This window comes from Pantoea sp. FN0307, from assembly GCF_050113815.1.
In the GTDB taxonomy this organism is placed as follows: Bacteria; Pseudomonadota; Gammaproteobacteria; order Enterobacterales; family Enterobacteriaceae; genus Mixta; species Mixta alhagi.
This window is the reverse complement of sequence record NZ_JBNJSO010000010.1, coordinates 1-56,251: the sequence shown is the minus strand read 5'-3', so window position 1 is coordinate 56,251 and position 56,251 is coordinate 1. Positions and strand designations below refer to the sequence as shown.

The window sequence follows — 56,251 nt, the reverse complement described above, 5'->3', positions numbered from 1 at the left end:
CCGTTTTGCGCCATCAGGCGCGCATAGACGCGGTTCCAGCTGCGGGATGTGGGATCGGAGCGCCCATTGGACTGATGACTAAAGCCAAACTCCACATCGCGCAGCGTCCAGCCGGCAAACGAGTAATCCGTTGCCCAACCGAGAAAAATTTGTGGTTCGTAATTGGTTTCACGGAAAGGCGATGACTCGCCACGGTTAGAGAGCTGCCACCATGAACGTTGGGTATAAGAAGCGGCCAGCACCGAATTATCGCCCAGAATACCGCGCCATAAAGGAAACGCCAGGCTGAGCTGGAATTGTACCTCATCCTTTTTCGCGTTGTCAGCCCAATCATAGGACTCAATGGCTTCCCTGTTAAGGTCACTGGTCCAGGTATAGAGCAGATAGTTGCGTTCATAGGGATACAGCACAAAGGGATTATCATGTTTTTCCAGCAGGTTAGCGATAATGCTGCCGCGTACCGCTGGGGCATCATGTATTTCCTTGACGGTGGCTTCTTTAGCCTGCGCCAATACGGGCAGTAATAAGGCCGCCGCAACTAATCCTCTTAGCATCCGCATAGTATTCTCCGGTGAAGCGCTGTGTGCCATTCAAAGGGCCATTATGTAAAAAAAGCAGGCCATTCTACACACAATTCCCGGATGAATTCAGCGCTGTTTTCTGAAAGTGGAAAGCACTTTCCCGGCAGCATAGAATACACAATTTGTTAACATGATCGCACATTCCGCATGGGCTTCAGGAAAATCCTTTTATGTCAGAGACTCAGTTAACTTCAACAGCGGCACGTCAGCTTATTGGCGAGATATTTGTTTATCATATGCCTTTTAATCAGGCGCTCGGCCTGGAGCTAAAACGCCTTGATGCCGATTACGCCGAACTGCGTTTTGCCAGTAAAACGATGCTGGTGGGCAATGCAGCCCAACAAATTTTGCATGGCGGCGTTATTGCCTCAGTGCTGGATGTGGCGGCGGGCCTGGTGTGCGTCACTGCCTCGCTGACGCGACATGAGAAGATTACCGAACAGGAATTACGCCAGCGTCTGGCGCGCATGGGAACCATTGATCTGCGCGTAGATTACTTGCGGCCCGGACGCGGGGAGCATTTTATTGCCGCCAGTAGCTTACTGCGCGCCGGCAATAAAATTTCCGTGGCGCGTGTCGAGCTGCATAACGATGCGGGCGTTCATATCGCCAGCGCTACCGCAACCTATCTGGTCGGCTAATTTTCACCGCTGCGCCCGCTTTTCCTTTACACTTGCGCCTTTACCCCGAGAACAAGGTGATGGATACACAACAAACGCGCCAGGGTATTCTCTGTGCGCTGTGCGCTTATTTTATCTGGGGCATAGCGCCCGCCTATTTCAAACTACTTCAGGACGTTGCTCCCGGCGAGATCATGACGCATCGCGTTATCTGGTCGGCGCTGTTTATGCTGGGGCTTATCTCACTGACCCGCAGCTGGCGGCGCGTAACCTCGGTCATTCAGCAGCCTAAAAAGGTGCTTTTGCTGGCGGTCTCCGCCACGCTGGTCGGCGGCAACTGGCTGCTGTTTATCTGGGCGGTAAATAATCACCATATGCTGGAGGCCAGCCTGGGATATTTTATTAATCCTCTGCTGAACGTGGTCATCGGCATGGTGTTTCTGGGCGAACGTTTTCGGCGCATGCAGTGGGTTGCGGTGGCATTGGCGACCTGCGGCGTACTGGTGCAGCTGTGGAAGTTTGGTTCGCTGCCAATTATCGCGCTGGGGCTGGCATTGAGCTTTTCCCTGTATGGGCTGGTGCGTAAGAAAATTGCGGTAGATGCCCAGAGCGGGATGTTGATTGAAACATTATGGCTGTTTCCGCTGGCGTCGATTTATCTGTTTGGCATTGCCGACAGTGCCACCAGCCATCTCGGTAACAATAGCGCCTCGCTCAACCTGCTGCTGATCGCCGCCGGGGTCGTTACCACCATTCCGCTGATGCTGTTCACCGCCGCCGCCACGCATCTGCGTCTGTCGACGCTGGGCTTTTTTCAATATCTCGGCCCTACGCTGATGTTCCTGCTGGCGGTGCTGTTTTATGGCGAAATCATGACGCCAGATAAAGCGGTCACCTTTGGCTTTATCTGGCTGGCGCTGGCGCTGTTTATTATTGATGCGCTCTATACCCTGCGCCGGTCAGGAACGCGCAAAGCGTGATATAAAATGCGCCAGCGCCGGGCCGGTAAGCAAAATGGTAAACAGCCGAAGGGTTTGTAGCGCCATAACAAAAGCGATGTCAACGCGGCTCCCTGCCGCGATAATCGCCACGGTATCCAGCCCGCCAGGGCTGGTTGCCAGATAAGCAGTCAGCAGATCGATATCCAGCAGCTTCGTCAGCATCCAGGCCATCGCGCCACACAACAGCATTAGCCCGATAATAGAGGCAAGCATCTGCGGTAACGTGCGCAGCGCCAGACGAAATATCGGGCGCGTAAAGCGTAGCCCAACCGACCAACCGATCAATGCGTAGGCGGTCGCCAGCAACCACTCCGGCACCTGTAGCTCTACTGTCCCGCTGCTTTGCAGGGCCGCGCCCGCCAGCGCAGGCAGCAGCAGCGCGCCGGAAGGGATGCGAAAACGCTGCCCCAGAAACGCCCCCAGCAGCACAATGCCCAGCGTAATAACAAAACGCATATCCAGCGGCGGAAACCAGAGCTGCGGCGCGGCATGCTGCGCATCATCACCCAAACCGATACGCGCCACCATCGCTGCGGCGGTGGCGACAAACAGCACGCGCAGATACTGCATAAACGCCACCAGCCGCGCATCAGCGCCATAATCCGCAGCCATCGCCACCATCGCTGATGCCCCGCCTGGCGAAGAACCCCACGCGCCGGTTGGCCCGGGCAAATCACTGTAGCGCACCAGCAAGAAGCCAGACAGCCCGCTGGCTGCCAGCGTCAGCAGCAGAACCGTCAGCACAATCGGCCAGTCGGCAATCAGCGGCTCGATAACCGAGGGCGACAGGCTTTGCGCGATCATGCAGCCCAGCACCGCCTGACAGAGAATAAACAGCCGCTTATCAATACGCAGCGTCGCGCCCAGCAGCCCCATGACTACGCCGACGATCATCGGGCCCAGCAGCAGCGCGGCCGGTACATGAAAATATTGCAGTATAAAACCCAGCAGCAGGGAAACGCCGATAAGCGTTAACCACTGCTGATTGCGCGAGAGCTTTTCCATAGAAAGGAACGATCACAGAGGCTTGAAAAACGTAAGGTTACGTCCAACCCGTCGGGAATACCAGCAACAACAGGCCGGAGAAGATCTCCGGCCCGGCAGCGTTAAAGCCAGTTTTTACGTTTGAAGTAGAGATAGGGCGCCAGTCCGGCGAGGATCATCAGGCCGATAGCGGCAGGATAACCAAAACTCCATTTCAGCTCCGGCATAAACTCAAAGTTCATGCCGTAACTTGAGGCCACCAGCGTCGGCGGCAGGAACACCACCGATACCACCGAGAAGATTTTGATAATGCGGTTCTGCTCGATGTTGATAAAGCCCATTGCCGCCTGCATCAGAAAGTTAACCTTCTGGAACAGGGATTCATTGTGCGGCAGCAGTGATTCGATATCGCGCAGGATTTCCCGTGCCTGCTCCAGCTGGTTATTAGGCAAGCGCGCCTTACGCACCAGGAAATTCAGCGCACGCTGGGTATCCATCAGGCACAGGCGAACTTTCCAGCCAATATCTTCCAGCTCCGCCAGCGTAGAGAGCGCCTGATCAAACTCGTCGCCCTGCTGCCCTTCCATAATCACCCGGCTCAGCTTTTCCAGATCGCTGTAGATGTTTTCAATCTCATCTGCCAGCTGTTCAATTTTGGTTTCAAACAGATCCAGCAACAGTTCATAGGCGTTGCCGTCAATCAGCGTCTGACTGCGGGCGCGCATACGATAGAGACGAAACGCCGGCAGCTCGCGCTCGCGCAGCGTATAGAGACGCCCTTCGCGAATGGTGAAGGCGACGGTGGCGTTGCCTGCGTGATCTTTGGCATCTTCATAGAAAAAGAAGGAGTGAATATGCAGGCCATCTTCGTCTTCAAAGAAGCGCGCGGAGGCTTCGATATCTTCCAGTTCGGGACGGGTCGCCAGGCTTTGACCCAGTTCATTTTGTACGCGCTCGCGTTCTGCTTCTTCGGGCTCGATCAAATCGACCCAAACCGAAGAAACCAGATCTTCCGGCGTATCTTCCAGTTCCAGGCGTGTAAGGCGGCTGTGATCCAGTTTAAAAGCGCTCAGCATAGCAGTACTCCCAATGGGTCATTCAAACGGGACAATACGCCAGAACACAGAAACCTGAGTTTCAGTCGGTGGTAAACGCTAACTCGTGCGACGGGAAATGCGGTCGCTGACAACCACAAAGGCTATCAGCATAAGAGGATGGCCTTAGGGGTTGTACCTGTTAATAAGGTAGGTGAGCCAGCATCGACTGGGAGTGTCCAAGGCGAAAGTCCTCTTAGGGTGATGGTGCGCGCATGTTACGCTGAGACGAAAAAGGCGTCAAGCGAAGCAGGACGCCGCCAGCGGCAGCGCCCGGACTTTTCAGTAACGCGAGAAAATTGTCGTCTGACGCGCATGCGACCAGACAAGAGCAGGCTGCGCCAGCTTAGCGCGGCGGCAAATGCTATACCGCTTCAAGCCGCGCATAGGCGGCCACCAGCCATTTAATGCCCTGCCCCTGAAACGCGACCTGCAGACGGCTGTGATCGCCGCTGCCTTCAAGGTTGATGATGGTGCCTTCGCCAAACTTGGCGTGGCGCACGCGCTGCCCCAGCGTAAAGCCGCTGTCGTTCTGCGCCACCGGCGTGCCCATCCGCTGATGGTTAACCGGACGGCTAATGCTGGCGCGCAGGCGTACCTCATCCACACACTCTTCCGGCAGTTCACCGATAAAGCGCGACGGGCGATGATAAACTTCTTTCCCGTAGAGCCGACGCGTTTCCGCATAGGTTAACGTCAGCTTTTTCATTGCGCGGGTAACGCCAACGTAGGCGAGACGGCGCTCCTCTTCCAGCCTGCCGCCCTCGTCGAGCGCCATCTGGCTGGGGAACATCCCCTCTTCCATGCCGACAATAAAGACCTGGCTGAACTCCAGCCCCTTGGCAGCATGCATGGTCATCAGCTGGGCCGCGTCCTGCCATTTATCAGCCTGGCCTTCACCCGCTTCCAGCGCCGCGTGCGACAGAAACGCCTGCAACGGCATCAAATCTTGATCTTCGTCCTGATAGCTGTACTGACGCGTGGCGTTCACCAGCTCTTCTAAGTTTTCGATACGCGCCTGGCCCTTCTCGCCTTTTTCCTGCTCATACATCAGCCACAGGCCGGAATCTTTGATCACCCGGTCAGTTTGAATATGCAGAGGCAGCTCCGCCGTTTCCTGCGCCAGCGAATCCACCAGTTCGGTAAAGCGCTGTAGCGCCGAAGCGGCACGTCCGGCCAGCGCCTTTTCCTGCAGCAACTCGCGGCTCGCCTGCCATAACGTTAGCTGACGGTCACGCGACGCCTGGCGCACCACGTCCAGCGTGCGATCGCCAATGCCGCGCGTCGGCGTATTTACCACACGTTCAAAGGCGGCATCATCGTTACGGTTGGCGATCAGGCGCAGGTAGGCGAGTGCATCTTTGATCTCCTGACGTTCAAAGAAGCGCATGCCGCCGTAAATACGATACGGCATACTGGCCTGTAGCAGCGCCTCTTCCAGCACACGTGACTGGGCGTTGCTGCGATAAAGAATCGCACAGTCGCTGAGCGCGCCGCCGTTCTCCTGCCACACTTTGATACGGTTCACCACAAAGCGCGCTTCATCCAGCTCGTTGAAAGCGCAATAGAGTGAGATCGGCTCACCGTCGCTGCCGTCGGTCCAGAGCTCTTTTCCCAGTCGGCCATTGTTGTTGGCAATCAGGGCGTTGGCAGCCTTCAGGATATTGTTGGTGGAGCGATAGTTTTGCTCCAGACGAATGGTTTCTGCGCCGCGAAAATCGTTCAGGAAACGCTGAATGTTTTCCACCTGCGCGCCGCGCCAGCCATAAATGGACTGGTCGTCATCACCAACGATCATCACCCGGCTGCTGTCGCCAGCCAGCATTCTAATCCAGGCGTACTGGATATTGTTGGTATCCTGAAACTCATCCACCATGATGTTGGTGAAGCGTTCACGATAGTGGTTAAGAATGTGCGGCTTATTCAGCCACAGCTCATGGGCGCGCAGCAGCAGCTCGGCAAAATCAACCAGCCCGGCACGATCGCACGATTCCTGATAGGCCTGATAAATGCGCAGCCAGGTTTGCTCCACCGGATTGCCGTAGCTTTCAATATTCTGAGGACGCAAACCCTCATCTTTTTTGCCGTTGATGTACCACATCGCCTGACGCGGCGGCCACTGTTTTTCATCCAGATTCATTGCCTTAATCAGCCGCTTCAGCAGGCGCAGCTGATCTTCGCTGTCGAGGATTTGGAAGTCCTGCGGCAGTCGGGCATCAAGGTGATGCGCGCGCAACAAACGATGCGCCAGACCGTGGAACGTCCCGATCCACATGCCGCCCTGACTGGTGCCGATAAGCTGCTCAATACGATGGCGCATCTCTGCGGCGGCTTTGTTGGTAAAGGTAACCGCCATAATTGAGTAGGGCGAGCAGTTCTCTACCGTTAGCAGCCAGGCGATACGATGCACCAGCACGCGTGTCTTGCCGCTGCCCGCGCCTGCCAGCACCAGCAGGTTATTGCGTGGAGCCGCCACGGCTTCGCGCTGTTTATCATTCAGGCTGTTTAGCAGGTCAGAAACGTCCATAAGCACCGTCAGTCAGGAGAATCGCTCCAGCAAAGTCACTGGATATTTGTACAGAAGATTATATCAGCGCCGTCAGCGATGCCAACTGCGTAATTTCTACATGCGGCAATAGTCGCGCATCGTCAATCTGCATCAGGTTGCCCTCACGCAGATTGATCCAGCAGGCCTGCATACCGTAGCGCACCGCGCCAGCCACATCGGTAGTGAGATCGTCACCCACGTGCAGGATATTTTCCGGCGCGAGTTTTAATCGCTGCGCCGCCAGATGATACATATCCTGATACGGTTTCGCGCGCCCGTGCGGGCCGGCACGCAGCACAAACTGAAAATAGCGGTCAAGCCCGAACAGATGGGGTTCGGCGTTGCCGTTGGTTATCGCCACCAGCGGAACCCGCTCCGCCAGCGCCGCCAGCGCCACGTGCGTTTCCGGTGGGACATCAACCTGGCTACGCCAGTGGGCGAACACTTCCATGACCTTATCCGCACCTTCCTGCGCCTCGGCAGGCGTCAGGCCGATATTCAGCATCGCCAGTTCCACGGTGCGCCGCCGCCATTCCGTGACGTCATGACAGATATCAGGTTCCTGCGCCAGCAGTTGATTGCGCAGCTGCTGATAGGCTTCCACCGAAAAATCATGCAGATCGGGATGCCATGACTGCAAAAAGCGGTGCGATTCCCGCGTGGTTTTCAGGATCACCGGATGGTTGTCATACAGCGTGTCATCCAGATCGAAGGTAATCGCTTTGATCGGCTGCAGCCGACGGTAAAAATGCATCAGGATTTTCCTCGTTTGGCGCGTGGATGCGCTTCATCATACACTGACGCCAGGTGCTGAAAGTCGAGATGGGTGTAGATTTGCGTTGTCGAGAGGCTGGCATGACCCAGTAGCTCCTGTACCGCGCGTAAATCACCGCTGGATTCCAGCATATGCGTGGCAAAAGAGTGGCGCAGCTTGTGAGGATGAACGTGGCTGCTGACGCCTTGCTTAACGCCCCATTCGGCGAAGCGTTTCTGCACATTGCGCACCGAAATACGCTTGCCTTCTTTTGAGATGAACAGCGCATCGCCGTTGGGCGCGAAGCCTGCACGCAGCGTTAGCCACTTTTCAATCCATTCAACCGCTGTGCGCCCAATAGGCAAACGGCGCTCTTTGCTGCCTTTGCCGGTAACCCAGACTTCACCCGCTTCCAGATCGAGATGGCGCAGATCGATGCCAACCAGCTCGGAAAGACGCAGCCCTGCGCCATACATCACTTCCATCATGGCGCGGTCGCGCACCGCCAGCGGATCGTTTTGGTCAATGCTCAATAGCTGATTAACTTCATCGACATCAATATTCTTCGGCAGATGTCGCGGCGCGCGCGGCGTGGCAATACCTTTGGCCGGATTGGCCTTCAGCACGCCCTGGCTGACCAGCCAGTCTAAAAAACTGCGCAGAGCGGAAAGCCGCAGCGCCAGGCTCGCCGGCTGTAAACCGGCACGACGCCCTTTTGCCGCCAGCGACCGCACATGCATCGGTTCCAGTTGCGTCCAGTCAGTGATGTTCATTTCACTGACCTGTTCCGTCAGCACCGTAAGCTGGCGCGCATAGTTTTCATGCGTTAACGGGCTGAGCTGGCGCTCTACCTGAACATAGCGCAAGAAACCGTCCACGGCGGCCTGCAGCGGCACGATCGTATTCATGTGCGCGCTATCCAGCGGTTCAACAGTTCCGGCAGCATCAGCGCCAGATAATGCAGCAGCAGCGTGCCCTGTCCGGGCTGATAATGATGCATATCGCGACTGCTGAAGATCAATACGCCCAGGTCGCCACGCTCGCCAAACAGCGACATCGCCACTGAACCCACCGAGCGCGCCTGCGGCAACAACAGCAACAGCTCCGGCCCGTTCAGGCTGCCCAGATAGTGCTGCTCTTTACCCAGCAGCTGAATACGCACGGGTTCAAACGCCTGACGCGATAGCGCCAGTTGCGTAAAGCTCGACGGCGCGCCCAACTGCCAGCGGTCGCTGAATAGCCGTACATCCGCCCCGGCCAGGCCTAAATCACGCGCCCAGCGTTGCAGGCGGTTTAGCATATCCTGTAACGAAGGCGCGGAGGCCAGGTGGCTTTGCAGGCTAAGCAGGCGATCAAATAACTGGTGATTCGCAGATGCCTGCTCCATCAGCTGAGTAATCTCTTCTTCCAGCTGTTGAATATGGTTACGCTGCCGCGCCATATGCCATTCCACCAGCGATACGGTGCCGCGCACCGGATGCGGCACCGCCATTTGTTCTACCTGGCGCGCATTGCGAATAAAAAAGTCCGGATTTTGCCGCAGGTAGTCACCTACCGCTTCGTCGTTTAGCATCAGCTCTGAGGCTGTCTCTTCGACATTTTTCATAAATGAATAAACCCATCGTAAACATGCGTGGCCGGTCCGGTCATGTAGAGCGGATTCCCCGGCCCTTTCCAGGCGATGTGCAGCGTGCCGCCGGGCAGATCGACACGCACTTTTTCCGCCAGTAATCCCTGCTGTATGCCGCTGGCAACTGCTGCACAGGCTCCGCTGCCGCAGGCCTGCGTCTCTCCCGCGCCGCGCTCGTAAACGCGCAGACGGATATGTTCCGGGCTAACCACTTCCATAAAGCCGACATTTACCCGCTCCGGGAAACGCTCATGGCTTTCCAGTATCGGTCCCAACGTCTCCACCGCCGCCGTTTTGACGCTGGCAACCTGGATAACGCAATGCGGATTGCCCATAGAAACCACGCCAAACATCAGCGTCTGCTCAGCGACGCGCAGCAGGTACAGGTTTTCCGCTTTGTTGGCGCGAAACGGTACCTGCTGCGGCTCAAAATTAGGTTCGCCCATATTTACGCGCACCAGCTCGTCACTGGTGACGCTCAGCACCATACGTCCCGTTTGGGTACTGACCCGGATATCGCTTTTATTCGTCAGCCCTTTCAGACGGACAAAACGGGCAAAACAGCGCGCGCCGTTGCCACACTGCGCCACTTCGCTGCCGTCGGCGTTAAAAATCCGGTAGTGAAAATCAAGATCGGGATCGTACGGCGGCTCAACGATCAGCAACTGATCGAAGCCCACGCCCAGATGACGATCCGCAAGGCGGCGGATCAGCTCCGGCGAGAAATAGACATTTTGCGTGACGGCATCAACGACCATAAAGTCATTACCAAGACCGTGCATTTTCGAGAACTGCATTTTCTGCTCCGCCGGCTGGGCCATCATGATTACTGCGTCGCTTGCATATCCGCATCCGGGCTGGTCAGGTTAGTGTCCTGTTGGCCATCCGGCTGGGTCGCCGTTGAAGAAGAAGTGGACTGTCCGGCCGATGGCTGTGGTGAACTCTGTTTCGGCTTATCCTGCGGCGGAAAATAGAGCGGCCCTTTCAGTCCGCAGCCAGCCAGGCTGGTTAACGCCAGCGCCATTGCCAGCCGACAAATGGTTTTCTTCATGGTATTCCTGCTTATGATTGATGCATATTCATGGTTGCTTATCATCGCAGCTGACTTTGGAAAAGCAACAGGAAAAGGTGACGTGATGTGCTGCATCTCTCTCTTATCAGACGATGTTGCAACGGCTCCCGGCGCGCTATACTCGACCAAAACTTAAAGGAAGCAATGATGCAAGACAGTGAATTTCACCAGTTAGCTGACGATCTAATGTTAACGCTGGAAGAGCAGCTCGACGCCTGGGAGGGCGACAGCGATATCGATTATGAACTCCATGCCGGAATTATGACGCTTACGTTTGAGAACGGCAGCAAAATTATTATCAATCGTCAGGAGCCGCTGCACCAGGTGTGGCTGGCGACCAAAGGTGGCGGTTACCATTTCGATTATCAAAGCGGTAGCTGGATTTGCAACCGCAGCGGCGCTGAATTCTGGCAACTGCTGTCGGAAGCCTGTAGCGCGCAGGCGGGCGAAAAGATCACGTTGAGTTAAGCGCTTGCCGGGTTTGAGCCTGGGACGGTTTAAGAGGCAAAGCCCCAGCGGGGCTTTGTTCTATAGAGAATATTTGGTCAGAAAGATGATACTGCTCTCTGTATCGCGCCATATATAAATGTTGGGGGCAGTACGGCCATCCTTTTCCCAGCGTTGACCAATCTCATCGTCAGAGACATGCTGATACCCCAAAGCCGTCAGATACTTTTCTAATGCCGCCGTTTCCGTTGTGCCATTAAAGACAATACCGCTAATTTCAGGAGAAGGGCCATCCATCCGGCGAAAGCGAAAGTAATAATCATCAGTTATACGCGGCGCATTTTTGATATCTTCATCGACGAAAAGGTGATAAAGCCTCCGCTCGCTCTGTTTGAAGCCGGGATTCCGCTCTGCCTTATTTATCAGGCTGGTATTGATGTAAAAAAAGTCGACAACGTTAATTACCAGCACCGCCAGCAGTAGCATCAGCGCCCACTTAAGCCATTTCATTTTTTCTTAACGTCCCATCCAACGGTGACCTGCGCTCCGGCGTCGATACGACGAACGATATCAGAATCAAACTGGGTAAACGGCCTAATCGACATCATAAAATTCGGCAGCCTGCCTTTATAAGGAATATGAGGAATACGTGTATCAGCGGGATCCGGGAACAGCAGCGGGTTAAATCCTTTGTTTTTAAAACTGCCCAGCGCGCCATAGTAGTCCCAGCGCCTGAGCGCCGCCTCTTTGCTGACTATTTTCAGCCAGGGCCAGTAATTTTGCGGCCGCACAACTTTATAAAAGCCCAACAGATCTGAAACCAAATCCTCAGCGCTGAAGCCGCTGTCGGTGTACCAGCTAAAAAACGGCATCGACTGCCAGTTTTCGAACGCAATCGCCGTGTCCATCATCATCGCCAGCGTAATGCTGTGCCTTTCAGTAAGCGTTCGCCCTCGTTTGATATTCCAGCGTGAACAGCGGCCGGTGCTAAATGGCTGGTACGTCATTGTTTGCTGATACTCAACCAGATAGTAAGGCTGCCCGCTGGCCTCGCCCCTTTCCATTTGCCCAAGGCAATCCGTTATATCACCCCCACGCGCATGCCCTAAATCTATCCAGCCTAAAATTTCTGAATAAACCAGCCCAGTATCTTTTATCCCTGATGCCTGGGGATCAATAATATCCTACGTTTGCTCATAGCTATCCCTGCATGGTTAACAACAAGGTTTTGGCGAAAAAACAGCCTGTACTATGAGCAAATTAAGGGAGAAGCGCAGCCGCGCACTTAAGACCTGTCTCGAAAATGGGGAAGATAGAGCGGATTTCCCGGCCCTTTCCAGACGATATGCAGCGTGACACCGGGCAGCTTGACGCTTACGAGGGCGACAGCGATATCGATTATGAACTCCATGCCGGAATTATGACGCTTACGTTTGAGAACGGCAGCAAAATTATTATCAATCGTCAGGAGCCGCTGCACCAGGTGTGGCTGGCGACCAAAGGTGGCGGTTACCATTTCGATTATCAAAGCGGTAGCTGGATTTGCAACCGCAGCGGCGCTGAATTCTGGCAACTGCTGTCGGAAGCCTGTAGCGCGCAGGCGGGCGAAAAGATCACGTTGAGTTAAGCGCTTGCCGGGTTTGAGCCTGGGACGGTTTAAGAGGCAAAGCCCCAGCGGGGCTTTGGTTTATAAACTATATTTCGTCAACCGGATGATCTGCTGCTCTTTATTTTGCCATATATAAAATTCAGTTTTCCGCCGGCCCTCTCTTTCCCAGTGTCCGCCCCACTCATCGTCAGGGACATACCGATATCCTAAAGCCGTCAGGTAGTTTTCTAACTCAGCGGTATCCGTTGCGCCATTAAAGATAATAGCGCTCATTTCTGGCGAAGGACCGTCCATCATCCCATAGCGAAAGTAATAATCATCTGAAATACGCGGCGCATTTTTGAGCTCGTTATCAACGTAAGAGTAATAAAGCCACCAGTCGCTCTGTTTAAAACCAGGGCTCTTTTCTGCCAAGCCCATCATTTTACAGTCGGCTAAAACCAGGGCGATAACCATTACCACCGTTAACCCCAGCGTGCGCGTTAGCCATTTCATATTTTTTATTAACGTTCCCATCCCACAGTAACCTGCGCCCCGGCATCAATACGACGGACAATATCAGAATCAAACCGGGTAAATGGCCTAATCGACATCATAAAATTCGGTAGCCTGCCTTTATAAGGATTATGAGGAATACGTGTATCAGCGGGATCCGGGAACAGCAGCGGGTTAAATCCTTTGTTTTTAAAACTGCCCAGCGCGCCATAGTAGTCCCAGCGCCTGAGCGCCGCCTCTTTGCTGACTATTTTCAGCCAGGGCCAGTAATTTTGTGGCTGCACAACTTTATAAAAGCCCAACAGATCTGAAACCAAATCCTCAGCGCTGAAGCCGCTGTCGGTGTACCAGCTAAAAAACGGCATCGACTGCCAGTTCTCGAACGCAATCGCCGTTTCCATCATCATCGCCAGCGTAATGCTGTGCCTTTCTGCAAGCGTTCGCCCTCGTTTGATATTCCAGCGCGAACAGCGGCCGGTACGAACCTGTTTGTACGTCATTGTTTGCTGATACTCAACCAGATAGTAAGGCTGCCCGCTGGCCTCGCCCCTTTCCATTTGTCCAAGGCAATCCGTTATATCACCCCCACGCGCATGCCCTAAATCTATCCAGCCTAAAACTTCTGAATAGATCAACCCATACTCTTTTGTCCCTGATGCCTGGGGATCAATAATATCCTTACGTTTGCTCATAGCTATCCCTGCATGGTTAACAACAAGGTTTTGGCGAAAAAACAGCCCGTGCCATAAGCAAAATAAGGGAGAAGCGCAGCCGCACACTTAAGACCTGTCTCGAAAATTTACCAGGAAAAGGGCATTGCCCGGGATAACGTGATCGTCTGGCAGACGCCGGTCCGGGTGGCTGCAACAGCGTGATGCTACTGGCTTAGTAAACCTGGAAGCGCTGCGGATAGTCGTTGCTGTCCGGCTGGTTAGCGCACAGCTGGGTGAGAGTCTGGCTACGGAAGGGAATGACCTGGGTGCGATTATCTACGCTGACAATTTGGTAAAACTGCGGCAGGTTGAAATTAACGAAGCTGGAGCCGTAGGTAAAACGATCGTGCGAAGAGGAGTAGAAGCGGCTCACATCGCGCACCAGCTCCTCTTTGCTGCCTTCGCAGTGGTGATAAACCTCAATGCGATTGGCCTCATCCAGAATATAGATATTGAAGCCGCTATCGTTATTGGTGTCCTCAAAAAAGAACTGGATGATCCCTTCGCTGGCATAGCCATTAACCACCGGCGGCAGCTGAACCTGCTCGGTCTCAACTTTAATCGACAGGCCGTGCAGCTTGTTGTTGGAAATCGCGCCGTAAAATTCCACCGCGTTTTCCAGTTTCTGCACCGAGACGCCCAGGCGTTCAAAAAAGAGCCCCCATGTCTGACCGGCGACGCGCAGGGCTTTAAAGCGGCCCGGATCCTGACGCGTGCTGGAGAGACGCAGCTCAATGCATTCGGAAACCAGCTGCTGGACGCGCGTACGGATCAGCCCGCGCAGATGCTGGCTATAGCAGAACACTTCAACCGCATCGGGCGGTGCTGCATCCTGATGCATCTTACCGAGAATGGTTTTTAACGCATCCAGCATCGCCTGCTCGCCGCTGAAGTGCAGCGTACGCACTTCATTCCACGAGTTACGGTAAAGCAGGTCGATACTGCCGATCAGGCACTGCTGCTGCTGGCCAAAGCTGAACACGTCCAGCTTACGGAAATCAAAATGCACGACCTGATTACGGAAGGCGGCGGTCGGGTCATATTCCAGATTAACGATCAACGCCAGATGACGAATTTCGCACGGGCTGTAGAGCGCTTTCGCCGTAGGGGCCGGCAGCCGCAGCGGGAAATGGTGCGAAACATCCGCTACCAGCTCCTGCAACCGCGCCAGATCGCAGATTTCGTTGCCTTTAATATGCAGACGGGTTCTTTCCGTCAGTAAGCCGTTAAACCAGGCCCAGGCCACCAGCTTATTCAGGTAGCGGTTATACTCCAGCGGCTGATGGCTGATAATCGAACTCATATCCGGCGCCTGGTTATACAGATACCAGCCTGACCGGTTAGCACGCCCGGCCGGAACATGAATAAAGGTTAAATGCGTTTCGGACAAATCGGGCGAAATCTGCGGGTTAACCAGCGTCACTTTGCCCGGCAGCGCTTCAAAAGCGGCATACAGCTTACGCGTCAGCACGCCAATATCCTGCGGGCTGGCGCTAACGCTTAAGTTGTTACGGCGCGCAAAACGAATCAGATTGCGATAGCTCTGCATCATCGCATCCAGCAGTTCATTATGCGCTTCACGCACACGTTCGATTTTCCAGTCGGCCCGGCTATCGAGCACCGCAAGACGCGCCTCGTCCCAACCCCATTCGCTGACCAGCTGCGCCAGAATCTCGCGCCGCCAGCCGGAGCGATGCGCGCTTTCATCCTGCGACAGTTTTTCACAGACTTTCAGGTAAAAGCAGCGCCGTACCAGATCGAGTCGGGCATGATCGTCGATGCTGGTCAGATAGTGCGTTACGCGCTCCAGCATCATGCAGTAGGGATCAAGACCGAACGACACGATTTCGCCATCGTGCAGGCGCTGTTTGATATCCATAGCCAGCAGGCGAGTCTGGGGATACTCCCAGGAGTAAGCCTCCAGCAGCAGGGTTTTCAATACGGCTTTATAGGGCGAGTCGATGCTTTTATAGAGCTGCCACAAGCTGGCGCCAAAATATTCTTCGGCAGAAAGCGTACTTAGCCCGCCCAGGTCGAGCCATTCATTTGGCGTGAGCACCCCTTGCGCATAAAGCGACATCACGTAGTCGTCGTAATGCTCTTCTTCTTCACCCGGCACCATATTCCACAGGATGCGCTTGCCTGCCATACGCACGGCGGTACGATAAAACTCATCCAGCAGTAATATATGCTGCGTTGAGCCGCAATCTTCGCCGCCCAGGCTGCCACTTTCATTATGGCGAAAGCGATTCTCGTCGATCAGAAAGAAGCTGACTTCAACGCCCATCGCCGCGCACCACTTCTGCAGCAGCTGACATTTTTTCTGCAGCGCCAGACGCTCTTCACCATCCAGCCATGACTGATGGCAAACCCAAATATCCAGGTCGGAAGTGCTGTTCTGTCCAACGGAAGAGGTACTGCCCATAGAATAGAGGCCGGTAATCGGCATCTCTCCTTTGGGCGGTATCGCGACAGGCTGGCTCGACTTGCGTTCAATTTCCTGCAAATAATGCAGTTGGCTTTCATCGGACGTGTAGAAGCTGATGCCGTAGGGAACGTTACCTTCAAGGTAACCCGGCATCAAAGGATGATGATGATGTAATAGGGTTGGCAGCAGACCGTATACCTGCTGGAAAGCAGGGCCCATTGCAGCCAGTGCGCGATCGACACGCAGTTGGTTGATGGCATCCAGTCTCTGTTTCAGTGTCTCAATGTAGAGGTACAAGACGTCTCGCCTGATTGTCCCAGTGCTTATAAATAACCCTGTTTCCGTACTCCGCCGCTTCATTAAAAAATTTTTCGGGCAGATTACTGCTGGAAACGTGATCAATCTAACACCTGGCAGATTGACCGTAAAGAAAGTTGCGCTACTTAACAGTTTAGCACGCTTTATCCACCGATCGATCTGTCCTGTCCCTTTTACGCTTTCCTTTACTCGTCTAAAAATCGTGGAAACTGACAGCCTTCCTGTATCAATGATAGGATAATCAATGAACGATCAAAACGGTATCAAGCATGTTAGATAAAATTTTAAGAATTGCCACCAGACAAAGTCCACTGGCGTTATGGCAGGCACAATATGTTCAGCAGCGTCTGATGGCCTGTCATCCGGGGCTGCAGGTGGAGCTGGTGCCGATGGTAACGCGCGGCGACATTATTCTTGACACCCCGCTGGCAAAAGTAGGCGGCAAGGGGCTTTTCGTCAAAGAGCTCGAACTGGCGATGCTTGAAAACCGGGCCGATATCGCGGTGCACTCTATGAAAGATGTGCCGGTAGAATTTCCGCAAGGTTTGGGCCTGGTCACCATTTGTGAGCGCGAAGATCCGCTGGACGCCTTTGTCTCGAATCACTACGCCACGCTGGATGCGTTACCGCAGGGCGCTGTGGTCGGCACCTCCAGCCTGCGTCGTCAGTGTCAGTTGGCGGAGCTACGGCCCGACCTGACGATTCGCTCGCTGCGTGGCAACGTCGGTACGCGACTCTCAAAGCTGGACGCTGGTGAATATGACGCCATTATTCTGGCTGCCGCCGGTCTGAAACGCCTCGGCCTGCAGGATCGCATTCGTTATGCCATCCCCGCCGAAGTTTCTTTGCCTGCCGTGGGTCAGGGTGCCGTGGGGATTGAGTGTCGTCTGGACGATGAACAGACCATTATGCTGCTGGCGGCATTAAATGATGACGATACCGCGACGCGTGTAAAAGCGGAACGCGCTATGAATACGCGGCTGGAAGGTGGCTGTCAGGTTCCGATCGGTAGCTATGCCGTGCTTGAAGGCGATGATATTTGGCTACGCGGCCTGGTGGGTTCACCAGATGGTACATCCATGATCCGTGGCGAACGTCGCGGCCCGCGCACTCAGGCGGAGCAGCTGGGTATCTCCCTGGCGGATGAACTGCTTCAGAACGGCGCACGAGAGATCTTGCGCGAGGTTTATCAGGGAAATCCTCCAGCATGAGCATTCTTGTTACCCGCCCTTCCCCCTCAGGCGATGAGCTGGTGACGCGCCTGTGTGCGCTGGGTCATACGGCCTGGAGCTTTCCATTAATTGAGTTTTCCCCTGGGCGTGAACTGGCGCAGCTGGCGCAGCAGCTTACTGCCCTGGCGCCTGGCGACTTGGTTTTTGTCCTTTCTCAGCATGTTATGCATTACGCGCAGCCCTGTTTGCAGCAGACGGGTTTAACATGGCCCGCTTCGCTGGACTATTATGCTATAGGGCGCACTACCGCCCTGGCGTTGCATCGTGCGTGCGGGCAGAACGTCCTCTGGCCGCCAGAGCATGAAACCAGCGAAATGCTGTTGCAATTGCCCACGCTGCGGCGGCTGAAGGGTAAAAAAGCGTTGATCCTACGCGGCAACGGTGGTCGCGAACTGCTTGGCACCACGCTGGCGCAGCGCGGAGCCGAGGTTCGCTTCCTGGAGTGCTACCAGCGTTGTGAAAAGTTTTATCATGGCCCCAGCGAAGGAAAACGCTGGCGTGACCGCGGTATTGATACGCTGGTGGTCACCAGCGGCGAGATGCTGCAACAACTTCATCGGTTATTCCCTGCGATAGATCGTGAGGAATGGCTGCTGGGCTGTCGGCTACTGGTCGTCAGCGAACGTTTGGCTACCCTGGCCCAGGAACTTGGCTGGCGTAATATCAAGGTAGCTGATGGTGCTGATAACGACGCGCTGGTGCGCGCGTTACAAACAACTTGAAAATGGGATGTGCCACAATGACGGAACAAAAAGATTCCTCCGCCATGGTTGAAGAGACAACGCCTGCGGTAGAAACCACGACTCCGCCTGCAAAAAAACCGACGCGTAAATCATCAGGCCAAACCGGCACCGCGCTGGGTGCTCTGGCGATTGTAGTTGCGTTGGCGATTGGGGCTGGGCTATGGGTCAATGGGCGTCATCAGGCGCAGCAACAGGCGCAGGTCAGCCAGACGTTAAGCGAACAGATCTCCGCGCTGACGCAGCAAAGCGAACGCGAAAAAGCGCAGCTGAAACAACAGCTGAGCACGCAGAGCAACGAACTGCATACCGCCCAGGCCCAGCAGGCAGCCCTGAGCCAACAGCTGGATGAATTGAAAGAAAAAGTGGCCACCATTTCAGGTAACGATTCTCGAACCTGGCTACTGGCGCAGGCCGATTATCTGGTAAAACTGGCCGGGCGTAAGCTGTGGAGCGATCAGGATGTGACTACCGCAGCGGCGCTGTTGAAAAGTGCTGATGCCAGCCTTGCGGATATGAACGATCCCAGTCTGGTTCCGGTGCGTCGGGCTATTACCCAGGATATCAGCAACCTTTCGGCGGTGAGCCAGGTTGACTATGACGGCATTATTTTAAAGCTGAATCAGCTCTCTAACGGCGTCGATAATCTGCGTCTGGCGGATAACGACAGCGATGATGCGCCCATGGATGCTGACAGTAATGAACTTAGCTCTTCGCTGCGAGAATGGCGTCAGAACCTGGTAAAAAGCTGGCACAACTTTATGGATGATTTTATTACCATCCGCCGCCGCGACAATACTGCAGAGCCGCTGTTAGCGCCGAATCAGGATGTTTACCTGCGTGAAAATATTCGCTCACGCCTGCTTATTGCCGCCCAGGCGGTGCCGCGTCATCAGGATGAGATCTATCGGCAGTCGGTGGATACCGTATCGACCTGGGTACGCGCCTGGTTTGATACCAGCGATGCCAGCACCAAATCTTTCCTGGCGCAGCTTGATGATTTAAGCCAGCAGACGGTTTCAATGGAAATTCCGGAGTCGCTGGAAAGCCAGCCGTTGCTGGACAAGCTGATGCAAACGCGGGTGCGTAACCTGCTGGCGCAGCCCGCTGAACCGGCAGCACAGCCGCAGCAGGGAGAGTAACGATGCTAAAAGTTTTTATACTATTTCTGTTGCTGATTGCCGGTGTGGTTATCGGTCCTATGATTGCGGGTCATCAGGGCTATGTGCTGATCCAGACCGACAACTGGAATATTGAAACCAGCGTAACCGGCCTGGCGATCATGCTCATTATCTCGCTGTTGGTGATCCTGGCCGTGGAATGGTTGCTGCGTCGCCTGTTCCGTACCGGCGCTAAAACCCGCGGCTGGTTTATGGGGCGCAAACGTAATCGCGCCCGTCGCCAAACGCATGAAGCGCTGCTTAAGCTGGCGGAAGGCGACTATCGCCAGGTAGAAAAATTGCTTTCGCGCAATGCCGATCATGCTGAGCAGCCAGTGGTCAACTACCTGTTGGCGGCGGAGGCGGCACAGCAACGCGGCGATGAGATGCGGGCGAACCAGCATCTGGAAAGAGCTGCAGAGCTGGCGCATAACGATCCTATCCCGGTGGAAATTACCCGCGTTCGTCTTCAGCTGGCGCGTAATGAAGATCATGCTGCCCGTCATGGCATCGATCGTTTGCTGGACGTGGCTCCGCGCCATCCCGAAGTGCTGCGCCTGGCGGAACAGGCTTATATACGTACCGGCGGCTGGAGCGCGCTGATCGATATCCTGCCGGCGATGGAAAAAACGCAGGTGGCAGATGACGAGCATATTAAAGCGCTGCGTCAGCAGGCCTGGCTGGGTTTGATGAACCAGGCGATGGCGGAACAGGGTAGCGAAGGTCTGAAGCGCTGGTGGCAAAGCCTGACCCGTAAAACGCGCCACGAAACGGCGCTGCAGGTGGCAATGGCGGATCATTTAATTGCCTGCGACGATCATGATACCGCTCAACAGATCGTGCTGGATGGGCTGAAGCGTCACTATGATGAGCGCCTGATCCTGCTGATGCCTCGACTGAAAACCGGCAATCCGGAACAGCTGGAAAAAGCGCTGCGCCAGCAGATTAAACAGCACGGCGCTACACCATTGCTCTATAGCACCCTGGGTCAACTGTTAATGAAACATGGCGAGTGGCAGCAGGCAAGTGAAGCGTTCAGAGAAGCCCTGAAACAGCGCCCGGATGGTTTTGATTACGCCTGGCTGGCCGATACGCTGGATAAGCTGCATCATCCGGAAGAGGCCGCCCAGATGCGTCGCGAAGGTCTGTTGCTGACGTTAAAAAATAACCGCTAATAACAGCGTAAAAAAAGCCGGGATAAAACCCGGCTTTTTTATGCGTGCTGTAATCCGCGATAAAAATTTAGCAAAGCTGTTTTCCTGACGTGACGATTGCCGTCTTGTTGCCGGAACAGCATAAGCGATGCAGTACTCAGATAAAAAAACACCTGCCTAAAACAGGCAGGTGTAAAGATCAGGTCGGTAAGACAACCGGATTGGTACCCGACTCAACGTAGTGCCCTTAAATCCAATAAGGCGAACGATATTGGCTGGCTGGACAACGGGTACCCTAATTTGGCTCTGCATCATTCCTGGTTTATGAAGCCGAAGCGAACATAAGAGGTGGAATGAGCATCTACGCAAATAGTATTGCATAAGCTGTGCCAGTCTGCGCTGATCTTTTCCGTTATTGTCTATCTCTTTGAATCAAGAAAAAATAGTCTGACGCCCTGTTTTAAGCAGCATATCGTTGTCATAAACAGGCGACAGCCTGCCAATAATTTGTCTCCATTTTGAGACAGCCCACACCCAACCAAAAGAGTTTATTTATAATCAATAGATTATATGTCTCTAGTCAGAGACATACGTGTTAGAAACAGCAAGAGCAGCATACGCTTAAACAAAAACCTTGTTACGTATCCGGGATGCAAACTCTTAGTCGATGCCCATCCGGATCAAGCGCCACGAAAGTTCTGCCAAATACCGCATCTTTTGGTGGCTGTTCTATTTCCACTCCTGCTCTGACCCAGCGCGTATAGAGCGCTTCTACAGCCTCGTTATTCGTCACCATAAAACATAGCTCCGTGCGATTATTCTGCCCGTTTGAGACAAAATCTTTTGCCTGAGTCGACCATAGCCCCAGGCTCAGACCATTATCAAAAGTAAAAGCGGCCCAGGTGGGAAGCACGACATCCGCTGGTTTTTCAAAAAGACGTTCATAAAACATACTGCTCTGTTCCGGACTCGAAACATAGAGGATTAACAAATTTGGCATTACCATGCTTTAATCTCCTGACCACAGAAAGATATGACTATGCCAGGGAGCCATGACAGAACGTGTCAGCATCAGGACCAAAACGGGCTGAACGCCTGCTAAATCTTCTTCAGATCCTGCGCCGACATCGCTATCCGGTTAGCGGTAATCATCTTGCTCAGGAATTACATATCAGCTTACGCACCCTTTATCGGGATATTACTTCATTGAGAACCCAGGGAGCCGATATTCAGGGAGAAGCCGGGACAGGATATATCCTTACGGCAGACTATCTGTTGCCTCCCCTGATGTTTACTCCTGAGCAACTGGAGGCGCTGGCCCTGGGGCTGCGCTGGGTTTCGCTATATAGCGATGCGGCTTTAAGCCAGGCGGCAGATGAGACTTTGAGTAATATTGCCTCTGTCCTGCCCGCTCGCCTTCAACCGGTTCTCACCCATTCAACGTTGCTTGTTGGCCGATCCGAAAACAAAAAAGAAAAAAGTGAAAATTTTAGTACGCTGCGTATGGCTATCAGAAGAGGATTAAAGATACGTATTGGCTATGAAGATCAAACAGGCAAGCAAAGTGAAAGGACGCTTTGGCCTTTTGCATTGGGTTATTTACCAGAGAGAAAGATGTTGACCGCCTGGTGCGAGCTGCGTAACGATTTTCGTCATTTTGATATAAACCGGCTCGGTTTTGTGCAGATGCTGGATGCACGCTATCCATATTCACGGCAGCGGTTGCTGAAACAGTGGCGTCAGGCGGGTTGTGATAAGGTCATTGGGGATAATAAATAAAGCAGAAGCAGAAGCAGAAGCAGAAGCAGAAGCAGAAGCAGAAGCAGAAGCAGAAGCAGAAGCAGAAGCAGAAGCAGAATATCAGATACAAAAAAACCTGCATAAGCAGGTTAATAAGATGGTCGGCGAGAGAGGATTCGAACCTCCGACCCACTGGTCCCAAACCAGTTGCGCTACCAAGCTGCGCTACTCGCCGACATAATGCTCTTATCTTACTTTCTTTTGCCTGGTGCGAAGAGAGGGACTTGAACCCTCACGTCCGTTAAGACACTAACACCTGAAGCTAGCGCGTCTACCAATTCCGCCACCTTCGCATGTTCCAGCAAAAGTTGGGGTGGCTAATGGGACTCGAACCCACGACAACTGGAATCACAATCCAGGGCTCTACCAACTGAGCTATAGCCACCATTACTTCTTACTACTAACGCGGTAAATGTTACCACCGCAGCTCTTGCGCCCGATTAATGGCGCGCCCGACAGGATTCGAACCTGAGACCTCTGCCTCCGGAGGGCAGCGCTCTATCCAGCTGAGCTACGGGCGCGTAGCGCCGTTGCGGATGGGGATACTACGGATTTGCACCCAAGCTGTCCAGTGCTTTTTTAATAAAAAAACGCGTTTGATTACGCTTTGTGCATTCCGTCTAAACAAACGCCAGTTCAGGTCGGCAAACGAATAAAAACCCCTCATTTAGCCGTTTGCCGCCCTGAAATAGCCGATCTTTATAACTGACCGCGATAGTAATAACGCAGGAATTTTATCAGACGCAGCTGACGACGCAGACGGCTGGGCTGGCTTAACAAGCGATAAAGCCATTCCAGCCCCAAACGCTGCCAGATAACCGGCGCGCGCTTCACATGTCCGGTAAAGACATCATAAGTGCCGCCTACGCCCATATAGAGCGCCTGCGGACAAACCTTTCGACACGCCTGCATCAGCAGTTCCTGCTTCGGTGACCCCATTGCCACCGTAACGATCTGCGCCCCGCTCTGTGCTACGCGTTTAAAAAGCGCTTCGCTGTCGTCTGCACTGAAATAGCCGTGCTGGGTGCCCACAATATTAACCTGCCACTGCTGGCGCAGCTTCGCTACCGTCTCTTCCATTACCTGCGGCTTGCCGCCGATCAGAAAGACCGGAATGCCTTGCTGCCCGGCACGCGCCATCAGCGCTTCCCACAAATCGGCCCCGGCGATGCGCGTAACCTGCGCCTGCGGATACTTTTTGCGGATCGCGCGCACAATGCTAATGCCGTCCGGGTATTTGATCTCCGCTGCATCAATCAGCTGACGCAGCGCCGGGTTTTCCTCATAGGCCAGCACCTTTTCCGCATTAATGGCGACCAGGGTGCCGCTACGTGCCTTGCCATCCGGGCAAAGATAGTCCAGGCATTCAGCCATGCCGGAAAAAGCGTGCAGCCTGATGCCACGAATCTGGTATTGGGGCGCCTTCGGCGTGACATCCATTTTAATAATCCTCACATCTTTCCGGCGTCGCGGCAGGCGTTTCCGCCAATATGCCAGCGCGTCGACGCGGACGAATCAAACCGGCGCTGTCCAGCAGCCAGAAAAGTAACTTAGCTATCATCACGCAGGCGGCAAAAATCAGGCAGAAGAAAACCACGCGGCTGACGAAGGCGTCCAGCCCTTCACGTGCCAGCACAATCATGTTGAACACCGCACCGAAACAGAAGCTTTGCAAGATTGCAGAGGTATAGCGGTTAGCGTGTTGTTTGCCTCCTTCATAAAGCCAGTCGAACCACTTAATAATCAGGCCCACCGCAACCGCGCCCACCGGAATAGCGGCTACGCCACCCATTACGATCAACGATCCCAACAAAGTGGGAGAGATCGCCAGACCTGAGTGGTTGTTCAGCACTTCCCAGGTGAAGTAGTTCGCGCTGTTCAGCACCAGTGAAGGTCGGCTCGGCCACAGCCAGCCGGGAATATAGACATAGAAATCACGAACAATCGGCGCCAGCCCCTGAAAGTGAATGTTGTCGTAGTTTTGTAACAGCAGCGCCAGGTTTTCCCACGGCGAGAAAGTGTCACGCGTCAGATAAAGAAATGTGTACAGCGCCTCGGCGCCGCTGACGTCAAGGTTATAGCGCCGCAGCGCCAGCCAGAACATCCCTACAATACCGAATGCGCCGGCGGCCGCCAGCATCCACAACGTGATCCAGCCGCGAATAATGCCGATGAACAAAAACAGGGCAAACGCAATAATGATGTTGGCGCGCGTGCCGCCAACAATGGCATAGGTCAGCAGGCCAAAGGCAACGGTGCTGGCAAGGAAAAATAGCCAGGCGCGTCGTCCTGGCTTCAGGAAGTAAACCACCAGCATTGCCGGAATAAAGAAATAGAAGAAGCGCTTGAGCGCCACGCTGGACACTTCACTGGAAAATATCTCGCTGTATGCATGCAGGCGAAACAGCAGAAAACCGTTACGCATAAAGAATATCGCCACGGTTACCAGCGCCAGCAGCGCCAGAATGCCCCAAATCAGATGCGCCTCTACCCGATTCACACTCAACAAGCTGCGCCCGCTATCAGTCCGTCGCGCCCGCAGACGCGTTTTATAGCTGACATAATAAATGGCGTAAAAACTGCCGGCCGCCAGCAACGCCTGCAATAAGAACGTCGGCGGTACTACCGTGACATCAAACCGGAAGACCAGCAAACTGGTTAAGGGAAAGCCGAAATAGAAGGTCAGCAAAAACAGTAGCGAGAAAAAGACGTTAAAGTTAAAGCGTACCCGCCGGAATTCGCGCCATGTCAGGGTCAGAATAAAGCCCAGCGACACCAGCCAGACCAGCAACAGGCCACCAAACTGCGCGAGACTCATTGCGCTCCTCCTTCTGCCAGCGTGAGCGCCTGCTTCCAGCCGCTAACAAAGGCTGGATCAAAGAAGGCGATGCCGGTTTTATCTATGCCAGAAAGCTGCTGACGAGCCTGAGCAACAATGTCCAGACTCAGCGCATCAGTATCAAACAATACGGGAAGCTGTTGCTCCACCATATCCTGCCAGAACGGGTTTTTCCGATTCAGTACCACCGGCACGTTGGCCTGCATCAGCAGACAAAGCGTCCCTATGCCCTGCTGACGCTCAAAAACAAAATAGCCCAGGTCGCAGTCGGCGATCAGTTGCAGATAGTCGTCAAACGCCATTTTATCGGTCAACAACGCCACCTGCCCATGGGGAAACAGATCGCGTGCAGCAGCGCTTACCTGATCGATATAAGCCTGATTATTGGGCGGATAACCGAGCGGCACTATCACCCTGACCTGTTCGCCAAACTGTTGCCGGATAGTCTGTAGCGCCGGAATGTGGCGATTGCTGGGATCGCCGGAGTTACCTAACAGCAGCGTAAAGGTTTTATCCTGACGCTGACGCGCTGGCATCGCCTGATGCATACGCGTAGGGAAATAGAGCAGCGAAGCTGGCACGCGCCGATGGCGCTGCTGATAATGGCTAATATCACCCCGGGTAGCGAACAGGTGCGCGACTCGTCCCTGCGCCAGTCGACGCAGCTGATAAAACAGACTGAACTTCAGGCTGCGTGACTCTTCATACAGATCCGCCCCCCAGACATGCCAGTAAACCTGATTGCGCCGCAGACTGCCGCTCAGTAATGCCAGCCACAGCCAGGGATTAAACTGCCCGTGCAGGAAAAAGTGGGTTTGCCGATCGCGCGCGCGTTGTAGCACCGCCTGGGCCAGCGCTTTTTTACTGGCAAAAATTTGCACCTGCAATGCCGGCCAGGCGGCGGCCAGCGTCATATCCTGGCTGACGACCATAAAGGTGCGCGGCGTGCGGCACGGCTGCGCTTCCCGCATTACATCATTAAAAAAACGCAGGATAGTCTGGTTATGATGCGGAATATCCGAACCCAGTACATGAATCAATGTCGTCATACTCTTCGGCGATAAATCAAAAAAGCGCATAAACAGAGCGCAAAATAGACAATATAGGTAGCCATATACGCCTGCGCGGCGCCGATGGCACCATAAGACGGTATTAACCAGCGCGAAAAAGCGGTCAGCAAAACAAACTGGCTAAGCTCGGCGGCAATATAAAAACGCAGCGAGGCTTTCGCAATCACCAAATAGCCGAAAACGTAAGCTCCAACCTTCAGCACATCGCCAATAAGCTGCCAGATAAAAAGGTCGCGCATGCCGGTGAACTGGCTGGAAAACAGCAGCCAGATCGCTACATCGCGCAGCAGCCAGACGCAAAAACCTACGGCAGCCACCGCTGGTAGCACAAAACGCAGCGTGCGGAAAATCTCGCGTGAGATTTCCGCTTTTGTATTCAGGCGTGAGAGCGTCGGCAGTAGCCAAACGCTAAAGGTGGCGGTAATAAACTGCAGCCAGGCATCGGATATGGTGGTAACGCCCTGCCATAGCCCGACTTCTTCCCAGCTATAGCGCGCTGCCAGCAGGTTACGCATCATCATCCAGGCAATAGGAAGCGTAGCGGACGTAATAAGCGCCATCAGCGTAAACTTAGCCAGCTGACGCGCCAACTCACTCCGCCAGCGCGGTGCCAGCGCGCGCAGCGGCAGGTGGTCGCGCTTTATCAGCAGCAGCAGCGCCGGAATGGCGATCAGCGCCGGCACCAGCGCCAGCCCAACCAGTGCGCCGCTATAGCCGCCCAGCCAGTAACAGATGACATAACCGATTACGCCGATGAGGCTGCCTGCCATCAGCGACAGCGCATTGCCCATCGCATCGCGGAACCCTTTCATGATTGCCAGCGCCAGATTGGCCCAGGCGATACCCATCTGCAAAAATGCCACGATGCGAATCACCTGCTGATAACGATCGTGACCAAACAGCAGCTGGCTAATGGGCGCGGCAGCCAGCAGAAAAATCACCGCCAACAGCGTGGAAAAGCCCAGCACCATGGTGACGGCAGTGCCGGTAACGGCGGCCAATTGCTGCGGCTGCTGTTGATACTGCGCGACATACTTAGTGACGCCATTAAAGATACCGGCACCCGCCAGCACGCCCAGCACGGTGATCAGCTGGCGGAAGTTGCCCGCCTGCCCTACTCCTTCCGGCCCAAAGCTGACTGCCAGCAGCTTTACCACCAGCAAGCCGGCAGCAATTTTTACCAGCGTGGACGCTGCGGTCCACACCGAGGCTTTAGCTAATGACATATCAGGAGAAGAAACTCAGCAGAGAGTTGATAACGGTGCTTTGATTGTTATCTGACAGGTTATAGAACAGCGGCAGACGCAGCAGGCGTTCGCTTTCAACGGTGGTATAGCGATCCTCGCCCGCAAAGCGGCCAAACTGCTCTCCCGCAGGCGAGCTATGCAGCGGAATGTAATGAAAGACCGCCAGGATCTCCGCCTCTTTTAGCCAGTTAATCAGCGCCGCCCGATCGTCCGCATCGCGCAGTTTAATGTAAAACATATGGGCATTGTGTTGGCAATCTAAAGGGATGCCCGGCAGTTCAATACGGCCCCGAGCCGCAACCGGCTTCAGGGCATCATGATAACGCTGCCAGAGATGCAGCCGTTGCTGATTAATCCGCGTTGCCGCTTCCAGTTGCGCCCACAGATAGGCTGCCTGCAGATCGGACATAAGATAGCTGGAGCCGATATCGCGCCAGGTATATTTATCCACCTGCCCACGGAAAAACTGGCTCCGGTTAGTGCCTTTCTCACGAATGATTTCTGCCCGTTCCACCAGCGCGCTGTCATTGATCAGCGTGGCGCCGCCTTCACCGCCCGCGGTGTAGTTTTTCGTTTCGTGAAAGCTGAAACAGCCGATGTGGCCGATGCTGCCCAGCGCCCGCCCTTTGTATGTAGACATGACGCCCTGCGCCGCGTCCTCAATCACATACAGTTGGTACTTGCGCGCCAGCGCCATAATCACGTCCATGTCACAGGGAACGCCTGCATAGTGAACCGGCACAATAGCCCGCGTTTTTTCAGTGATGGCCGCTTCGATACGGGTTTCATCAATGTTCAGCGTATCAGGACGCACATCCACAAACACAATCTTCGCGCCGCGCAGCACAAACGCATTGGCGGTAGAAACAAAAGTGTAGCTCGGCATAATCACTTCATCACCGGGCTGAATATTGATCAGCAACGCGGCCATTTCCAGCGATGCGGTGCAGGAGGGCGTCAGCAGAACCTTTTTGCTGCCGAAACGCTGCTCCATCCACTGCTGACAGCGACGCGTAAAGCCGCCGTCGCCGCACAGCTTGCCGCTACTCATGGCGGATTGCATATATTCAACTTCGGTTCCCACCACCGGTGGCGCATTAAATGGAATCATGACGTTACCTGTATAACCAGTAAGCAGTGCTCTCAAGAGAGGCACCACAACGAAGATAGAGCCGCATTGCGGCCAGATTGCTGAGCTGCGTCGCAACACGCAATTTGTTACGCCGCCGCGCCCGGCACCAGTCAAGCGCCGCCAGCATCAGCCGGGTCCCAACGCCCTGGCCCTGCGCTGTCGGCAGGGTCGCCAGCAGGCCGATACGCGCCTCATCAACGCCCAGCTCGCGCAGCGAAACGAAGCCCTGCAGCTTGCCCTGTTCATCATGCGCGATCAGACACTGGTTATCGAACGTGCCGCGTACTGCGTTTTCGATCCATTGCGCATAAAAGCGGGCGCTGTCGTGCGGCTGATACCAGGGCGCGCGAAAGCGGCTGTAAGCGAAAGCGGCGCCAGCGGCGGTACGCAATGCCGGAATATGTTCCGGTCGCGCGATACGTATACCGGATTGACGCTCCCCGGCGGTGACGGCAAGCAGTAGATCCGCCTCTCCTTCCACCAGGTGGAACCCCAGCTGCTGTAGCGTATCCAGCTGTGCGGTCTGCTGGCTGTCGACTTTTGCCTGCACCACATCAAACGCGTCGAGCTGCGCCAAATCGAGCGTGGCGGAGGCATCCCATGCCAGTTGAGCGCTGTTGTGTTGGAAAAAGGCGTTTTCCCAGTCGAGCGTTTTAATACTGGCGTGGACGCGCATGTAAGATATCCAGTAGATACTGACCGTAGCCGGTTTTTTGCAGCGCCTGAGCCGCACGGCGCAGGCCACCATCATCCAGCCAGCCGTTGCGCCAGGCGATCTCCTCCAGACAGGCGATTTTAAAGCCCTGCCGTTTTTCAACCGTTTGCACAAAGGTGCTGGCTTCAATCAGGCTGTCATGCGTACCGGTATCCAGCCAGGCAAAGCCACGGCCCAGCAGTTCAACGCTGAGTTCGCCCTGTTCCAGATAACGCTGGTTAATAGAGGTGATTTCCAGCTCGCCGCGTGACGAAGGCTTAACCTGGCGTGCGAACTCCACGACCTGGCTATCGTAAAAATAAAGCCCGGTAATCGCCCAGTTAGATCGGGGTTTAACGGGTTTCTCTTCCAGTGAAATCGCGCGGAAATCGTCGTCAAACTCCACCACGCCAAAGCGCTCGGGATCCATAACCTGATAGCCAAAAACTGTCGCGCCCTGACTACGCGCCGCCACTTTTTTCAATTTGGGACTGAAGCCCTGACCGAACCAGATATTATCGCCCAGCGCCAGACAGCTCGGCTCGCCGTTAAGAAACGTTTCGCCAATAATAAAAGCCTGCGCCAGGCCATCCGGGCTGGGCTGGGCCGCATACGCCAGCCGGATGCCGAATTCGCTGCCGTCGCCCAACAGGCGCTGGAAGTGCGGCATATCATCCGGCGTGGTAATAATCAGAATTTCGCGGATGCCTGCCAGCATTAATACTGACAGGGGATAGTAAATCATCGGCTTGTCATAGATGGGCAGCAGCTGTTTCGAGATCCCTCGCGTGATAGGATGCAACCGCGTACCGGATCCACCGGCCAGAATAATGCCTTTCATGGTGATTCGCCTCAGTGAGGGGAAGAAAGCCCGAGCCGCTCGCCCTGATAGCTGCCATCAAGAATGCTGCGCCACCAGTTCTCATGACTCAAATACCACTGCACCGTTTTACGCAGGCCGCTTTCAAACGTCTCCTGCGGACGCCAGCCCAGCTCGCGCTCGATTTTTCCGGCATCAATCGCGTAGCGCTGATCATGACCAGGGCGGTCGGTAACAAAGGTAATCAGATCGCGGAAGTGCGCAATGCCCGCCGGTTTGGTCGGCGCCAGCTCTTCCAGCAGGTCGCAAAGCGTATTTACAACGTCGATATTACGCTGTTCGTTATGACCGCCAATATTATAGGTTTCTCCGGCCTGGCCAGTGCTCACTACGGTTACCAGCGCGCGCGCATGATCTTCCACATACAGCCAGTCGCGAATTTGTCCGCCATCGCCATAAACCGGCAGCGGTTTGCCTGCCAGCGCATTGATAATCATCAGCGGAATAAGCTTTTCGGGAAAATGGTAAGGACCATAGTTATTAGAACAGTTGGTCACGATAACCGGCAGGCCGTAGGTGCGCATCCAGGCACGAACCAGGTGATCGCTGCTGGCTTTACTGGCGGAGTAAGGACTGCTGGGCGCGTAAGGCGTGGTTTCGGTAAAGAAGTCATCGCTGCCATGCAGATCGCCAAACACTTCATCGGTGGAAATATGATGGAAAACAAACGCCGCCTGCTTTTCAGCTGACAGGCCGCGCCAGTAATGACGCGCCGCTTCCAGCAGCTGCCAGGTGCCGACAATATTGGTTTCAATAAATGGCCAGGAGCTGTCGATAGAGCGATCAACGTGGCTTTCCGCCGCCAGATGCATAATGCAGTCGGGCTGATAGCGTGTCAGCAGGCGATCCAGCGCGGCGCGATCGCAAATATCGACGTGCTCAAAAGCAAAGCGATCGCTATCCGCAACCGGAGCCAACGAAGAGAGATTGCCGGCGTAGGTCAGCTTATCGACCACCGCCACCCGGTGTCCGGTATGCTGGATAAGATGGCGAACCACCGCCGAACCGATAAAGCCTGCGCCGCCGGTAACCAGAAATTGCTTCATCGCCACACTCCTTTCGTGTCCACTACCCAGCGCTGGGTGACCTGCTCGCCGCTTACCGCTTTAAAAACGTGGTGATCAACCAGCATCACCAGAACATCCGCCTGCGTGAGCGCCTGCTCCAGCGTTACCAGTGTCGCTTCATCAGCCAGCGCCGCCGGGATCTGCTGCACATTAGGCTCCACCACCCAGGTCGTGCCGCTATGCCAGGAGGCGACCAGATGCGCAACCTCCATCGCTGGGCTTTCCCGTAAATCGTCAATGTTAGGTTTAAAGGCCAGGCCAAAGCAGGCAATGGTTAATTCGCTGGCGCGCTTGCCGCTCTCGCTCAGGCAGTCGGCAACCGCTGCTTTCACTTGATCCAGCACCCAGTGCGGCTTGGCGTCGTTTACTTCACGCGCGGTGCGGATAAGACGCGCCAGCTCTGGATTCTGCGCGACGATAAACCAGGGATCGACTGCAATACAGTGGCCGCCGACGCCCGGCCCCGGCTGCAGAATATTGACGCGCGGGTGACGGTTGGCCAGCGCTATCAGTTCCCACACGTTGATGTCCTGCTGCGCGCAAATCAGCGACAATTCGTTGGCAAAAGCGATATTAACGTCACGGAAGCTGTTTTCGGTCAGCTTGCACATCTCAGCGGTGCGGGCATTGGTGACTACGCATTCGCCCTCAAGGAAAATGCGGTACAGCTCGCTGGCGCGCTCAGAGCAGGCTGGCGTCATGCCGCCGATCACGCGATCGTTTTTAATCAGCTCAACCATTACCTGACCGGGCAGCACCCGCTCAGGACAGTAGGCGATGTGAATATCGGGGCTATCCGGCTGCTGCTGTGGAAACGATAAGTCAGGACGCGCTTCAGCCAGCCAGTCTGCCATCTGTTCCGTCGCGCCGACCGGCGAGGTGGATTCCAGGATCACTAAATCGCCCGGCTTTAACACCGGCGCAAGCGACAGCGCGGCTGCCTGAACATAGGTCATATCAGGCTGATGGTCGCCTTTAAACGGCGTGGGAACAGCGATCAAAAACGCATCGGCCGCCACCGGCTGCGTGGCGGCACGAAGAAACCCCTGCTGTACGGCCTGCTTAACTACCGTATCCAGATCCGGTTCGACGATATGAATTTCGCCACGGTTTATGGTCTCAACGGCGTGCGCATTGATATCAATTCCCACAACATGCTGCTGGCGCGATGCAAACGCGGCGGCGGTAGGCAGCCCGATGTAACCCAGGCCAATAACCGAAATCGTTCTAAAACTCATAATGTTACTCTGTGATTTTTTAACGCCTGCAGAATGCGGGCACAGGCATGGCCATCGCCATACGGATTATGCGCATGGCTCATCGCCTGCCAGGCTTCTTCATGGGTGAGCAGATGGGTAACCTCTGCCACAATCTTCTCTTCGCGGGTTCCAACCAGGCGCACCGTTCCGGCCTCAATCGCCTCGGGACGCTCCGTGGTTTCGCGCATGACCAGAACCGGTTTACCCAGCGAAGGCGCTTCTTCCTGAATGCCGCCGGAGTCGGTCAGAATGAGCCAGGCCCGATTCATCAGCCAGACAAAGGGCAAATACTCCTGCGGCTCAATAAGAATAATATTGTCGATGCCGCTCAGGATACGTTTAACGGGCTCGCTGACGTTGGGGTTCAGGTGCACCGGGTAAACTATCTGGATATCAGGATGCTGACGCGCCAGCGTCGCCAGCGCGCTGCAAATGCGCTCAAAACCGTCGCCAAAGCTTTCACGGCGGTGCCCGGTAACCAGAATCAACTTTTTCGCCGCATCAAGAAAAGGATAACGCGCGGCCAGGCTCTCGTGGTGCTGGCGATCGGAGAGAATGCGATCGCGCACCCAGAACAGCGCATCAATAACCGTATTACCGGTAACAAATATCTGCTTATCCGACAGGTTTTCCCGCAACAGGTTCTGCCGGGAGTATTCAGTAGGGGTAAAGTGCCACGTAGCCAGATGGCCGGTCAGTTTACGGTTCGCTTCCTCAGGCCATGGCGAATAGAGATCGCCGGTGCGCAGCCCGGCCTCAACGTGCCCCACCGGGATGCGATGATAAAAAGCGGCCAGGCTGGCTGCCAGCGTTGTGGTGGTATCGCCATGCACCAGCACGACATCAGGACGGAAAGAGGCAAATACGCCTTTTAGCCCCTCCAGTATCCGGCTGGTGATTTCCGTGAGTCCCTGCTCCGGACGCATAATATCCAGATCATAGTCTGGCTTTAGCGTGAAAAGGCGCAGAACCTGATCGAGCATCTCGCGATGCTGGGCCGTCACACACAGGCGGGCATCAAATGCGGCATCGTTCGCCAGCGCATGCACCAGCGGAGCCATTTTGATAGCTTCCGGCCTCGTGCCAAAAACGGTAAGTACTTTCACTGTTTTTCTCTTCGTTCGTTAGCCGTGTCAGTCACAGCGACACCTGCAACGCGCGTATCAGGCACGAGGACGGCGAATAAGGGCAACGCCTGCACCCACCAACGCGCCAATGGCGCCCCACATAATCATGACCAACGTCCGGCGCGGGCTGTCGCGCTTCACCGGCTCTTCCGGGGTGCGCAAATAGCGGTAGGTCTGAAACTTCTGCTCAAGCGTAGGCCCAACGTTCAACGTATCGAGCATGGCCCGATTTTGATCATAGTCCAGATCGTATGTCGGCCCATTCGCCTGCAGGTTTTCCAGGCGCGCCTGCAGCATCGGCCTGCCAAGCAAAAAGAGTTCTGAATCGGGCAGCTGCTCCGATGGCGTACTGGTTTTTGCCTGGTCGATCCCCTGCTGTTGCGCAATTTTTAGCGCCTGCTCTACGCTGCGTAGCTGCCGTTGATACACCGCATTGGCCACCTTTTCCTGACGTTTGACCTGCGCTTTCAGTTGAACGGTACGCGCCGCCCAGGCCGCCGTCAGTTCCTGATTTAAATGACGCGCCGCGCGTTCGCTGGCGAAAGCAACATACTGACGCAGCAGATTGTTGGCATCTACTGCGGTTTCCGCTACCAGCCTGACGCTATCGCTCAGGTTTTTCGCGCTGTCCGCCGGGCTGAACTGAATATTGCTGACCATTTCGTCCAGCAGCGCGGCATCTTTATGGACGTTGCCGCTTTTGCGGTGCTTATAGTAGTCAGTTTGTAACCAGAATTCGCGCCGCGTGTCCCATGAAGAGAGTTGCATAAGAAATTCCTGGTAGGCATCGTCCATTACCGAGGGCTGCGGTACCGTCAGCGCGGTGGCGCCATTACGGTTATCCAGGTTGCGTAAGAATTGCTGCTGCGAATAGTAGCCGCCAATCATATTTACCGTGGGACGATCGGTGATTGCCGTGGTGCTCCACTCCTGTTTAACCAGCAGAGACCAGATAAACGCCAGTAGCATGCCCAACAGCGCCAGCCCGATAATCCAACGTTTGCCGCGCCACAGCGCGCAAAACAGGCCACGAATATCCAATTCGTTATCCACGAAGTCAGAGGTCATATGCAGGGTATCCTTGTCCAGAGGGCGCTTAGCCCGGGTGCTTATTTTTATTAGCGCGACGCAGGCGGCGCTTGAGACGTTTGATCATGCGGGCAACGCGCCAGGCGCGCTTGATGCAGTAGCCGTAGAGGACGAAAGCAAACAGAAAAAGCAGCAGCATCACCCACTCAGGAATAAACGCCAGATACTCACCCAATACGCCCACAGCAGCCAGTAGCGCAGCGGCAAGCGTGATCAGCACAAACGCCTGTCGTGAAGTAAACCCGGCGCGCATGATCAAATGATGAATATGCTGACGATCGGCAGAGAAAGGACTCATTCCTTTACGCAGTCGGCGATACATGATCGCCACCATATCCATCAGCGGAATGGCAATCAGCCACAGCGCCGTAACCGGCGTAATGGGGTGCGTAACGCCCTGGGTGGTTTCCAGCAGGATCCAGATAATGGTAAAGCCAATCAGCGTACTGCCCGCATCGCCCATAAACACTTTATAGCGTTTACCGAAAACGCCCAGATTAAGGAGAATATAGGGAAGCGTGGCGGCAATCATGGCAAAGCACCACATCGCCAGGCTGTGCTGGCCGTCGAAAAAGAGGATGATGCCCATTGCGCCAAAGGTCACGCAGGACAAACCGCCCAGCAGACCATCAATGCCGTCAACCATATTGAAAGCATTGATTGCCGCCCAAACGGCAAACAGCGTCAACACATAGCCAAATGGCCCGACAACCAGTTCCATTGGTCCGATAATATAGCCAAGACTGAGCAAGTAGAGTTTGCCCACCACCATCATCACTATCGCGATAGCAGCCTGTACGACGGCACGAATCTTGACGCTAATGTCAAAACGGTCATCCAGCGCCCCAACTAATACCAGCACACCGGCACAGGCCAGATAGAGTATCGCGTGGGGCAGATAATAATTAGTGATAACAAAAGTAAAGCAGATGCCTGCATAAACGGAGATGCCGCCAACCAGCGGAATCAGTCCCTGATGACGTTTACGATAATTCGGGCGGTCAACCAGGCCGACTTTTTTAGCTGCTTTGCGGGCAAAAAAAATGAATGCCAGTGAAAACAGAAAAATTAGACCAAGCTCGGTACTCATGGTGAGTAAATTCACATTAACAACTCTCAGCTAAGACACCGGGTAAATATAAGCAATAATTATGCCTGCCACCCTGACTGACGTCCTGATAACGCGATTTGGCCGCACGACCGCTGATTATTTAAGCAAAAGCGTCTGCTTTTATTACACTTAGCGACCGGTGACGTCCGACAGTCGCTTTATCCTATAGCCCAAAAATAAAAAACGCCACGTCTGAGCGTGGCGTTACCCGAGTTTTCTTACCGTGCTAAAGAGTCTTGAACTCTCCCTGACGCAACGGCTAAAAAATTATGAACGTTTCATCATGTCGAAGAATTCATCGTTGGTCTTGGTCATGGCCAACTTATTGATGAGGAATTCCATCGCGTCGATTTCGCCCATCGGGTGAATAATCTTGCGCAGGATCCACATCTTCTGCAGCTCTTCCTGGGAAGTGAGCAGTTCTTCTTTACGCGTCCCGGAACGGTTGTAGTCGATAGCCGGGAACACGCGTTTTTCAGCAATTTTACGCGCGAGATGCAGCTCCATGTTACCGGTGCCTTTGAACTCTTCGTAAATCACTTCGTCCATCTTCGAACCGGTGTCTACCAGCGCAGTAGCGATAATGGTCAGGCTGCCGCCCTCTTCCACGTTACGCGCCGCACCAAAGAAGCGTTTCGGACGATGCAGGGCGTTTGCATCCACACCACCGGTCAGAACCTTACCGGAAGCTGGCACGACGGTGTTGTAAGCACGCGCCAGACGCGTGATGGAGTCGAGCAGAATAATAACGTCTTTTTTATGCTCAACCAGGCGCTTGGCCTTTTCGATCACCATTTCGGCAACCTGAACGTGACGAGATGCTGGCTCATCAAAGGTAGAAGCAACCACTTCGCCTTTGACCAGACGCTGCATCTCGGTCACTTCTTCAGGACGTTCGTCAATCAGCAGCACCATCAGCACGCAGTCAGGATGGTTGTAGGCAATGCTCTGCGCGATATTCTGCAGCAGCATGGTTTTACCCGCTTTCGGCGGTGCAACAATCAGACCACGCTGGCCACGGCCAATCGGTGAAGCGAGATCCAGCACGCGTGCGGTCAGGTCTTCTGTTGAGCCGTTACCGCGCTCCATACGTAAACGAGAGTTCGCGTGCAGCGGCGTCAGGTTTTCAAACAGAATCTTACTGCGCGCATTTTCCGGTTTATCGTAGTTGACCTCGTTAACCTTCAGCAGTGCAAAGTAACGCTCGCCCTCTTTCGGCGGACGAATTTTGCCTGAAATGGTATCACCAGTGCGAAGGTTAAAGCGGCGAATTTGGCTGGGGGAAACATAGATGTCGTCAGGACCGGCGAGGTAGGAGCTATCTGCGGAGCGGAGGAAACCAAATCCGTCCTGCAGTATCTCCAGTACGCCATCACCGAAGATATCCTCACCGCTTTTCGCGTGTTGTTTGAGGATAGCAAAAATGATGTCCTGCTTACGCATGCGCGCCAGGTTTTCCAGCCCCATGTTCTCGCCAAGAGTAATCAGCTCTGAAACCGGCGTATTTTTTAGTTCGGTAAGATTCATAATGGTGGGTTCTTAAACTCGGGGTATATCTCGAAAAGGTTGTCGTGAATGGTATGGCAAAAGAAGGTCCATGCCCGTTAATGGCTCCGTTTCCGTGTCTGCTCGATGATCTTATGCGTGAATGCCGATCTGAAAACGAGGAGACGGTTGAAAACAGATGCCGGAAATTGTGATGCTAACCGTCAGATTGTTGAGGCACTGGGAAGATAACGCCAGCGTTCAACAAGGGAAACAAACTACAGGTAAGTTCGTAATGCAGTAGATTTAACTTAGCACGCTTCATGCCGGGCGTCTAGCGGTCTGGCAAAAATTACTCTGACCGCCAGCGCCGGCAATGAATCAGCTCAGGTTCGCGTTCAGGAACTCTTTGAGCTGGCCTTTCGACAGCGCACCAACTTTGGTCGCTGCAACTTCACCATTTTTAAACAGCAGCAGCGTCGGGATGCCGCGAATACCGTATTTCGGCGCCGTTTCCGGGTTCTCATCGATATTCAGTTTGGCAATGGTCAGCTTACCGTCATACTCTTCTGCTACTTCGTCGAGGATCGGGGCGATCATTTTGCACGGACCACACCATTCTGCCCAGAAGTCCACCAGCGTTAAACCTTCGGCTTTCAGCACGTCGGTTTCAAAGCTATTGTCGGTTAGATGAACGATTTTATCGCTGCTCATGTCTTACTCCACAAGATTATGCCTGGCTGGTTGGCGTAAAATCTGCCAACGTAGGTTGACTTTATTTCACCGGATACGCTTTCGTAAAGCAATAGTAAGCTGATATTCTACCACACTATGAGCAAAACACACTTAACCGAACAGAAGTTTTCCGACTTCGCCCTGCACCCACAGGTTATCGAAGCCCTTGAAAAGAAAGGCTTCCATAATTGTACGCCTATCCAGGCGTTAGCATTGCCCCTTACACTGGAAGGGCGCGATGTCGCGGGCCAGGCGCAAACCGGAACCGGCAAAACGATGGCGTTTCTAACGTCAACGTTCCATTATTTGCTTTCTCACCCTGCAGCCGAAGGCCGTCAGATCAATCAGCCACGCGCGCTGATTATGGCTCCGACGCGCGAACTGGCCGTACAGATTCATGCCGATGCTGAACCGCTGGCGCAGTCCACCGGCCTGAAGCTGGGTCTCGCCTATGGCGGCGACGGCTATGACAAACAGCTAAAAGTGCTGGAAAAAGGCGTCGATATCCTGGTGGGCACCACCGGTCGCCTGATCGATTACGCTAAGCAGAACCACATTAACCTGGGCGCAATTCAGGTGGTGGTGCTGGATGAGGCCGATCGCATGTTCGATCTGGGCTTCATTAAAGATATTCGTTGGCTGTTCCGCCGTATGCCTGCGGCAAATCAGCGTCTGAGCATGTTGTTCTCCGCCACGCTTTCTTATCGCGTACGCGAGCTGGCGTTTGAGCATATGAACAACGTCGAGCATATCGAAATCGAGCCGGATCAGAAAACGGGCCACCGCATTCAGGAAGAGCTGTTCTACCCTTCTAATGAAGAAAAGATGCGCCTGTTGCAAACGCTTATTGAAGAAGAGTGGCCGGACCGCGCCATTATTTTCGCCAATACCAAACATCGTTGCGAAGATATCTGGGGCCATCTGGCAGCAGATGGACACCGTGTAGGGTTGCTGACCGGCGACGTGGCGCAGAAAAAACGCCTGCGTATCCTGGAAGACTTTACCCGTGGCGACGTAGACATTCTGGTTGCGACCGATGTTGCCGCACGCGGTTTGCATATTCCGGCAGTGACGCACGTCTTTAACTACGATCTGCCTGACGATTGCGAAGATTACGTTCACCGTATCGGTCGTACCGGACGCGCCGGCGCCAGTGGTCACTCTATCAGCCTCGCCTGTGAAGAGTACGCGCTGAACCTGCCTGCCATCGAAGAGTATATTGGTCACGGCATTCCGGTCAGTAAATATAACAGCGACGCGTTGATGACCGATCTTCCGCCGCCGAAACGCCTGACGCGTAACCGTCCGGGTAGCGGTCCGCGCCGTGCTGCGGGCAACAACCGTCGCAGCGGTGCACCGCGTAACAATAACCGTAAACGTTCAGGTTAATCACACCATGTTCAGCGCGTCGTCACTTTATGCTGCGATTGATTTGGGCTCTAACAGCTTTCATATGTTAGTGGTGCGCGAGGTGGCGGGAAATATTCAGACCGTCGCCCGCATCAAGCGTAAAGTGCGCCTCGCCGCCGGCCTTAACAGCGCCGGAGAGCTTTCTGAAGAAGCGATGGAGCGAGGCTTACAGTGCCTGAGGCTGTTTTCAGAGCAGCTGCAGGATATCCCTGCCGATCAGATTCGTGTGGTTGCCACCGCAACGCTGCGTCTGGCGGCAAACGCGAAACATTTCCTCGCCCAGGCCGAAGCGATTCTTGGCTGTTTAGTTAACGTTATTAGCGGCGAAGAAGAAGCGCGGCTGATTTACCAGGGCGTAGCGCATACTACCGGTGGCTCTGATGAACGCCTGGTGGTGGATATCGGCGGCGGTAGCACTGAACTGGTTACCGGAACCGGCGCGCAAACAACCGCGCTGTTCAGTCTGTCGATGGGCTGCGTCACCTGGCTGGAGCGTTATTTCGCTGACCGGCATTTAGGTAAAAAGAACTTTGAGCAGGCGGAACAGGCCGCTCGCGCCATGATTCAGCCTGTCGCGGGACGATTGCGCGATCAGGGCTGGCAAATTTGCGTGGGCGCTTCCGGCACCGTGCAGGCGCTACAGGAAATCATGGTAGCGCAGGGCATGGATGAGCGTATTACGCTGGATAAACTGCAGCAGCTTAAACAGCGTGCGATCAAATGTGGCAAGCTCGAAGAGCTGGAGATCGAAGGCCTGACTCTGGAGCGGGCACTGGTTTTCCCCAGCGGCCTCTCTATTCTGATTGCCATCTTTGAAGAATTAAATATTGAAAGCATGACGTTGGCAGGCGGCGCTCTGCGTGAAGGCTTGCTGTACGGTATGCTGCACTATCCGGTCGATCGGGATATTCGTAGCCGAACCATCCACAATGTTCAGCGTCGTTTTATCATCGACGTTGAACAGGCGGAGCGCGTACGTCAGCTGGCGATGAGCTTTGTTCAGCAGGTAAGCCCGCACTGGAAGCTGGATGCTTATTGTCGTGAGCTGCTGGAAAATGCCTGTCTGATCCATGAAATTGGTCTGAGCGTGGATTTCCGTCTTGCCACCCAGCATGCCGCTTATCTGGTGCGCCATCTTGATCTGCCCGGGTTTACGCCCGCTCAGAAAAAGCTGTTGGCCACGCTGTTGCAGAATCAAAGTAACGGTATTGACCTGGCGCTGCTGAACCAGCAAAACGCTGTGCCGCCCCGCATGGCAGAACGGATGTGTCGGCTGCTGCGTCTGGCGGTGATTTTCGCCAGCCGTCGTCGTGATGACAGTTTGCCAACGGTGCAGTTGCACAGTGAAGACGAGGCGCTACAGGTGCTGTTGCCGTCAGGCTGGTTGCAGGCTCACCCGCTGGGCGCGGAGATGCTGGAGCAGGAGAGCCGCTGGCAATCCTATGTGCACTGGCCGCTCAGGATAATTTAGCAGTTGGGCTGCGTCATTGCAGACGCAGCCTTCTCTGTCAGGTTCCTTTCCTGGCTTTATCCAGCATCGCACGCAAACCGGCAACCCGACTTTGCCCGGTTTTCATGCGCTCTTCCGCACTGACAACTTTACGTTCAGTTTCCCACATCAGATCATCCTGCGGCAGCTCCAGCAAAAAACGGCTGGGCTGCGGACGTACCAGTTCGCCATATTGCCGACGCTCGCGGCACAGCGTGAACGTGAGCTCTTTTTGCGCGCGGGTAATGCCAACGTAGGCCAGCCGCCGCTCTTCCTCGATGTTATCTTCATCAATGCTGCTCTGATGCGGCAACAGCCCCTCTTCCATGCCGACCAGGTAGACATAAGGAAACTCCAGGCCTTTCGACGCGTGCAGCGTCATTAGCTGAACCTGATCTAACTCCTCATCGCTTTCGCCACGCTCCATCATGTCGCGCAGCGTAAAACGGGTTACCACCTGCGTCAGCGTCATTGGCTCATCCAGTTCGCTGCCTTCCAGCATCTCCGTCATCCACTGGAAGAGCGTATTAACGTTTTTCATGCGCATTTCAGCGGCCTTCGGGCTGGCGGAAGTTTCAAACAGCCAGCTTTCGTAGTCGATGCCGCGAATGAGATCGCGTACCGCATTTATCGGCTCCCGCTCCGCCAGCTGGGCAATTTCCCGTAGCCAGCCGGTAAAACGCTGCAGATTTTCCAGGCTGCGCCCGGTCAGCGTTTGGCCCAGTCCTAAATCAAAGCTGGCGCTGAACAGACTTTTGTTACGCTGATTCGCCCATTCGCCCAGTTTTTGCAGCGTTGCCGGGCCAATCTCACGACGCGGCGTATTGATAATGCGTAAAAAAGCGCTGTCATCATCCGGATTGGTTAATACGCGCAGGTAGGCCAGCAGATCCTTGATTTCAGGACGTGAAAAGAAAGATGTCCCGCCCGAAATACGGTAGGGAATGCGGTTTTGCATCAGCATCTTTTCAAATACGCGCGACTGATGGTTGCCACGATAAAGAATGGCGTAATCTTTATACTGCGTTTTGTTAATAAAATGGTGCGCAATAAGCTCGCCGGTCACGCGCTCCGCCTCATGATCTTCATGATTCGCGCTCAGCACTTTAAGCTCGGCGCCGTAGCCCAGCTGTGAAAACAGGCGCTTTTCAAACACGTGCGGATTATTGGCGATCAAAATATTCGCCGCTTTCAGGATGCGCTCGGTGGAGCGATAGTTCTGCTCCAGCTTAATCACCTGCAGCGCCGGAAAGTCCTCTTTCAGCAGCACCAGGTTTTGCGGCCGCGCGCCGCGCCAGGAATAGATTGACTGATCGTCGTCACCGACCACGGTAAAGCGCGCCCGCGCACCCACCAACAGTTTTACCAGTTCATACTGGCTGGTGTTGGTATCCTGATACTCATCCACCAGCAGATAGCGAATGCGCTGCTGCCAGCGTTCACGCACCTCCTGATTGCGCTGCAGCAATAGCGTCGGCAGCAGGATTAAGTCATCGAAGTCCAGCACGTTACAGGATTTAAGATGACGATCGTACAGTTCATAACAGTGAGCAAAGATACGATCCCGCTCTGACTGCGCCCGCGCCTGGGCGTGTGCAGGATCAATCAGATCGTTTTTCCAGTTGGAAATGGTAGAAACCAGCAGCTGCAGCAGATTTTTATCATTTTCCAGCCACTGCTCGGTTAAATCTTTTAGCAGCGCCAGCTGATCCTGGTCATCAAACAGGGAAAAGTTGGATTTCATCCCCAGCGCGGCATATTCACGCTTGATGATTTCCAGTCCCAGCGTGTGGAAGGTAGAGATCATCAGCCCGCGCGCTTCTTTCCGGCCCAGGGTTTGCGCCACGCGCTCTTTCATTTCGCGTGAGGCTTTATTGGTAAAGGTGACCGCCGCAATATGGCGAGCCTGATAGCCGCACTCACGGATCAGATGGGCAATTTTATTGGTAATGACGCGCGTCTTGCCGGAACCCGCGCCCGCCAGCACCAGGCACGGGCCGGTGACATATTCGACGGCTTGTTGTTGGCTGGGATTCAGACGCATAGAAGTACTCAGTGAAAATAAGGAGGGTTAACTAACAGCGTGGTAGTATATCCAGCAGCATCCATACGACTCAAGGCACGATCATGGCAAAAACCGCAGCGGCAATGCATATCCTTGTAAAAGAAGAGAAACTGGCTCAGGAGCTGTTAGCGCAGCTGGAAAAGGGCGCAGACTTTGAAAAACTGGCGAAGAAACACTCAACCTGTCCGAGCGGACGCAAAGGCGGACACCTGGGCGAGTTTAAAAAAGGGGCAATGGTGCCGGCTTTCGATAAAGTCGTGTTTTCCTGCCCTCTGCTGACGCCTTACGGACCTCTGCACACCCAGTTTGGCTATCACATCATCAAGGTGCTGTACCGCAACTAATAAAAAACCGGTGTTGAACACACCGGTTTTGTCTGTTTCCGCTTTGCTTATCAAGTCCGGGCCACAGGGACTCCGCTATGGTGTTCGTCCTGCAGCAAAGGGCAGGTAAGAACAGCCCCAGCAGCATGGATAACGGTGTGCTGGGGCGTGCAAACATGGTCAACGCAACGGCAAGCTAAAAGACGCTATCAGCCCGCGACAGAAATACGTTTCATATCGGTCATATAACCACGCAGTTTACGTCCCACCGCCTCAATCGGGTGATTACGTACCGCTTCGTTAACGTCACGCAGCTGAGCATTATCTACTGCGGCTGGCGCAACCTCTTTGCCTAAATCACCCGCCTGCAGCGTGGTCATGAACTCTTTCAGCAATGGCACGGCGGCGTTAGCAAACAGGTAGTTGCCATATTCAGCGGTATCGGAGATTACCACGTTCATTTCATACAGACGCTTACGGGCAATGGTATTGGCGATCAGCGGCAGTTCATGCAGTGATTCATAATAAGCGGATTCTTCGATAATGCCGGAATCCACCATGGTCTCGAACGCCAGCTCAACGCCCGCTTTGACCATCGCAACCATGATCACGCCACGATCGTAATATTCCTGCTCGGAAATCTTACCTTCATACTGCGGCGAGTTTTCAAAAGCGGTCTGGCCCGTCTCTTCACGCCAGGTCAGCAGTTTCTTATCATCATTTGCCCAGTCAGCCATCATGCCGGAAGAGAATTCGCCCGAAATGATGTCATCCATATGCTTCTGGAACAGTGGCGCCATAATAGTTTTCAGCTGCTCAGAAAGCGCAAAGGCGCGCAGCTTAGCGGTGTTAGAAAGGCGATCCATCATCAGCGTGATACCGCCATGTTTCAGCGATTCGGTGATGGTCTCCCAGCCGTACTGCAGCAGCTTGCCTGCATAAGCTGGATCGGTGCCATCGGCAACCAGCTTGTCGTAGCACAGGATAGAACCCGCCTGCAGCATGCCGCAGAGAATGGTCTGCTCGCCCATCAGGTCAGATTTTACTTCGGCAACGAAGGAGGATTCCAGCACGCCCGCACGGTGACCGCCGGTCGCTGCGGCCCAGGCCTTGGCAATGGCCATACCTTCGCCTTTTGGATCGTTTTCCGGGTGTACCGCAATCAGCGTCGGTACGCCAAAGCCACGCTTATACTCTTCACGCACTTCAGTACCCGGACATTTCGGCGCAACCATCACCACGGTAATGTCTTTACGGATCTCTTCACCCACTTCAACGATATTGAAACCGTGGGAATATCCCAACGCCGCACCTTCTTTCATCAGCGGCTGCACAGCCTGCACCACGGCTGAGTGCTGTTTGTCTGGCGTCAGGTTAATCACCAGATCGGCCTGCGGGATCAGCTCTTCATATGTCCCAACCTTAAAACCGTTTTCGGTGGCCTTGCGCCAGGAAGCGCGCTTTTCAGCAATCGCTTCGGCACGCAGCGTGTAAGAGACATCCAGACCAGAATCACGCATGTTAAGGCCCTGGTTAAGGCCCTGAGCACCACAGCCAACAATGACGACTTTTTTGCCCTTCAGGTAACTTGCTTCATCAGCAAACTCATCACGCGTCATAAAGCGACATTTACCTAATTGCGCCAGCTGCTGACGCAGGTTCAAAGTGTTGAAATAGTTAGCCATGGGCACTCCGTTTTGAGGTTGTGTTTACCGTTATTTTTTACGCGAAGCCGGTGACAGCCTCGCCTTCTATAGCCCCATCATATGACAGGAAATCTGTTGCTTAAATTGATATATTAACAACGTCGTATTGCAATAACTGCAACGTAGAAATGAGGCCTGAATCGCATGGATTTACGAGACCTGAAGCTTTTTTTACATCTGGCGGAAAGCCGCCACTTTGGCCGCACTGCCCGCGCCATGCATGTTTCACCCTCTACACTTTCGCGCCAAATACAGCGACTGGAAGAGGATCTCGGCCATAGCCTGTTTCTGCGTGATAACCGCACCGTTACGTTGACCGACGCAGGAGAACAGCTGCGTCAGTTCGCACAGCAAACCCTGTTGCAATATCAGCAGATGCGTCATGCCATGGGTCAACATGGCCCTTCACTGAGCGGCGAGCTGAAACTCTTCTGTTCCGTTACTGCCGCCTACAGTCATCTGCCGCCGATACTTGACCGCTTTCGCGCGGAACATCCGCAGGTGGAAATTAAACTCACCACCGGTGATGCTGCCGACGCCGTGGAGAAAGTTCAGACCGGCGAAGCCGAACTGGCCATTGCCGGTCGCCCCGAAACGCTACATGCCAGTATTGACTTCACGCCGCTGGGCCATATTCCTCTGGTATTGATTGCGCCAGCCTTGCCCTGTCCGGTACGCAACCAGGCGACACAGCCTGAACCCGACTGGACGCAGATCCCCTTTATCCTGCCGGAACAGGGCCCGGCGCGACGACGGATCGACCTCTGGTTTCGCCGCCTGCGTATTGCTAATCCGCTTATTTACGCGACCGTTTCCGGTCATGAAGCCATTGTTTCCATGGTGGCGCTGGGCTGTGGCATCGCCCTGCTGCCGGACGTGGTGCTGGAGAATAGCCCGGAACCGGTACGCAACCGTGTTCTGGTACTGGAAGACATTGACTCAGTCGCGCCTTTTGAACTGGGCGTCTGCGTTCAGAAAAAGCGGCTCGGCGAGCCGCTGATCAAAGCGTTCTGGCAACTGTTGTAACTAGCCAGCCAGGAAAAAACGAAACGCCGGGTTCTGGCTTTCATCATGGAAATCGTAGCCGAGCGCGGTGAGATGCTCTTCGAAACGGGGTTCATTCTCGCCCAGCTCAAACGCCGCCAGCACCCGACCATAGTCGGTGCCGTGGCTACGATAGTGGAACAGTGAAATATTCCAGTAAGTGCCCAGCGTTTGCAGGAACTTCAACAGCGCGCCTGGCGCCTCCGGAAATTCAAAACTGAACAGGCGCTCACGAAGCGGCTTAGAGGGACGACCGCCAACCATGTAACGAACATGCAGTTTGGCCATTTCGTCATCAGAGAGATCGACCACCTGATAGCCGCCTGCCGTTAACTCGTCGATGATTTCCCGTCGTTCTTCCCGACCGCGCGTCAAACGAACGCCAACAAAAATGCAGGCGTCTTTGGCATCCGCGTAGCGGTAGTTAAATTCTGTTACCGCCCGTCCGCCCAGCGTCTGACAAAACTTCAGGAAACTACCCTGCTGTTCCGGGATGGTGACAGCCAGCAACGCCTCGCGCTGCTCGCCAAGCTCACAACGCTCGGAAACATAGCGTAGCCCGTGAAAGTTAACGTTAGCGCCAGAGAGAATATGCGCCAGTCGCTCACCCTGCAGGTTATGCTGCTGGATATACTTTTTCATGCCGGCCAGCGCTAATGCTCCGGAAGGTTCCGCCACGGCGCGCACATCTTCAAACAGATCTTTCATCGCCGCACAGATGGCATCGCTGTCAACGGTAACGATATCATCCAGCCAGGCCTGGCAAAGACGGAAGGTTTCGCTGCCAATACGCCTTACCGCCACGCCTTCAGCAAACAGCCCGACACGCGGTAAATCTACCGGCTCGCCCGCTTTCAGCGCAGCCTGCAGACAGGCTGACTCGGCTGCCTCTACCGCTATCACTTTGATTTGTGGCATTAATTGTTTAATCAACACCGCCACGCCAGCAGCCAATCCACCGCCGCCCACCGGAACAAAGATACGATCAAGATGCGCATCCTGCTGCAACAGCTCCATCGCCAGCGTTCCCTGACCGGCAATGACCGCAGGATGATCGAAAGGGGGAACAAAGGTGTAACCCTGCCGCTCCGACAGCTCGATCGCTTTCGCTTTCGCCTCGTCAAAGTTGGCACCGAACAGATAAGCCTCACCGCCAAACGCGCGTACTGCCTCAACTTTGATATCTGCCGTGGTAACCGGCATCACAATCAGTGACTTAATGCCCAGTTTGCTGGCGGAAAGCGCAACGCCCTGCGCGTGATTTCCCGCAGAGGCGGTGACCACGCCTCGCGCCTTTTGCTCTTCATCCAGACCGGCAATCATTGCGTAGGCACCGCGCAGTTTAAAACTGTGTACCGGCTGACGATCTTCGCGTTTAACCAGCACCGTATTGCCAAGACGGGCAGAGAGCTTTTCCATCTTTTGCAGCGGCGTCACCTGTGCCACTTCGTAAACCGGCGAGCGCAGAACGGCACGCAGATATTCAGCGCCGCAGGGCGCATCGGGTAACGGTTGAGACTCAGCCATCCTTAGCCTCCAAGCTTCGATTTATCTCGCACTGCACCTTTATCCGCGCTGGTTGCCAGCGAGGCATAGGCGCGCAGAGCCAGCGAAACCTGACGCTGACGCGAATGCGGTGTATATGCGGCTTCTCCACGCGCTTCTTCCTGTTCACGACGCGCATGTAATTCATTGTCCGGTACATCAAGCCTGATGCCACGGTTTGGAATATCGATTTCAATCATGTCGCCATCGCGCACCAGGGCGATTGTGCCGCCGCTGGCCGCTTCCGGCGAGGCATGACCGATAGAGAGACCTGACGTACCACCAGAAAAACGTCCATCGGTGATCAGTGCGCAGCTTTTACCCAGTCCCATAGATTTCAGGTAAGTGGTCGGATAGAGCATCTCCTGCATGCCCGGTCCGCCTTTCGGCCCCTCGTAGCGAATCACCACCACGTCTCCGGCCACGACTTTGCCGCCAAGGATCGCCTCAACCGCATCATCCTGACTTTCATACACTTTCGCCGGTCCACGGAATGTCAGGATCTCTTTGTCTACGCCTGCGGTTTTAACGATACAGCCATCTTCCGCCATATTGCCGTACAGTACCGCCAGACCTCCGTCCTGACTGTAAGCATATTCGCGTGAACGAATACAGCCTTCCTTACGGTCATCGTCCAGCGTGTCCCAGCGGCAATTCTGCGAGAACGCCTGGGTGGTGCGGATACCTGCCGGTCCGGCGCGGAACATTTTCTTCACTGCCTCATCCTGCGTCAGCATGATGTCGTAGTTATCCAGCGCATCACGCAGCGTCGTACCCAACACGTTATGTACGTTGGTATTCAGCAAGCCTGCACGATCCAGCTCGCCCAGGATGCCGATAACGCCGCCCGCACGGTGAACATCTTCCATATGGTATTTGGGAGTGCTGGGTGCCACTTTGCATAAATGCGGCACCACACGCGACAGGCGATCAATATCGGAAATATTAAAATCGATTTCACCCTCTTGCGCTGCTGCCAGCAGGTGCAGAACAGTATTGGTTGAACCGCCCATGGCAATATCCAGCGTCATCGCATTTTCAAAAGCGGCTTTATTGGCGATATTGCGCGGCAGCGCGGTTTCATCATCCTGTTCGTAATAGCGTTTCGCCAGACTGACGATGCGCTTACCGGCATTAATGAACAACTCTTTGCGATCGGCATGCGTAGCCAGCAGTGAACCGTTGCCCGGCTGAGACAGCCCCAGCGCTTCCGTCAGGCAGTTCATGGAGTTAGCGGTAAACATGCCGGAGCAGGAGCCGCAGGTAGGACAGGCGGAACGTTCAATCTGATCGCTTTCAGCATCGCTGACATTAGGGTTCGCGCCCTGAATCATGGCGTCAACCAGATCCAGCTTGATGATTTTATCGGACAGTTTGGTTTTGCCCGCTTCCATCGGTCCGCCAGAGACGAAAATGGCCGGAATGTTCAGGCGCAGCGCTGCCATCATCATTCCCGGGGTGATTTTATCGCAGTTGGAAATACACACCATCGCATCGGCGCAGTGCGCATTCACCATGTACTCTACCGAGTCGGCAATCAGTTCGCGCGACGGCAGAGAATAGAGCATGCCGCCATGACCCATGGCAATACCATCATCTACCGCAATGGTATTGAATTCTTTTGCTACGCCGCCCGCCGCTTCGATCTGTTCAGCGACCAGCTTACCCAGATCGCGCAAATGAACGTGGCCCGGCACAAATTGGGTAAAGGAGTTAACGACAGCGATAATCGGTTTGCCAAAATCGGCGTCAGTCATTCCTGTGGCGCGCCACAGGGCACGGGCACCGGCCATGTTACGGCCGTGAGTGGTAGTGGCGGAACGGTACTTAGGCATGCTCTGTTTACTCCAGTCTGGATATATAAGCGGGCCGATAATCGCGCCCACAAAATCATGAATTTATGGGTTTACCGGATCCAGCCAGCCCCATTTATCTTCAGTTTCGCCGGTGAACAAGCCAAAAAATGCCTGCTGGATACGTTTCGTCACCGGACCGCATTTACCTTCGCCTACTTTAATGCCATCGACGCTACGCACTGGCGTAATTTCAGCCGCGGTGCCGGACATAAAGACTTCATCGGCCAGGTAGAGAGACTCACGTGACAGCACCTGCTCACGCACTTCAATACCAGCGTCTTTCGCCAGTTTAATAATGGCATCGCGGGTAATGCCGGGTAATGCGGAGGAGGTAAACGGCGGGGTAAACAGGATGCCATCTTTTACTTCAAACAGGTTTTCACCCGCACCTTCAGAAATATAGCCGTTGGTATCCAGCGCAATGCCTTCCTGGTAACCATGGCGACGCGCTTCGCTGCCCACCAGCAGTGAGGAGAGGTAGTTACCGCCCGCTTTCGCCGCGGTAGGGATCGTGTTAGGCGCTACGCGATTCCACGAAGAGACCATCGCATCGATGCCCTGCTCCAGCGCTTCTGCGCCCAGATAAGCGCCCCACGGGAAGGCGGCAATGATGACATCAGTGCTGTAGCCATCCGGTGGGTTAACGCCCAGACCAACATCACCAACAAATGCTAAAGGACGAATATAAGCACTCTGCAGCTTGTTCACGCGCAGCACTTCACGGCAGGCTGCCATCAACTCATCCACGCTGTGCTTCAGCGGGAATCGATAAATTTTGGCAGAGTCGTGCAGGCGCTGCATATGTTCACGGTGGCGGAAAACCACAGGCCCCTTGTGGGAGTCGTAGCAGCGGACGCCTTCAAAAACAGACGTGCCGTAATGCAGGGCGTGAGACATGACGCTGACTTTCGCCTCTTCCCATTTCACCATCTCACCGTTGAACCAGATAAAGTCTGCTTTCTTCGTACTCATTCTTATTTCCTTTCGCGACTATGCGCGGATTTGTTGTGTTGTCTGTTGTTGAATCTGGACGCAAGCGACATCCATCAGTTTGCTCAGCTGTGTTGACAGTAAATCGACTGAGCGCTGACTGGCAACGGTCATTTCGATATTAATATTCTCGGCGTTAGCCACGCTGGCCATATTCATAGCACAGACCTGAAAGCCGCGATGACGAACAACGCGCAAAATACGCTCCAGAACTTCAGGCCGGAAACGCGCTTCGATAGACAACTGGTGCTGGTTCATACGGTTTTCTCCATCATGTTTGCATTGCTGGCGCCGGGGGGCACCAGAGGCCAGACGTTCTCAAGTTCATCAATAGCCACATGCAACAGATAAGGGCCTTCACTGTTCAGCAGCGCATCTAATGCGGCGTCAACCTGATCTTTACGAGTGATACGCTGGCCAGGAATATCAAAAGCGCGAGCCAGCATCAGAAAATCGGGATTATCGGACAGGTTGGTTTCACTGTAGCGCTCTGAAAAAAACAGCTGCTGCCACTGGCGCACCATGCCTAAACGCTGGTTATCCATCAGTACGATTTTTATCGGCAGCTTTTTACGCTTGATGGTGCCCAGCTCCTGCACGTTCATCATGAAAGAGCCATCGCCCGATACGCAGATGACACAATCTTCCGGCCGGGCGACCTGAGCGCCAACCGCGGCTGGCAAACCGAACCCCATGGTTCCCAGCCCGCTTGAGGTGATAAAGTTCTCCGGCGCGCTGAATGACATATGCTGCGCCGTCCACATTTGATGTTGACCAACGTCAGTGGTGACAATCGCGCTTTTAGCTTTGCGATCTGACAGCTGGCGCAAAAACAGAGGCGCGTAGATGGCCTCGCCCGGATGATCGTAACGCCAGCGGTGCTCGCTCTTCAGCGCAATAACCTCAGCGCGCCATTCATCGATATCACAGGGTTGCGCCAGCTCCGGCAGCAGCTCATTAAAGTCACCCTGCAAGCCAACGTGCGCCCGACGCAGCTTGTTCAGCTCGGCCGGATCGATATCCATATGGATAACGCTGGCATGCGGTGCAAAAGTATCAAGCTTGCCAGTCACCCGATCGTCAAAACGGGCGCCAACGGCAATCAGCAAATCACACTGCTGTACGGCCAGGTTCGCCGCTTTAGTGCCATGCATCCCCAACATTCCGAGGTAACAGGCATCGCTGGCATCCGGCGCACCCAGACCTTTCAACGTTGCTACCGTTGGCATACCGGTTTGCTGAACAAACGCGCGCAACGCCGGTACGGCCTGGGCGATGCCTACGCCGCCGCCAACATACAAGACCGGCTTTTTCGCCTGCGCAATCAGCGCGCGCGCCTGCTGTAACTCATGATGAGGATGCGCAACCGTCTCGGCTACGGGCAGCAAATGCGGCGTCAACTCGCCGCTGGCTACCTGAATATTTTTGGGGATATCAACCAGCACCGGGCCGGGACGACCAGATTGCGCTATCGCAAAAGCTTCTGCCATTACTTCCGGCAGCGTCTCTAACGACTCAACCAGAAAGCTGTGTTTAGTGCAGGCCAGAGATAAACCCAGTACGTCAATTTCCTGAAAGGCATCGGTGCCGATAAGCGGGGCGGCAACCTGGCCGGTGATAGCGACAACCGGTACAGAATCCATCATAGCATCGGCAAGGCCGGTGATCAGGTTGGTGGCACCCGGCCCGGAAGTCGCGATACAGACGCCCACGTTACCGGTTGCACGGGCATAGCCGATGGCGGCCATGGCAGCGCCCTGCTCATGACGGCACAGTAGGTGTTCAACGCCTCCGTCATACAGCGCGTCGTAAACCGGCATAATCGCGCCACCCGGATAACCGAACACGGTTTTTACCCCTTGCGCACGCAACGCTTGAACCACCCACTGAGCACCTGTCATCGTTATTCCCCTGCCTGATCCCGGGAACAACAGTATTTTATGCTACTGTACATTGTTTGTTCCTCTTTCATTAACTATCCCGATACCTGACCATAAAAAAACCCCCGGACCTTTCGGTGCGGGGGTTCTTTTAGATTCAGGCTTGATTTTTAAGCCTTTCTTCCTCCGAGCGCAGCCCCGCACGGTGTGATAATAATCACCACCACGCTAATCACGACTAGGCTAATCACTCGTAGAAGGGCTTTCATATGCTGTTCAAAATTTCACTTATTCGAAGTAATGCCTAAAGAGTTATCACAGACAGGCATAGCTCGACAACCTTTTTCATCACAAAATTTTATATCTGCTTTAGCCATATTTAAAAATAGCCTTTCATTTCAAAAGGTAGCAAGCATTGAAAGTTATTCATTACGAACCTGTCGCAATGAGTTATCCAGGATGAAGTCTCTTTCTGCTTGAGCAACTTTTTAATGTTATGAACGTAGAAGCAAAACTTTTCGGCAAGGCACGCAACTTTATTTAACCAGCATCGCCTTGTTGCCGAACCCTCTGCATACTTCTCTGGAGATGACACAAGGAGCGAGTATGTCTTTATCCCGCGTTATTACACGTGCGGCCCTGGGCGTAGAAGCGCCGCTGGTGACGGTGGAAGTTCATATAAGTCGTGGTTTACCCGGCCTTTCGCTGGTTGGGTTACCTGAAAAAACGGTGAAAGAAGCGCGCGACAGGGTGCGTAGCGCGATTATTAATAGCGGCTTTGATTTCCCGGCAAAGCGTGTCACGGTTAATCTGGCTCCTGCTGATTTGCCAAAAGAAGGCGGCCGCTTCGATCTCCCCATTGCCGTTGCCATTCTTGCCGCTTCAGAGCAACTTCCTGGCGTAGAACTGGCCCAGTTTGAATTCCTGGGAGAGCTGGCGCTTAGCGGTGCGCTCAGAGGCATACAGGGCGCGATTCCCGCAGCAATGGCCGCCAAAGAAGCGGACAGAAGATTAATTTTACCTGCTGAAAATGCTGCCGACGTGGGTTTGGTCCAACAGGGAGAATCACTGGTTGCTGAGAGCCTGATGGAGATCTGTGCTTTTCTCTTAAAGCAGCATTCTCTCTCACCAGGGAAAGCAGAGGAGATAGTTAACGAAGAGAAAAGCGAGGACTTGTGCGATATCATCGGTCAACAGCAGGGAAAGCGAGCGCTGGAAATCGCCGCGGCAGGAGGACACAACCTACTGCTTATTGGCCCGCCGGGAACAGGAAAAACTATGCTGGCGATGCGGCTAACCGGGCTATTACCTCCTCTTACCGAACGTGAAGCATTAGAGTGCGCCATTATTGCCAGTATCGTAAAAAGTGGCGATGTGCATAAACAATGGCGCAGGCGACCGTTTCGGCTTCCCCATCATAGTTCAACGCTCTATGCGCTTATCGGCGGTGGTAGCATTCCGCAGCCCGGCGAAATTACCCTGGCACATAACGGAGTACTGTTTCTGGATGAACTGCCCGAGTTCAATCGAAAAACGCTGGATGCGTTACGTGAGCCGTTAGAAACCGGTGAAATTACCATTTCGCGCGCACGGGCCAAAGTCACCTGGCCTGCACGCTTTCAACTTGTTGCCGCAATGAATCCCAGCCCAACCGGGCATTATCAGGGCAATCATAATCGCAGCACGCCACAGCAAACGTTGTGTTATCTCAGCCGCTTATCAGGGCCCTTTCTTGATCGTTTCGACCTTTCGCTGGAGATACCGCTGTTGCCGCCAGGAATGTTAAGCCAGCCGCAAAAAAACGCCGAGGGCAGTAATGAGGTCCGGTTACGGGTGCTGGAAGCGCGTGAACGTCAGCTGGCGCGTCAGGGCAAAGTGAATGCGTTAATGAGCAATGCAGAAGTACAGCAATGGTGTGGGTTACAACAAGCCGATGCAGAATGGCTTGAGTCAGTATTGGTTAAACTGGGGCTTTCTGTCAGAGCCTGGCAACGCTTGCTAAAGGTCTCACGTACCATCGCTGATTTAGCAGGGCAAGAAAGGCTTAGTCGTGCGCATCTGTTGGAAGCTTTAAGCTATCGCGGCATGGATCGTATGATGGCGCATTTGCATAAAAGCCTGGAATAGAAATGGGGCCGCAGCCCCATTTTAACGTCAGATGATTGCTATCTTTTCTGAAGAAGGTTTTGCTTAATCGTCAGAATCGCTATAGTCTTCAACGCCTTCCATTTGTGGCTTACCACCTGAAAGAGTATGAAAGCGTTTTGGACGCTTGATACGCGTCATATACTTACTCCATACGCGCTCAGCTTCAGTTTGTGGTTCACGTAAACCACGACATACTTCTATGAACTGACGCTCTTCTTCTGTCACAGGCTCACGTCTGGACAGATCAAGCTCATTAAACGCGTAACCGTGCCTTTCGAGAAGCTGAGCTTCTTTAATTGTAAAGTCACCATGACGCGAAAACCCACGCGGGTAGTGTTTGTTATCAAAAAAACGATTAGTTGTTGCGAAGCTATCCGCCATTTTACACGCTCCTAACTCTTCTATGGCCGTGCGATTTATGGCGCGGAGTATTAGTTAGGCTTGACAGAGTGTAAAACAAAACATTTAAATCATTACGACAAACAAATTTTTGGGAGTGGGCTGTGGATACGGAATTATTAAAGACCTTTCTTGAGGTGAGCAGAACGCGCCATTTTGGCCGCGCAGCAGAAGCCCTCTACCTTACGCAATCTGCAGTGAGTTTTCGCATCAGACAGCTGGAAAACCAGCTGGGTGTTAATCTTTTTACCCGTCATCGTAATAATATTCGGCTCACTTCTGCCGGCGAGCGTCTGCTTCCTTATGCTGAAAGCCTGATGAGTACCTGGATGATGGCGAAAAAGGAAGTCGCGCACACTCAGCAGCATCATGAGCTGTCGATAGGTGCCAGTGCATCCCTTTGGGAGGCTTACCTTACGCCATGGCTGCAAACGCTGTACGAAAACCGTGAAAGTCTGCACCTTGAGGCACGCGTTGCACAGCGGCACTTACTGGTTAAACAACTGCACGAGCGTCAACTTGATCTACTGATTACCACCGAAGCGCCTAAAATGGATGAGCTGACCAGCCAGCAGATCGGACATATTTCACTCACGCTATTTCGCTCGCGTAAAAGTGAAAAGCGGGAAAAGTATGACTATATCAAACTGGAGTGGGGAGCGGATTTCCATCAGCATGAAAGCTATCTGGCCGGTGCGGATGATGTGCCCGTACTAACAACGACATCAGCGCATTTAACCCGTCAGTTACTCCATACTACGGGCGCCTGCGCCTTTCTACCGGATAACTGGATACAGCTGTATCCTGATCTAACGGTTATTCCTGACACGCCCGTGGCCGTAAGGCCGTTATATGCGGTTTGGCTACAAAACAGCGATCAGCAGTCTCATATTCGTCAGTTACTGAAGTTTCCGGTACTGGTGCCAGCATAATTTATTAAAAACAGTAAACGGGAAGTTATAAGAGAAGAGGGGTGAGGGGAATATTCCGTTCATCCTGCCATCATAAAAGTGGTGACTGGTTAACGGAAAGCAAAAAAAATCCTTTGCGTTAGCAAAGGATTGTTTATCTGGCAGGGGCGGAGGGACTCGAACCCCCAACACCCGGTTTTGGAGACCGGTGCTCTACCAATTGAACTACGCCCCTAAATAAGGGTGGCGGTGCGGACGGGACTCGAACCCGCGACCCCCGGCGTGACAGGCCGGTATTCTAACCGACTGAACTACCGCACCACCGAATACTGCATTACCAGCGGGGTCTCGCTGATAACCGGTGTTACCT

The 56,251-nt window shown here is 54.2% G+C and carries 53 protein-coding genes, 6 tRNA genes and 1 pseudogene (1 of these 60 cut by a window edge); 15 read left to right on the top strand and 45 right to left on the bottom strand.

What is annotated here, in order from left to right; translation table 11 throughout:
• Positions 1-560: the 5' portion of a phospholipase A gene (gene pldA, locus ACQE3Z_RS19825; protein WP_426975102.1), read on the bottom strand. Its footprint begins 319 nt before the window's first position; the window shows 560 of its 879 coding nt (coding positions 1-560); the start codon lies at positions 558-560; its stop codon lies off the left edge, out of view.
• Positions 561-751: 191 nt separating this feature from the next.
• Between pldA and ACQE3Z_RS19820 the strand changes: the two genes are divergently transcribed.
• Positions 752-1,222 (top strand): thioesterase family protein, encoded by a 471-nt coding sequence (locus ACQE3Z_RS19820; protein ID WP_426975101.1) that lies wholly within the window; start codon positions 752-754, stop codon positions 1,220-1,222.
• A gap of 59 nt (positions 1,223-1,281) precedes the next feature.
• Positions 1,282-2,181, top strand: coding sequence for an EamA family transporter RarD (gene rarD, locus ACQE3Z_RS19815; protein WP_426975100.1), 900 nt, complete (start codon positions 1,282-1,284; stop codon positions 2,179-2,181).
• On the opposite strand, the gene ACQE3Z_RS19810 is transcribed toward rarD, so the two are convergent.
• From ACQE3Z_RS19810 to lptM, 9 genes are all read right to left on the bottom strand, one after another.
• Positions 2,161-3,207 carry an AbrB family transcriptional regulator gene (locus ACQE3Z_RS19810; RefSeq protein WP_426975099.1) on the bottom strand — a complete coding sequence of 349 codons (1,047 nt, stop codon included), beginning with the start codon at positions 3,205-3,207 and terminating at the stop codon, positions 2,161-2,163. The genes rarD and ACQE3Z_RS19810 overlap by 21 nt on opposite strands.
• A gap of 101 nt (positions 3,208-3,308) precedes the next feature.
• Positions 3,309-4,262: a magnesium/cobalt transporter CorA gene (gene corA / locus ACQE3Z_RS19805; protein ID WP_085069473.1), complete on the bottom strand. Its 954-nt coding sequence runs from the start codon at positions 4,260-4,262 to the stop codon at positions 3,309-3,311.
• Positions 4,263-4,406: 144 nt separating this feature from the next.
• Entirely contained in the window at positions 4,407-4,463 is a 57-nt protein-coding gene (gene ysgD / locus ACQE3Z_RS19800) for a YsgD/CorL family protein (protein ID WP_418304150.1), read from the bottom strand.
• Positions 4,464-4,644: 181 nt separating this feature from the next.
• Complete coding sequence (gene uvrD / locus ACQE3Z_RS19795) at positions 4,645-6,807, bottom strand: DNA helicase II (RefSeq protein WP_426975098.1); 2,163 nt, start codon at positions 6,805-6,807, stop codon at positions 4,645-4,647.
• Positions 6,808-6,865: 58 nt separating this feature from the next.
• Positions 6,866-7,582, bottom strand: coding sequence for a 5-amino-6-(5-phospho-D-ribitylamino)uracil phosphatase YigB (gene yigB / locus ACQE3Z_RS19790; protein ID WP_426975097.1), 717 nt, complete (start codon positions 7,580-7,582; stop codon positions 6,866-6,868).
• A complete protein-coding gene (xerC, locus tag ACQE3Z_RS19785) occupies positions 7,582-8,490 on the bottom strand; it encodes a tyrosine recombinase XerC (RefSeq protein WP_426975096.1) in 909 nt (302 codons plus the stop codon). The genes yigB and xerC overlap by 1 nt, the downstream gene beginning before the upstream one ends.
• The gene (locus ACQE3Z_RS19780) at positions 8,487-9,188 is read right to left on the bottom strand and encodes a DUF484 domain-containing protein (RefSeq protein ID WP_426975095.1); all 702 of its coding nucleotides are present in this window, start codon (positions 9,186-9,188) and stop codon (positions 8,487-8,489) included. The genes xerC and ACQE3Z_RS19780 overlap by 4 nt, the downstream gene beginning before the upstream one ends.
• Positions 9,185-10,009, bottom strand: coding sequence for a diaminopimelate epimerase (gene dapF, locus ACQE3Z_RS19775; protein WP_250652782.1), 825 nt, complete (start codon positions 10,007-10,009; stop codon positions 9,185-9,187). The genes ACQE3Z_RS19780 and dapF overlap by 4 nt, the downstream gene beginning before the upstream one ends.
• Positions 10,010-10,038: 29 nt before the next feature.
• Positions 10,039-10,263: an LPS translocon maturation chaperone LptM gene (gene lptM, locus ACQE3Z_RS19770; protein WP_250651134.1), complete on the bottom strand. Its 225-nt coding sequence runs from the start codon at positions 10,261-10,263 to the stop codon at positions 10,039-10,041.
• Positions 10,264-10,431: 168 nt separating this feature from the next.
• On the opposite strand from lptM, the gene cyaY (ACQE3Z_RS19765) reads away from it, so the two are divergent.
• Positions 10,432-10,752 (top strand): iron donor protein CyaY, encoded by a 321-nt coding sequence (gene cyaY, locus ACQE3Z_RS19765; protein WP_426975094.1) that lies wholly within the window; start codon positions 10,432-10,434, stop codon positions 10,750-10,752.
• Between the two features lie 60 nt (positions 10,753-10,812).
• On the opposite strand, the gene ACQE3Z_RS19760 is transcribed toward cyaY (ACQE3Z_RS19765), so the two are convergent.
• On the bottom strand, positions 10,813-11,241 hold the full coding sequence (locus tag ACQE3Z_RS19760; protein WP_426975093.1) for a hypothetical protein: 429 nt from the start codon (positions 11,239-11,241) through the stop codon (positions 10,813-10,815).
• Positions 11,238-11,929 (bottom strand): annotated as a pseudogene (locus tag ACQE3Z_RS19755) (hypothetical protein). Before ACQE3Z_RS19755 ends, ACQE3Z_RS19760 begins: the two are co-directional and overlap by 4 nt.
• 147 nt (positions 11,930-12,076) lie before the next feature.
• On the opposite strand from ACQE3Z_RS19755, the gene cyaY (ACQE3Z_RS19750) reads away from it, so the two are divergent.
• Entirely contained in the window at positions 12,077-12,358 is a 282-nt protein-coding gene (cyaY, locus tag ACQE3Z_RS19750) for an iron donor protein CyaY (RefSeq protein ID WP_426975125.1), read from the top strand.
• Positions 12,359-12,418: 60 nt separating this feature from the next.
• On the opposite strand, the gene ACQE3Z_RS19745 is transcribed toward cyaY (ACQE3Z_RS19750), so the two are convergent.
• The 3 genes from ACQE3Z_RS19745 to ACQE3Z_RS19735 form a co-directional block, all read right to left on the bottom strand.
• Positions 12,419-12,856 carry a hypothetical protein gene (locus tag ACQE3Z_RS19745; protein WP_426975092.1) on the bottom strand — a complete coding sequence of 146 codons (438 nt, stop codon included), beginning with the start codon at positions 12,854-12,856 and terminating at the stop codon, positions 12,419-12,421.
• On the bottom strand, positions 12,844-13,527 hold the full coding sequence (locus ACQE3Z_RS19740) for a hypothetical protein (RefSeq protein WP_426975091.1): 684 nt from the start codon (positions 13,525-13,527) through the stop codon (positions 12,844-12,846). Before ACQE3Z_RS19740 ends, ACQE3Z_RS19745 begins: the two co-directional genes overlap by 13 nt.
• A gap of 193 nt (positions 13,528-13,720) precedes the next feature.
• Positions 13,721-16,273, bottom strand: a complete 2,553-nt coding sequence (locus ACQE3Z_RS19735; protein WP_426975089.1) for a class I adenylate cyclase — start codon at positions 16,271-16,273, stop codon at positions 13,721-13,723.
• 290 nt (positions 16,274-16,563) lie between these two features.
• Between ACQE3Z_RS19735 and hemC the strand changes: the two genes are divergently transcribed.
• From hemC to hemY, 4 genes are read left to right on the top strand one after another with little or no spacing between them, the layout of a single operon-like run.
• On the top strand, positions 16,564-17,505 hold the full coding sequence (gene hemC, locus ACQE3Z_RS19730) for a hydroxymethylbilane synthase (protein ID WP_085069454.1): 942 nt from the start codon (positions 16,564-16,566) through the stop codon (positions 17,503-17,505).
• Positions 17,502-18,248, top strand: a complete 747-nt coding sequence (gene hemD / locus ACQE3Z_RS19725; protein ID WP_426975088.1) for a uroporphyrinogen-III synthase — start codon at positions 17,502-17,504, stop codon at positions 18,246-18,248. The genes hemC and hemD overlap by 4 nt, the downstream gene beginning before the upstream one ends.
• A 17-nt stretch (positions 18,249-18,265) precedes the next feature.
• Positions 18,266-19,408 (top strand): uroporphyrinogen-III C-methyltransferase, encoded by a 1,143-nt coding sequence (hemX, locus tag ACQE3Z_RS19720; protein ID WP_250651140.1) that lies wholly within the window; start codon positions 18,266-18,268, stop codon positions 19,406-19,408.
• Between the two features lie 2 nt (positions 19,409-19,410).
• Positions 19,411-20,601 carry a protoheme IX biogenesis protein HemY gene (gene hemY, locus ACQE3Z_RS19715; RefSeq protein ID WP_426975087.1) on the top strand — a complete coding sequence of 397 codons (1,191 nt, stop codon included), beginning with the start codon at positions 19,411-19,413 and terminating at the stop codon, positions 20,599-20,601.
• A 616-nt stretch (positions 20,602-21,217) separates the two neighbouring features.
• On the opposite strand, the gene ACQE3Z_RS19710 is transcribed toward hemY, so the two are convergent.
• Positions 21,218-21,586 (bottom strand): VOC family protein, encoded by a 369-nt coding sequence (locus tag ACQE3Z_RS19710; protein WP_426975086.1) that lies wholly within the window; start codon positions 21,584-21,586, stop codon positions 21,218-21,220.
• Positions 21,587-21,642: 56 nt separating this feature from the next.
• Between ACQE3Z_RS19710 and ACQE3Z_RS19705 the strand changes: the two genes are divergently transcribed.
• Complete coding sequence (locus ACQE3Z_RS19705; protein ID WP_426975085.1) at positions 21,643-22,359, top strand: helix-turn-helix transcriptional regulator; 717 nt, start codon at positions 21,643-21,645, stop codon at positions 22,357-22,359.
• Between the two features lie 119 nt (positions 22,360-22,478).
• On the opposite strand, the gene ACQE3Z_RS19700 is transcribed toward ACQE3Z_RS19705, so the two are convergent.
• The 18 genes from ACQE3Z_RS19700 to trxA form a co-directional block, all read right to left on the bottom strand.
• Positions 22,479-22,555 (bottom strand) — tRNA-Pro (locus ACQE3Z_RS19700).
• A 31-nt stretch (positions 22,556-22,586) separates the two neighbouring features.
• Positions 22,587-22,673, bottom strand: a tRNA-Leu gene (locus ACQE3Z_RS19695).
• A gap of 16 nt (positions 22,674-22,689) precedes the next feature.
• A tRNA-His gene (locus ACQE3Z_RS19690) sits at positions 22,690-22,765 on the bottom strand.
• A gap of 59 nt (positions 22,766-22,824) precedes the next feature.
• Positions 22,825-22,901 (bottom strand) — tRNA-Arg (locus tag ACQE3Z_RS19685).
• 178 nt (positions 22,902-23,079) lie between these two features.
• The gene (gene wecG / locus ACQE3Z_RS19680) at positions 23,080-23,820 is read right to left on the bottom strand and encodes a lipopolysaccharide N-acetylmannosaminouronosyltransferase (RefSeq protein ID WP_426975124.1); all 741 of its coding nucleotides are present in this window, start codon (positions 23,818-23,820) and stop codon (positions 23,080-23,082) included.
• A 1-nt stretch (position 23,821) separates the two neighbouring features.
• Positions 23,822-25,198 (bottom strand): ECA oligosaccharide polymerase, encoded by a 1,377-nt coding sequence (gene wzyE, locus ACQE3Z_RS19675; protein WP_426975084.1) that lies wholly within the window; start codon positions 25,196-25,198, stop codon positions 23,822-23,824.
• Entirely contained in the window at positions 25,195-26,268 is a 1,074-nt protein-coding gene (locus ACQE3Z_RS19670; RefSeq protein WP_426975083.1) for a TDP-N-acetylfucosamine:lipid II N-acetylfucosaminyltransferase, read from the bottom strand. The genes wzyE and ACQE3Z_RS19670 overlap by 4 nt, the downstream gene beginning before the upstream one ends.
• Positions 26,265-27,515: a lipid III flippase WzxE gene (gene wzxE / locus ACQE3Z_RS19665; RefSeq protein ID WP_426975082.1), complete on the bottom strand. Its 1,251-nt coding sequence runs from the start codon at positions 27,513-27,515 to the stop codon at positions 26,265-26,267. Before wzxE ends, ACQE3Z_RS19670 begins: the two co-directional genes overlap by 4 nt.
• Position 27,516: 1 nt before the next feature.
• Positions 27,517-28,647, bottom strand: a complete 1,131-nt coding sequence (gene rffA / locus ACQE3Z_RS19660) for a dTDP-4-amino-4,6-dideoxygalactose transaminase (RefSeq protein ID WP_426975081.1) — start codon at positions 28,645-28,647, stop codon at positions 27,517-27,519.
• A 4-nt stretch (positions 28,648-28,651) separates the two neighbouring features.
• Positions 28,652-29,344: a dTDP-4-amino-4,6-dideoxy-D-galactose acyltransferase gene (gene rffC, locus ACQE3Z_RS19655; RefSeq protein ID WP_426975080.1), complete on the bottom strand. Its 693-nt coding sequence runs from the start codon at positions 29,342-29,344 to the stop codon at positions 28,652-28,654.
• A complete protein-coding gene (gene rfbA, locus ACQE3Z_RS19650) occupies positions 29,322-30,203 on the bottom strand; it encodes a glucose-1-phosphate thymidylyltransferase RfbA (RefSeq protein ID WP_426975079.1) in 882 nt (293 codons plus the stop codon). The genes rffC and rfbA overlap by 23 nt, the downstream gene beginning before the upstream one ends.
• Positions 30,204-30,214: 11 nt before the next feature.
• Positions 30,215-31,288, bottom strand: coding sequence for a dTDP-glucose 4,6-dehydratase (gene rfbB, locus ACQE3Z_RS19645; RefSeq protein WP_426975078.1), 1,074 nt, complete (start codon positions 31,286-31,288; stop codon positions 30,215-30,217).
• Positions 31,285-32,547: a UDP-N-acetyl-D-mannosamine dehydrogenase gene (wecC, locus tag ACQE3Z_RS19640; protein ID WP_426975077.1), complete on the bottom strand. Its 1,263-nt coding sequence runs from the start codon at positions 32,545-32,547 to the stop codon at positions 31,285-31,287. The genes rfbB and wecC overlap by 4 nt, the downstream gene beginning before the upstream one ends.
• On the bottom strand, positions 32,544-33,674 hold the full coding sequence (gene wecB, locus ACQE3Z_RS19635) for a non-hydrolyzing UDP-N-acetylglucosamine 2-epimerase (protein ID WP_426975076.1): 1,131 nt from the start codon (positions 33,672-33,674) through the stop codon (positions 32,544-32,546). The genes wecC and wecB overlap by 4 nt, the downstream gene beginning before the upstream one ends.
• Before the next feature lie 57 nt (positions 33,675-33,731).
• Complete coding sequence (gene wzzE / locus ACQE3Z_RS19630) at positions 33,732-34,763, bottom strand: ECA polysaccharide chain length modulation protein (protein WP_426975075.1); 1,032 nt, start codon at positions 34,761-34,763, stop codon at positions 33,732-33,734.
• 28 nt (positions 34,764-34,791) lie between these two features.
• On the bottom strand, positions 34,792-35,874 hold the full coding sequence (gene wecA / locus ACQE3Z_RS19625) for a UDP-N-acetylglucosamine--undecaprenyl-phosphate N-acetylglucosaminephosphotransferase (protein WP_426975123.1): 1,083 nt from the start codon (positions 35,872-35,874) through the stop codon (positions 34,792-34,794).
• A 288-nt stretch (positions 35,875-36,162) separates the two neighbouring features.
• Positions 36,163-37,422 carry a transcription termination factor Rho gene (gene rho / locus ACQE3Z_RS19620; RefSeq protein WP_038628983.1) on the bottom strand — a complete coding sequence of 420 codons (1,260 nt, stop codon included), beginning with the start codon at positions 37,420-37,422 and terminating at the stop codon, positions 36,163-36,165.
• 339 nt (positions 37,423-37,761) lie between these two features.
• The gene (gene trxA, locus ACQE3Z_RS19615; protein ID WP_085069436.1) at positions 37,762-38,094 is read right to left on the bottom strand and encodes a thioredoxin TrxA; all 333 of its coding nucleotides are present in this window, start codon (positions 38,092-38,094) and stop codon (positions 37,762-37,764) included.
• Positions 38,095-38,211: 117 nt separating this feature from the next.
• Between trxA and rhlB the strand changes: the two genes are divergently transcribed.
• The gene (gene rhlB, locus ACQE3Z_RS19610) at positions 38,212-39,504 is read left to right on the top strand and encodes an ATP-dependent RNA helicase RhlB (protein WP_426975074.1); all 1,293 of its coding nucleotides are present in this window, start codon (positions 38,212-38,214) and stop codon (positions 39,502-39,504) included.
• A 7-nt stretch (positions 39,505-39,511) separates the two neighbouring features.
• Positions 39,512-40,996, top strand: coding sequence for a guanosine-5'-triphosphate,3'-diphosphate diphosphatase (gene gppA / locus ACQE3Z_RS19605; RefSeq protein WP_426975073.1), 1,485 nt, complete (start codon positions 39,512-39,514; stop codon positions 40,994-40,996).
• A 37-nt stretch (positions 40,997-41,033) separates the two neighbouring features.
• Here gppA and rep read toward each other — a convergent pair whose 3' ends face one another.
• Complete coding sequence (rep, locus tag ACQE3Z_RS19600) at positions 41,034-43,058, bottom strand: DNA helicase Rep (RefSeq protein ID WP_426975072.1); 2,025 nt, start codon at positions 43,056-43,058, stop codon at positions 41,034-41,036.
• An 83-nt stretch (positions 43,059-43,141) separates the two neighbouring features.
• On the opposite strand from rep, the gene ppiC reads away from it, so the two are divergent.
• Complete coding sequence (gene ppiC, locus ACQE3Z_RS19595; RefSeq protein WP_038628993.1) at positions 43,142-43,423, top strand: peptidylprolyl isomerase PpiC; 282 nt, start codon at positions 43,142-43,144, stop codon at positions 43,421-43,423.
• A 188-nt stretch (positions 43,424-43,611) separates the two neighbouring features.
• On the opposite strand, the gene ilvC is transcribed toward ppiC, so the two are convergent.
• Positions 43,612-45,087: a ketol-acid reductoisomerase gene (gene ilvC / locus ACQE3Z_RS19590; RefSeq protein WP_426975071.1), complete on the bottom strand. Its 1,476-nt coding sequence runs from the start codon at positions 45,085-45,087 to the stop codon at positions 43,612-43,614.
• A gap of 165 nt (positions 45,088-45,252) precedes the next feature.
• Here ilvC and ilvY point away from each other — a divergent pair, with 165 nt between their 5' ends.
• A complete protein-coding gene (gene ilvY / locus ACQE3Z_RS19585; protein WP_250651153.1) occupies positions 45,253-46,134 on the top strand; it encodes an HTH-type transcriptional activator IlvY in 882 nt (293 codons plus the stop codon).
• On the opposite strand, the gene ilvA is transcribed toward ilvY, so the two are convergent.
• The 6 genes from ilvA to ilvL all read right to left on the bottom strand — a co-directional run bounded on the left by ilvA (position 46,135) and on the right by ilvL (position 52,692).
• Entirely contained in the window at positions 46,135-47,679 is a 1,545-nt protein-coding gene (gene ilvA / locus ACQE3Z_RS19580) for a threonine ammonia-lyase, biosynthetic (protein WP_426975070.1), read from the bottom strand. It lies immediately after the preceding gene.
• A gap of 2 nt (positions 47,680-47,681) precedes the next feature.
• A complete protein-coding gene (ilvD, locus tag ACQE3Z_RS19575) occupies positions 47,682-49,532 on the bottom strand; it encodes a dihydroxy-acid dehydratase (RefSeq protein WP_085069426.1) in 1,851 nt (616 codons plus the stop codon).
• 63 nt (positions 49,533-49,595) lie between these two features.
• Complete coding sequence (ilvE, locus tag ACQE3Z_RS19570) at positions 49,596-50,525, bottom strand: branched-chain-amino-acid transaminase (RefSeq protein ID WP_085069423.1); 930 nt, start codon at positions 50,523-50,525, stop codon at positions 49,596-49,598.
• 18 nt (positions 50,526-50,543) lie between these two features.
• On the bottom strand, positions 50,544-50,801 hold the full coding sequence (ilvM, locus tag ACQE3Z_RS19565; RefSeq protein ID WP_250651154.1) for an acetolactate synthase 2 small subunit: 258 nt from the start codon (positions 50,799-50,801) through the stop codon (positions 50,544-50,546).
• The gene (ilvG, locus tag ACQE3Z_RS19560; protein ID WP_426975069.1) at positions 50,798-52,444 is read right to left on the bottom strand and encodes an acetolactate synthase 2 catalytic subunit; all 1,647 of its coding nucleotides are present in this window, start codon (positions 52,442-52,444) and stop codon (positions 50,798-50,800) included. Before ilvG ends, ilvM begins: the two co-directional genes overlap by 4 nt.
• A 149-nt stretch (positions 52,445-52,593) precedes the next feature.
• Positions 52,594-52,692, bottom strand: a complete 99-nt coding sequence (ilvL, locus tag ACQE3Z_RS19555; protein WP_071883719.1) for an ilv operon leader peptide — start codon at positions 52,690-52,692, stop codon at positions 52,594-52,596.
• Positions 52,693-53,029: 337 nt separating this feature from the next.
• Here ilvL and ACQE3Z_RS19550 point away from each other — a divergent pair, with 337 nt between their 5' ends.
• On the top strand, positions 53,030-54,550 hold the full coding sequence (locus ACQE3Z_RS19550; protein ID WP_426975068.1) for a YifB family Mg chelatase-like AAA ATPase: 1,521 nt from the start codon (positions 53,030-53,032) through the stop codon (positions 54,548-54,550).
• A gap of 63 nt (positions 54,551-54,613) precedes the next feature.
• Here the strand turns inward: ACQE3Z_RS19550 and ACQE3Z_RS19545 are convergent, their stop codons facing one another.
• Positions 54,614-54,952: a DUF413 domain-containing protein gene (locus tag ACQE3Z_RS19545; RefSeq protein WP_085069415.1), complete on the bottom strand. Its 339-nt coding sequence runs from the start codon at positions 54,950-54,952 to the stop codon at positions 54,614-54,616.
• 122 nt (positions 54,953-55,074) lie between these two features.
• Between ACQE3Z_RS19545 and hdfR the strand changes: the two genes are divergently transcribed.
• Positions 55,075-55,902 carry an HTH-type transcriptional regulator HdfR gene (gene hdfR / locus ACQE3Z_RS19540; protein ID WP_085069413.1) on the top strand — a complete coding sequence of 276 codons (828 nt, stop codon included), beginning with the start codon at positions 55,075-55,077 and terminating at the stop codon, positions 55,900-55,902.
• Between the two features lie 138 nt (positions 55,903-56,040).
• Here the strand turns inward: hdfR and ACQE3Z_RS19535 are convergent.
• Positions 56,041-56,116: transfer RNA gene (locus tag ACQE3Z_RS19535), tRNA-Trp, on the bottom strand.
• Positions 56,117-56,125: 9 nt separating this feature from the next.
• Positions 56,126-56,202 (bottom strand) — tRNA-Asp (locus tag ACQE3Z_RS19530).
• Positions 56,203-56,251 lie beyond the last annotated feature (49 nt).

What these genes read in the sequence shown, in the direction of transcription:
- ACQE3Z_RS19820 (WP_426975101.1), top strand. Translation starts at nt 752, where the DNA reads ATGTCAGAGACTCAGTTAACTTCAACAGCGGCACGTCAGCTTATTGGC.
- rarD (WP_426975100.1), top strand. Translation starts at nt 1,282, where the DNA reads ATGGATACACAACAAACGCGCCAGGGTATTCTCTGTGCGCTGTGCGCT.
- ACQE3Z_RS19810 (WP_426975099.1), bottom strand. Translation starts at nt 3,207, where the DNA reads ATGGAAAAGCTCTCGCGCAATCAGCAGTGGTTAACGCTTATCGGCGTT.
- corA (WP_085069473.1), bottom strand. Translation starts at nt 4,262, where the DNA reads ATGCTGAGCGCTTTTAAACTGGATCACAGCCGCCTTACACGCCTGGAA.
- uvrD (WP_426975098.1), bottom strand. Translation starts at nt 6,807, where the DNA reads ATGGACGTTTCTGACCTGCTAAACAGCCTGAATGATAAACAGCGCGAA.
- yigB (WP_426975097.1), bottom strand. Translation starts at nt 7,582, where the DNA reads ATGCATTTTTACCGTCGGCTGCAGCCGATCAAAGCGATTACCTTCGAT.
- xerC (WP_426975096.1), bottom strand. Translation starts at nt 8,490, where the DNA reads ATGAATACGATCGTGCCGCTGCAGGCCGCCGTGGACGGTTTCTTGCGC.
- ACQE3Z_RS19780 (WP_426975095.1), bottom strand. Translation starts at nt 9,188, where the DNA reads ATGAAAAATGTCGAAGAGACAGCCTCAGAGCTGATGCTAAACGACGAA.
- dapF (WP_250652782.1), bottom strand. Translation starts at nt 10,009, where the DNA reads ATGCAGTTCTCGAAAATGCACGGTCTTGGTAATGACTTTATGGTCGTT.
- lptM (WP_250651134.1), bottom strand. Translation starts at nt 10,263, where the DNA reads ATGAAGAAAACCATTTGTCGGCTGGCAATGGCGCTGGCGTTAACCAGC.
- cyaY (WP_426975094.1), top strand. Translation starts at nt 10,432, where the DNA reads ATGCAAGACAGTGAATTTCACCAGTTAGCTGACGATCTAATGTTAACG.
- ACQE3Z_RS19760 (WP_426975093.1), bottom strand. Translation starts at nt 11,241, where the DNA reads ATGAAATGGCTTAAGTGGGCGCTGATGCTACTGCTGGCGGTGCTGGTA.
- cyaY (WP_426975125.1), top strand. Translation starts at nt 12,077, where the DNA reads ATGCAGCGTGACACCGGGCAGCTTGACGCTTACGAGGGCGACAGCGAT.
- ACQE3Z_RS19745 (WP_426975092.1), bottom strand. Translation starts at nt 12,856, where the DNA reads ATGGGAACGTTAATAAAAAATATGAAATGGCTAACGCGCACGCTGGGG.
- ACQE3Z_RS19740 (WP_426975091.1), bottom strand. Translation starts at nt 13,527, where the DNA reads ATGAGCAAACGTAAGGATATTATTGATCCCCAGGCATCAGGGACAAAA.
- hemC (WP_085069454.1), top strand. Translation starts at nt 16,564, where the DNA reads ATGTTAGATAAAATTTTAAGAATTGCCACCAGACAAAGTCCACTGGCG.
- hemD (WP_426975088.1), top strand. Translation starts at nt 17,502, where the DNA reads ATGAGCATTCTTGTTACCCGCCCTTCCCCCTCAGGCGATGAGCTGGTG.
- hemX (WP_250651140.1), top strand. Translation starts at nt 18,266, where the DNA reads ATGACGGAACAAAAAGATTCCTCCGCCATGGTTGAAGAGACAACGCCT.
- hemY (WP_426975087.1), top strand. Translation starts at nt 19,411, where the DNA reads ATGCTAAAAGTTTTTATACTATTTCTGTTGCTGATTGCCGGTGTGGTT.
- ACQE3Z_RS19710 (WP_426975086.1), bottom strand. Translation starts at nt 21,586, where the DNA reads ATGGTAATGCCAAATTTGTTAATCCTCTATGTTTCGAGTCCGGAACAG.
- wecG (WP_426975124.1), bottom strand. Translation starts at nt 23,820, where the DNA reads ATGGATGTCACGCCGAAGGCGCCCCAATACCAGATTCGTGGCATCAGG.
- wzyE (WP_426975084.1), bottom strand. Translation starts at nt 25,198, where the DNA reads ATGAGTCTCGCGCAGTTTGGTGGCCTGTTGCTGGTCTGGCTGGTGTCG.
- ACQE3Z_RS19670 (WP_426975083.1), bottom strand. Translation starts at nt 26,268, where the DNA reads ATGACGACATTGATTCATGTACTGGGTTCGGATATTCCGCATCATAAC.
- wzxE (WP_426975082.1), bottom strand. Translation starts at nt 27,515, where the DNA reads ATGTCATTAGCTAAAGCCTCGGTGTGGACCGCAGCGTCCACGCTGGTA.
- rffA (WP_426975081.1), bottom strand. Translation starts at nt 28,647, where the DNA reads ATGATTCCATTTAATGCGCCACCGGTGGTGGGAACCGAAGTTGAATAT.
- rffC (WP_426975080.1), bottom strand. Translation starts at nt 29,344, where the DNA reads ATGCGCGTCCACGCCAGTATTAAAACGCTCGACTGGGAAAACGCCTTT.
- rfbA (WP_426975079.1), bottom strand. Translation starts at nt 30,203, where the DNA reads ATGAAAGGCATTATTCTGGCCGGTGGATCCGGTACGCGGTTGCATCCT.
- rfbB (WP_426975078.1), bottom strand. Translation starts at nt 31,288, where the DNA reads ATGAAGCAATTTCTGGTTACCGGCGGCGCAGGCTTTATCGGTTCGGCG.
- wecC (WP_426975077.1), bottom strand. Translation starts at nt 32,547, where the DNA reads ATGAGTTTTAGAACGATTTCGGTTATTGGCCTGGGTTACATCGGGCTG.
- wzzE (WP_426975075.1), bottom strand. Translation starts at nt 34,763, where the DNA reads ATGACCTCTGACTTCGTGGATAACGAATTGGATATTCGTGGCCTGTTT.
- wecA (WP_426975123.1), bottom strand. Translation starts at nt 35,874, where the DNA reads ATGAGTACCGAGCTTGGTCTAATTTTTCTGTTTTCACTGGCATTCATT.
- rho (WP_038628983.1), bottom strand. Translation starts at nt 37,422, where the DNA reads ATGAATCTTACCGAACTAAAAAATACGCCGGTTTCAGAGCTGATTACT.
- trxA (WP_085069436.1), bottom strand. Translation starts at nt 38,094, where the DNA reads ATGAGCAGCGATAAAATCGTTCATCTAACCGACAATAGCTTTGAAACC.
- rhlB (WP_426975074.1), top strand. Translation starts at nt 38,212, where the DNA reads ATGAGCAAAACACACTTAACCGAACAGAAGTTTTCCGACTTCGCCCTG.
- gppA (WP_426975073.1), top strand. Translation starts at nt 39,512, where the DNA reads ATGTTCAGCGCGTCGTCACTTTATGCTGCGATTGATTTGGGCTCTAAC.
- rep (WP_426975072.1), bottom strand. Translation starts at nt 43,058, where the DNA reads ATGCGTCTGAATCCCAGCCAACAACAAGCCGTCGAATATGTCACCGGC.
- ppiC (WP_038628993.1), top strand. Translation starts at nt 43,142, where the DNA reads ATGGCAAAAACCGCAGCGGCAATGCATATCCTTGTAAAAGAAGAGAAA.
- ilvC (WP_426975071.1), bottom strand. Translation starts at nt 45,087, where the DNA reads ATGGCTAACTATTTCAACACTTTGAACCTGCGTCAGCAGCTGGCGCAA.
- ilvY (WP_250651153.1), top strand. Translation starts at nt 45,253, where the DNA reads ATGGATTTACGAGACCTGAAGCTTTTTTTACATCTGGCGGAAAGCCGC.
- ilvA (WP_426975070.1), bottom strand. Translation starts at nt 47,679, where the DNA reads ATGGCTGAGTCTCAACCGTTACCCGATGCGCCCTGCGGCGCTGAATAT.
- ilvD (WP_085069426.1), bottom strand. Translation starts at nt 49,532, where the DNA reads ATGCCTAAGTACCGTTCCGCCACTACCACTCACGGCCGTAACATGGCC.
- ilvE (WP_085069423.1), bottom strand. Translation starts at nt 50,525, where the DNA reads ATGAGTACGAAGAAAGCAGACTTTATCTGGTTCAACGGTGAGATGGTG.
- ilvM (WP_250651154.1), bottom strand. Translation starts at nt 50,801, where the DNA reads ATGAACCAGCACCAGTTGTCTATCGAAGCGCGTTTCCGGCCTGAAGTT.
- ilvG (WP_426975069.1), bottom strand. Translation starts at nt 52,444, where the DNA reads ATGACAGGTGCTCAGTGGGTGGTTCAAGCGTTGCGTGCGCAAGGGGTA.
- ilvL (WP_071883719.1), bottom strand. Translation starts at nt 52,692, where the DNA reads ATGAAAGCCCTTCTACGAGTGATTAGCCTAGTCGTGATTAGCGTGGTG.
- ACQE3Z_RS19550 (WP_426975068.1), top strand. Translation starts at nt 53,030, where the DNA reads ATGTCTTTATCCCGCGTTATTACACGTGCGGCCCTGGGCGTAGAAGCG.
- ACQE3Z_RS19545 (WP_085069415.1), bottom strand. Translation starts at nt 54,952, where the DNA reads ATGGCGGATAGCTTCGCAACAACTAATCGTTTTTTTGATAACAAACAC.